At 60.3% G+C, this 56,655-nt stretch carries 52 protein-coding genes (2 of these 52 only partly in view); 32 read left to right on the top strand and 20 right to left on the bottom strand.

From position 1 onward, the window contains the following. Positions 1 to 659, top strand: partial view of a spinster family MFS transporter gene (locus tag EC919_RS25555; protein WP_133777076.1) — the 3' end only. The gene continues 700 nt to the left of window position 1, outside the view; only the last 659 of its 1,359 coding nucleotides appear in the window; the start codon falls outside the window, past its left edge; it ends in the stop codon at positions 657 to 659. A 178-nt stretch (positions 660 to 837) separates the two neighbouring features. On the opposite strand, the gene rapA is transcribed toward EC919_RS25555, so the two are convergent. Further along, positions 838 to 3,684 (bottom strand): RNA polymerase-associated protein RapA, encoded by a 2,847-nt coding sequence (gene rapA / locus EC919_RS25550; protein WP_133777075.1) that lies wholly within the window; start codon positions 3,682 to 3,684, stop codon positions 838 to 840. Positions 3,685 to 3,890: 206 nt separating this feature from the next. On the opposite strand from rapA, the gene EC919_RS25545 reads away from it, so the two are divergent. The 3 genes from EC919_RS25545 to ccoM all read left to right on the top strand — a co-directional run bounded on the left by EC919_RS25545 (position 3,891) and on the right by ccoM (position 4,717). Continuing rightward, the gene (locus EC919_RS25545) at positions 3,891 to 4,238 is read left to right on the top strand and encodes an aspartate-semialdehyde dehydrogenase (protein ID WP_133777074.1); all 348 of its coding nucleotides are present in this window, start codon (positions 3,891 to 3,893) and stop codon (positions 4,236 to 4,238) included. A gap of 66 nt (positions 4,239 to 4,304) precedes the next feature. Further along, positions 4,305 to 4,466 carry a hypothetical protein gene (locus tag EC919_RS27240; protein WP_166650630.1) on the top strand — a complete coding sequence of 54 codons (162 nt, stop codon included), beginning with the start codon at positions 4,305 to 4,307 and terminating at the stop codon, positions 4,464 to 4,466. A gap of 134 nt (positions 4,467 to 4,600) precedes the next feature. Then, positions 4,601 to 4,717 (top strand): cytochrome c oxidase subunit CcoM, encoded by a 117-nt coding sequence (gene ccoM, locus EC919_RS27615; protein ID WP_279587571.1) that lies wholly within the window; start codon positions 4,601 to 4,603, stop codon positions 4,715 to 4,717. A gap of 435 nt (positions 4,718 to 5,152) precedes the next feature. On the opposite strand, the gene EC919_RS25540 is transcribed toward ccoM, so the two are convergent. Together EC919_RS25540 and EC919_RS25535 are read right to left on the bottom strand one after the other, a co-directional pair. After that, complete coding sequence (locus tag EC919_RS25540) at positions 5,153 to 5,623, bottom strand: MaoC family dehydratase (RefSeq protein ID WP_122536645.1); 471 nt, start codon at positions 5,621 to 5,623, stop codon at positions 5,153 to 5,155. Between the two features lie 40 nt (positions 5,624 to 5,663). Beyond that, positions 5,664 to 6,608, bottom strand: a complete 945-nt coding sequence (locus EC919_RS25535) for an alpha/beta hydrolase (protein WP_133777073.1) — start codon at positions 6,606 to 6,608, stop codon at positions 5,664 to 5,666. A 226-nt stretch (positions 6,609 to 6,834) separates the two neighbouring features. Between EC919_RS25535 and fadD2 the strand changes: the two genes are divergently transcribed. The 4 genes from fadD2 to EC919_RS25515 all read left to right on the top strand — a co-directional run bounded on the left by fadD2 (position 6,835) and on the right by EC919_RS25515 (position 16,317). Next, positions 6,835 to 8,523: a long-chain-fatty-acid--CoA ligase FadD2 gene (fadD2, locus tag EC919_RS25530; protein WP_133777072.1), complete on the top strand. Its 1,689-nt coding sequence runs from the start codon at positions 6,835 to 6,837 to the stop codon at positions 8,521 to 8,523. Between the two features lie 356 nt (positions 8,524 to 8,879). Then, positions 8,880 to 10,577, top strand: coding sequence for a long-chain-fatty-acid--CoA ligase FadD1 (fadD1, locus tag EC919_RS25525; protein ID WP_133777071.1), 1,698 nt, complete (start codon positions 8,880 to 8,882; stop codon positions 10,575 to 10,577). 297 nt (positions 10,578 to 10,874) lie between these two features. Then, a complete protein-coding gene (gene hrpA / locus EC919_RS25520) occupies positions 10,875 to 14,786 on the top strand; it encodes an ATP-dependent RNA helicase HrpA (protein ID WP_133777070.1) in 3,912 nt (1,303 codons plus the stop codon). A gap of 409 nt (positions 14,787 to 15,195) precedes the next feature. After that, a complete protein-coding gene (locus EC919_RS25515) occupies positions 15,196 to 16,317 on the top strand; it encodes a beta-ketoacyl-ACP synthase III (protein ID WP_133777069.1) in 1,122 nt (373 codons plus the stop codon). Between the two features lie 355 nt (positions 16,318 to 16,672). Here EC919_RS25515 and EC919_RS25510 read toward each other — a convergent pair whose 3' ends face one another. Next, complete coding sequence (locus EC919_RS25510) at positions 16,673 to 17,992, bottom strand: putative porin (protein WP_133777068.1); 1,320 nt, start codon at positions 17,990 to 17,992, stop codon at positions 16,673 to 16,675. 279 nt (positions 17,993 to 18,271) lie between these two features. Here EC919_RS25510 and EC919_RS25505 point away from each other — a divergent pair, with 279 nt between their 5' ends. Beyond that, on the top strand, positions 18,272 to 19,399 hold the full coding sequence (locus tag EC919_RS25505) for a GNAT family N-acetyltransferase (protein ID WP_133777067.1): 1,128 nt from the start codon (positions 18,272 to 18,274) through the stop codon (positions 19,397 to 19,399). A 296-nt stretch (positions 19,400 to 19,695) separates the two neighbouring features. Here the strand turns inward: EC919_RS25505 and EC919_RS25500 are convergent, their stop codons facing one another. The 3 genes from EC919_RS25500 to EC919_RS25490 all read right to left on the bottom strand — a co-directional run bounded on the left by EC919_RS25500 (position 19,696) and on the right by EC919_RS25490 (position 23,756). Further along, the gene (locus tag EC919_RS25500; protein WP_133777066.1) at positions 19,696 to 21,528 is read right to left on the bottom strand and encodes an ABC transporter ATP-binding protein; all 1,833 of its coding nucleotides are present in this window, start codon (positions 21,526 to 21,528) and stop codon (positions 19,696 to 19,698) included. Positions 21,529 to 21,715: 187 nt separating this feature from the next. Continuing rightward, positions 21,716 to 22,273, bottom strand: coding sequence for a peptidylprolyl isomerase (locus tag EC919_RS25495; protein WP_133777065.1), 558 nt, complete (start codon positions 22,271 to 22,273; stop codon positions 21,716 to 21,718). A 556-nt stretch (positions 22,274 to 22,829) separates the two neighbouring features. Next, positions 22,830 to 23,756, bottom strand: a complete 927-nt coding sequence (locus EC919_RS25490) for a LysR family transcriptional regulator (protein ID WP_133777064.1) — start codon at positions 23,754 to 23,756, stop codon at positions 22,830 to 22,832. Between the two features lie 50 nt (positions 23,757 to 23,806). Between EC919_RS25490 and EC919_RS25485 the strand changes: the two genes are divergently transcribed. The 3 genes from EC919_RS25485 to EC919_RS25475 all read left to right on the top strand — a co-directional run bounded on the left by EC919_RS25485 (position 23,807) and on the right by EC919_RS25475 (position 25,768). Further along, the gene (locus tag EC919_RS25485; RefSeq protein WP_133777063.1) at positions 23,807 to 24,121 is read left to right on the top strand and encodes a 3-phosphoglycerate kinase; all 315 of its coding nucleotides are present in this window, start codon (positions 23,807 to 23,809) and stop codon (positions 24,119 to 24,121) included. A 391-nt stretch (positions 24,122 to 24,512) separates the two neighbouring features. Next, positions 24,513 to 25,379: a carboxylate/amino acid/amine transporter gene (locus EC919_RS25480; protein WP_133777062.1), complete on the top strand. Its 867-nt coding sequence runs from the start codon at positions 24,513 to 24,515 to the stop codon at positions 25,377 to 25,379. Between the two features lie 152 nt (positions 25,380 to 25,531). Then, positions 25,532 to 25,768, top strand: a complete 237-nt coding sequence (locus EC919_RS25475; protein ID WP_133777061.1) for a hypothetical protein — start codon at positions 25,532 to 25,534, stop codon at positions 25,766 to 25,768. Positions 25,769 to 25,888: 120 nt separating this feature from the next. On the opposite strand, the gene EC919_RS25470 is transcribed toward EC919_RS25475, so the two are convergent. Further along, entirely contained in the window at positions 25,889 to 26,809 is a 921-nt protein-coding gene (locus EC919_RS25470; RefSeq protein WP_133777060.1) for an alpha/beta fold hydrolase, read from the bottom strand. Positions 26,810 to 26,831: 22 nt separating this feature from the next. Then, positions 26,832 to 27,752 carry an alpha/beta fold hydrolase gene (locus tag EC919_RS25465; protein ID WP_133777059.1) on the bottom strand — a complete coding sequence of 307 codons (921 nt, stop codon included), beginning with the start codon at positions 27,750 to 27,752 and terminating at the stop codon, positions 26,832 to 26,834. Between the two features lie 114 nt (positions 27,753 to 27,866). Between EC919_RS25465 and EC919_RS25460 the strand changes: the two genes are divergently transcribed. Further along, positions 27,867 to 28,823 carry an AraC family transcriptional regulator gene (locus EC919_RS25460; protein WP_133777058.1) on the top strand — a complete coding sequence of 319 codons (957 nt, stop codon included), beginning with the start codon at positions 27,867 to 27,869 and terminating at the stop codon, positions 28,821 to 28,823. Positions 28,824 to 28,854: 31 nt separating this feature from the next. Here the strand turns inward: EC919_RS25460 and EC919_RS25455 are convergent, their stop codons facing one another. Next, positions 28,855 to 30,030: a PrpF domain-containing protein gene (locus tag EC919_RS25455; protein ID WP_243842343.1), complete on the bottom strand. Its 1,176-nt coding sequence runs from the start codon at positions 30,028 to 30,030 to the stop codon at positions 28,855 to 28,857. A 165-nt stretch (positions 30,031 to 30,195) separates the two neighbouring features. Next, positions 30,196 to 31,476 carry a mechanosensitive ion channel family protein gene (locus EC919_RS25450; RefSeq protein WP_133777056.1) on the bottom strand — a complete coding sequence of 427 codons (1,281 nt, stop codon included), beginning with the start codon at positions 31,474 to 31,476 and terminating at the stop codon, positions 30,196 to 30,198. Positions 31,477 to 31,656: 180 nt separating this feature from the next. Between EC919_RS25450 and EC919_RS25445 the strand changes: the two genes are divergently transcribed. Then, on the top strand, positions 31,657 to 33,009 hold the full coding sequence (locus tag EC919_RS25445; RefSeq protein WP_074891698.1) for a DEAD/DEAH box helicase: 1,353 nt from the start codon (positions 31,657 to 31,659) through the stop codon (positions 33,007 to 33,009). Positions 33,010 to 33,134: 125 nt separating this feature from the next. Beyond that, on the top strand, positions 33,135 to 33,458 hold the full coding sequence (locus EC919_RS25440; protein WP_133777055.1) for a hypothetical protein: 324 nt from the start codon (positions 33,135 to 33,137) through the stop codon (positions 33,456 to 33,458). A gap of 17 nt (positions 33,459 to 33,475) precedes the next feature. Here the strand turns inward: EC919_RS25440 and EC919_RS25435 are convergent, their stop codons facing one another. The 4 genes from EC919_RS25435 to EC919_RS25420 all read right to left on the bottom strand — a co-directional run bounded on the left by EC919_RS25435 (position 33,476) and on the right by EC919_RS25420 (position 36,178). Beyond that, positions 33,476 to 34,348, bottom strand: a complete 873-nt coding sequence (locus EC919_RS25435; RefSeq protein WP_133777054.1) for a DUF6279 family lipoprotein — start codon at positions 34,346 to 34,348, stop codon at positions 33,476 to 33,478. A 63-nt stretch (positions 34,349 to 34,411) separates the two neighbouring features. Beyond that, positions 34,412 to 35,155, bottom strand: coding sequence for a TorF family putative porin (locus EC919_RS25430; RefSeq protein ID WP_133777053.1), 744 nt, complete (start codon positions 35,153 to 35,155; stop codon positions 34,412 to 34,414). Between the two features lie 171 nt (positions 35,156 to 35,326). Beyond that, positions 35,327 to 35,812, bottom strand: coding sequence for a hypothetical protein (locus tag EC919_RS25425; protein ID WP_133777052.1), 486 nt, complete (start codon positions 35,810 to 35,812; stop codon positions 35,327 to 35,329). A gap of 186 nt (positions 35,813 to 35,998) precedes the next feature. Further along, on the bottom strand, positions 35,999 to 36,178 hold the full coding sequence (locus EC919_RS25420) for a hypothetical protein (protein ID WP_037012170.1): 180 nt from the start codon (positions 36,176 to 36,178) through the stop codon (positions 35,999 to 36,001). Between the two features lie 371 nt (positions 36,179 to 36,549). Here EC919_RS25420 and EC919_RS25415 point away from each other — a divergent pair, with 371 nt between their 5' ends. Further along, entirely contained in the window at positions 36,550 to 37,386 is an 837-nt protein-coding gene (locus EC919_RS25415; protein WP_133777051.1) for a CvfB family protein, read from the top strand. Positions 37,387 to 37,448: 62 nt separating this feature from the next. On the opposite strand, the gene EC919_RS25410 is transcribed toward EC919_RS25415, so the two are convergent. Then, a complete protein-coding gene (locus EC919_RS25410) occupies positions 37,449 to 37,829 on the bottom strand; it encodes a hypothetical protein (RefSeq protein ID WP_133777050.1) in 381 nt (126 codons plus the stop codon). A gap of 694 nt (positions 37,830 to 38,523) precedes the next feature. On the opposite strand from EC919_RS25410, the gene EC919_RS25405 reads away from it, so the two are divergent. The 3 genes from EC919_RS25405 (at position 38,524) to def (ending at position 40,582) form a co-directional block, all read left to right on the top strand. After that, positions 38,524 to 38,715 carry a CsbD family protein gene (locus EC919_RS25405; protein WP_133777049.1) on the top strand — a complete coding sequence of 64 codons (192 nt, stop codon included), beginning with the start codon at positions 38,524 to 38,526 and terminating at the stop codon, positions 38,713 to 38,715. A 267-nt stretch (positions 38,716 to 38,982) separates the two neighbouring features. Beyond that, positions 38,983 to 39,981: a YihY/virulence factor BrkB family protein gene (locus EC919_RS25400; RefSeq protein ID WP_133777048.1), complete on the top strand. Its 999-nt coding sequence runs from the start codon at positions 38,983 to 38,985 to the stop codon at positions 39,979 to 39,981. A 61-nt stretch (positions 39,982 to 40,042) separates the two neighbouring features. Beyond that, a complete protein-coding gene (gene def / locus EC919_RS25395; RefSeq protein ID WP_065992704.1) occupies positions 40,043 to 40,582 on the top strand; it encodes a peptide deformylase in 540 nt (179 codons plus the stop codon). Between the two features lie 191 nt (positions 40,583 to 40,773). Here def and EC919_RS25390 read toward each other — a convergent pair whose 3' ends face one another. Both EC919_RS25390 and EC919_RS25385 read right to left on the bottom strand, forming a co-directional pair. Then, positions 40,774 to 41,604, bottom strand: a complete 831-nt coding sequence (locus tag EC919_RS25390; RefSeq protein WP_133777047.1) for a class I SAM-dependent methyltransferase — start codon at positions 41,602 to 41,604, stop codon at positions 40,774 to 40,776. 112 nt (positions 41,605 to 41,716) lie between these two features. Then, complete coding sequence (locus tag EC919_RS25385) at positions 41,717 to 42,130, bottom strand: GNAT family N-acetyltransferase (protein WP_133777106.1); 414 nt, start codon at positions 42,128 to 42,130, stop codon at positions 41,717 to 41,719. A gap of 122 nt (positions 42,131 to 42,252) precedes the next feature. Here EC919_RS25385 and EC919_RS25380 point away from each other — a divergent pair, with 122 nt between their 5' ends. The 7 genes from EC919_RS25380 to EC919_RS25350 all read left to right on the top strand — a co-directional run bounded on the left by EC919_RS25380 (position 42,253) and on the right by EC919_RS25350 (position 47,631). Beyond that, positions 42,253 to 43,194, top strand: coding sequence for a fatty acid desaturase (locus tag EC919_RS25380; RefSeq protein WP_133777046.1), 942 nt, complete (start codon positions 42,253 to 42,255; stop codon positions 43,192 to 43,194). 29 nt (positions 43,195 to 43,223) lie between these two features. Continuing rightward, on the top strand, positions 43,224 to 44,003 hold the full coding sequence (locus EC919_RS25375; RefSeq protein WP_133777045.1) for a phosphate/phosphite/phosphonate ABC transporter substrate-binding protein: 780 nt from the start codon (positions 43,224 to 43,226) through the stop codon (positions 44,001 to 44,003). 117 nt (positions 44,004 to 44,120) lie between these two features. Next, positions 44,121 to 44,630, top strand: coding sequence for a sigma-70 family RNA polymerase sigma factor (locus tag EC919_RS25370; RefSeq protein WP_133777044.1), 510 nt, complete (start codon positions 44,121 to 44,123; stop codon positions 44,628 to 44,630). A gap of 73 nt (positions 44,631 to 44,703) precedes the next feature. After that, the gene (locus EC919_RS25365; RefSeq protein ID WP_133777043.1) at positions 44,704 to 45,717 is read left to right on the top strand and encodes an ABC transporter substrate-binding protein; all 1,014 of its coding nucleotides are present in this window, start codon (positions 44,704 to 44,706) and stop codon (positions 45,715 to 45,717) included. Between the two features lie 80 nt (positions 45,718 to 45,797). Then, positions 45,798 to 46,349: a GNAT family N-acetyltransferase gene (locus EC919_RS25360; protein ID WP_133777105.1), complete on the top strand. Its 552-nt coding sequence runs from the start codon at positions 45,798 to 45,800 to the stop codon at positions 46,347 to 46,349. Positions 46,350 to 46,612: 263 nt separating this feature from the next. Then, on the top strand, positions 46,613 to 47,131 hold the full coding sequence (locus tag EC919_RS25355) for a hypothetical protein (RefSeq protein WP_166650629.1): 519 nt from the start codon (positions 46,613 to 46,615) through the stop codon (positions 47,129 to 47,131). A gap of 62 nt (positions 47,132 to 47,193) precedes the next feature. Next, entirely contained in the window at positions 47,194 to 47,631 is a 438-nt protein-coding gene (locus tag EC919_RS25350; RefSeq protein ID WP_133777042.1) for a nucleoside deaminase, read from the top strand. Between the two features lie 368 nt (positions 47,632 to 47,999). Here the strand turns inward: EC919_RS25350 and EC919_RS25345 are convergent, their stop codons facing one another. Further along, on the bottom strand, positions 48,000 to 48,602 hold the full coding sequence (locus EC919_RS25345; RefSeq protein WP_133777041.1) for a LysE family translocator: 603 nt from the start codon (positions 48,600 to 48,602) through the stop codon (positions 48,000 to 48,002). 54 nt (positions 48,603 to 48,656) lie between these two features. Then, entirely contained in the window at positions 48,657 to 49,493 is an 837-nt protein-coding gene (locus EC919_RS25340) for an AraC family transcriptional regulator (protein WP_133777040.1), read from the bottom strand. A gap of 436 nt (positions 49,494 to 49,929) precedes the next feature. On the opposite strand from EC919_RS25340, the gene EC919_RS25335 reads away from it, so the two are divergent. The 6 genes from EC919_RS25335 to EC919_RS25310 form a co-directional block, all read left to right on the top strand. Next, the gene (locus EC919_RS25335) at positions 49,930 to 50,271 is read left to right on the top strand and encodes a hypothetical protein (protein ID WP_133777039.1); all 342 of its coding nucleotides are present in this window, start codon (positions 49,930 to 49,932) and stop codon (positions 50,269 to 50,271) included. A 41-nt stretch (positions 50,272 to 50,312) separates the two neighbouring features. Further along, positions 50,313 to 51,494, top strand: a complete 1,182-nt coding sequence (locus tag EC919_RS25330; protein WP_133777038.1) for a PQQ-dependent sugar dehydrogenase — start codon at positions 50,313 to 50,315, stop codon at positions 51,492 to 51,494. 169 nt (positions 51,495 to 51,663) lie between these two features. Then, on the top strand, positions 51,664 to 51,999 hold the full coding sequence (locus EC919_RS25325; protein ID WP_133777037.1) for a helix-turn-helix transcriptional regulator: 336 nt from the start codon (positions 51,664 to 51,666) through the stop codon (positions 51,997 to 51,999). Beyond that, positions 51,999 to 53,264 (top strand): type II toxin-antitoxin system HipA family toxin, encoded by a 1,266-nt coding sequence (locus EC919_RS25320; protein ID WP_133777036.1) that lies wholly within the window; start codon positions 51,999 to 52,001, stop codon positions 53,262 to 53,264. Before EC919_RS25325 ends, EC919_RS25320 begins: the two co-directional genes overlap by 1 nt. A 145-nt stretch (positions 53,265 to 53,409) precedes the next feature. Continuing rightward, positions 53,410 to 55,581, top strand: a complete 2,172-nt coding sequence (locus tag EC919_RS25315) for a TonB-dependent siderophore receptor (RefSeq protein ID WP_133777035.1) — start codon at positions 53,410 to 53,412, stop codon at positions 55,579 to 55,581. 115 nt (positions 55,582 to 55,696) lie between these two features. Next, a protein-coding gene (locus EC919_RS25310) for an MFS transporter (RefSeq protein WP_133777034.1) crosses the window boundary here: on the top strand, positions 55,697 to 56,655 show its 5' portion. 361 nt of this gene lie beyond the right edge of the window; the window shows 959 of its 1,320 coding nt (coding positions 1-959); the start codon lies at positions 55,697 to 55,699; the stop codon falls past the right edge of the window.

Raw genomic sequence — 56,655 nt, 5'->3', positions numbered from 1 at the left:
CGTGCAACTCGTTCATGGTGCCGATGCTGCAGCGATACTTTTTACTGCCCTTGCAGGAAGCGGCGATGGCCACCGGCATGATCGTTGGCGTGACCGGACTCGTTGGCCTGACCGTCGGCGGATGGGTGGCGGACAAGCTGCATCAACGCTGGAGCAACGGCCGCTTGATGTTTGCCGCCATGAGCATGGTGGTCGCGACGCTGTGTACCGGTTATGCCCTGCACGCCGGGCGTATCGAGATCGGCGTGTTCGTTGGCGTGTTCAGCCTCGGCTGGCTGTTTTCCTACAACTTCTACACCTGCGTTTACACTGCCATTCAGGACGTGGTGCAGCCCCGGCTGCGCGCGACGGCCATGGCGCTGTTTTTTGCCGGTTTGTATTTGCTGGGCGGCGGCCTGGGGCCGGTGGTGGTGGGCCTACTGTCGGACCATTTTGCCCACTCGGCGATGTACGCCGCTCAGGTCGAGCAGATAACCGAACCGTTCAAGGCGGTGGGGCTGCACGATGCGATGTACTTGATACCGGTGGCGTTGTTTTTTGCGCTGGTGTTTCTGGTGCGCGCGTCGAAGTGTTTCAGCGTCGATGCGCAGCGGATGCGCGAGGGGATGGTGGCGGATGAGCCGGTGGTGGGTCTAGAGGTGAAGCCGTCGGCGGCTTGAGCGGTTTCGCCTATGGATCAGGTTAATCCGGTCTCCTGTAGGAGCGCGCTTGGTCTGGGCCGCAACCGGACGAAGGCGTCAGCACGGACAACCACTGTGCGTCGGATGTACGGACTTCTTCGCGGGCAAGCGCGCTCCTACAGGTTTTGTGTTCGCCGCGGATTCGCGGCGAACCTTTTTACCCCGCCACCAGCACCCGAATCGCTTCCAGGCGCAGCGCGGCTTTTTCCAGCATCGCCAGGCCTTGCTCGCGTTGTTCGCGCAACGCCGCCAGTTCGCTGTCGCGGACCGTCGGGTTAACCGCTTGCAACGCGGTCAGACGCGCCAGCTCTTCTTCGGTGTCTGCCGCCAGACGTCGCTGGGCTTCCGCCACACGTTCAGCGTGCTTCGGCGCAATCTTGCTTTCAGCAGCGTTGATTTGCGGGTTGAGCACGTCGCGCTGGGCCTGAATGAACTTGTTGGCGCTGGCCCGGGGCACGCTCTCCAGCTGATCGTTCAGGGTGGTGAAGGACACGCGGCCCGACAGGTCGTTGCCGTTGCCGTCCAGCAGGCAACGCAGCGCGGCTGGCGGCAAGTAACGGCCCAGCTGCAGCGAGCGCGGCGCGACCACTTCACTGACGTACAGCAGTTCAAGCAAAACGGTGCCGGGTTTCAGCGCCTTGTTCTTGATCAATGCCACGGCGGTGTTGCCCATCGAGCCGGACAGCACCAGATCCATACCGCCCTGCACCATCGGGTGTTCCCAGGTGATGAACTGCATGTCTTCGCGGGCCAGCGCCTGATTACGATCGTAGGTGATGGTCACGCCTTCGTCGTCGCCCAGCGGGAAACTGGCGTCGAGCATCTTCTCGCTTGGCCGCAGAATCAGCGCGTTTTCCGAGTGGTCTTCGCTGTCGATGCCGAACGCGTCGAACAGGGTTTCCATGTAGATCGGCAGAGTGAACTGATCGTCCTGCTCAAGGATGGCTTCCACCAGCGCCTCGCCTTCGCCCGCGCCGCCGGAATTGAGCTCCAGCAGACGGTCGCGGCCGGTGTGCAGTTCGCTTTCCAGACGCACGCGTTCGTCGCGGGCCTCGTTCACCAGCGCCTGCCAGTCGTCCTCGTCGCCGCCTTCCAGCTGCGGCAAGAGGCGCGAACCGAACTGATGCTGCAGGGCATTGCCGGTTGGACAGGTATTAAGGAAGGCGTTGAGCGCCTCGTGATACCACTGGAACAGCCGCTCTTGCGGGCTGGTTTCCAGGTACGGCACGTGCAGCTCGATGATGTGCTTCTGGCCGATCCGGTCCAGACGACCGATACGCTGCTCCAGCAGGTCCGGATGCGCAGGCAGGTCGAACAGCACCAGATGATGGGAGAACTGGAAGTTGCGACCTTCACTGCCGATCTCGGAGCAGATCAGCACTTGGGCGCCGAACTCTTCGTCGGCGAAGTACGCCGCCGCGCGGTCGCGCTCCAGGATGTTCATGCCTTCGTGGAAGACCGTCGCCGGAATGCCCGAGCGCACGCGCAGCGCATCTTCCAGATCCATCGCGGTTTCGGCGTGGGCGCAGATGACCAGCACCTTCACGCGTTTGAGCATTTTCAGGGTGTCGATCAGCCATTCAACGCGCGGATCGAAGCGCCACCAGCGTTCTTCTTCGCTGAGCTCGCTCTGGGCCTGGAAGCTGACTTCCGGGTACAGGTCGGCGTGTTCGCCAATCGGCAACTCCAGGTATTCAGCCGGGCAGGGCAGCGGATACGGGTGCAGTTTGCGCTCCGGGAACCCTTGCACGGCAGCGCGGGTATTGCGGAACAGCACGCGGCCGGTGCCGTGACGGTCAAGCAGTTCCCGGATCAGGCGGGCACTGGCTTCGGCGTCGCCGGCGGCAACGGCGGTCAGCAGCGCTTCGGCTTCGGCGCCGAGGAAACCACGGATAGTCTCGTTGGCCTTGGGCGACAGCGTGCCTTTATCCAGCAGCTCCTGAACGGCTTCGGCCACCGGACGATAGTTTTCGCTCTCGGCGCGGAAGGCGTGCAGGTCGTGAAAGCGGTTCGGGTCCAGCAGGCGCAGACGGGCGAAGTGGCTGTCCTGGCCGAGCTGCTCGGGGGTCGCCGTGAGCAGCAGCACACCGGGAATCACTTCGGCCAGTTGCTCGACCAGCGAGTACTCGCGGCTGGCCTTTTCTTCGTGCCAGACCAGGTGGTGGGCCTCGTCGACCACCAGCAGGTCCCAGCCCGCCGCAAACAATGCGTCCTGGGCTTTTTCGTCTTCAACCAGCCATTCCAGCGACACCAGCGCCAGTTGCGTGTCTTCGAACGGGTTGCTGGCATCGCTCTCGATGAAGCGTTCGGCGTCGAACAGCGCGACCTGCAAGTTAAAGCGGCGGCGCATTTCGACCAGCCACTGGTGCTGCAGGTTTTCCGGCACCAGGATCAGCACGCGATTGGCGCGGCCTGACAGCAACTGGCGGTGGATGACCAGACCGGCTTCGATGGTTTTACCCAGCCCCACTTCGTCCGCCAGCAGGACCCGCGGCGCGATACGGTCGGCGACTTCGCGAGCGATGTGCAACTGGTGCGCGATGGGTTGCGCGCGCACGCCGCCCAGGCCCCACAACGAGGACTGCAGCTGGCGGCTGGTGTGTTCGAGGGTGTGATAACGCAGGGAGAACCACGGCAGGGGGTCGATCTGCCCGGCGAACAGGCGGTCGGTGGCCAGGCGGAACTGAATGAAGTTCGACAGCTGGGTTTCCGGCAGGGTCACGGGCTGGTTCTGCGCGTTGAGGCCGTGGTAGACCAGCAGGCCGTCGACGTCGTCGACTTCGCGGACGGTCATCTTCCAGTTTTCGAAGTGGGTGATGGTGTCACCCGGCGAGAAGCGCACCCGCGTCAGCGGCGCATTGCGCAAAGCATACTGGCGCGTGTCGCCAGTGGCCGGATAGAGCACGGTCAACAAGCGGCCGTCCTGAGCCAGAACGGTGCCCAAACCCAGCTCGGCTTCGCTGTCGCTAATCCAGCGTTGCCCCGGTTGATACTGCTGCGACATGCTGCCTGACTCCCGCCTTGAAAAAGCCGACTATGTTAACGGAACAAGGCGCCCAGGCCAAAGCCACATTGTAAAAACGCCCGGATATATTGGGTGGCGTGCCTGAGGCGGGCACTTGCTGCGAAAAACATAGTCGAAACTCGCGCTTGAATCGGCTCAAGTCGACGAAACGGCAGCCGACAGCTTGATAACAGGAGACCATTACCATGCTGCCACCGCTGATCCCACTGAGCGCGGCCCCCGTGACTTCGCAGCTGGACCCGGTCAAACCCACCCCGGACATCCCGCCGGTAACGCCGATTCAAAAAAGTTCGAGCGAAACCAATATCGACATGGGCGAACGTGACCGCGAGCAGGCCGAATTGCTGCTGCGCGAAGAACAACGTCGCCATCAACGCCGCCGCAGCGACCGGCGCGTGGCTGACCGCCATCCGGTTATTGAAGAAGGCCCGGCCATTCCCGGGGATTTCCTCAACGCCGACGACACGGTGCCGGTGGTGCCGATCATCGACGACGAGCCGCGCCAGGGTCTGTGGGTCGATCTGAAGGTCTGAGGCGCTGGTCAGCGCCGCCTCGATTGCGCATTATTGGCGGCAACAGGTATTCACGAGCGATACGCCATGAGCGATGACGAAAAACTGGTAGACCTGAGCGCCGAACGCGCCAAGCGTGTTCACGACCTCAATGACAAACGGCTGAACGAAGTCCGTAGCGCTTTCGAGCAGGCCATGCCGTTGGGCAAGGGCAAGAAGAAAGCCAAGAGCAAACCGAAAAAACGCTGATCCCGCCTTCCGCTCATCCCCCGTCTGCCGGCTGCTGTTTGCGATTCACGCCGGCATTGACCTGAGTCAATGACCGACGCCACGCCTCTGGTTAATCTGCGCCCATCAAACAGGCTCGGGCAGAAGGAGTGCGCATGTTTCTCGACCACGCAGTGATAGCCGGCGTCATGGCGGTAGGGCTGACGATGGTGATTTATTCGAGCGTCGGACTGTTCATCTGGAGAGACTCACCCCGGCGCTTGAGACGCTGAGTCTTCAATACAAAGAGCACGCAAGGCATTTTGGGCGACTTCGGTTGCCCATTTTTTTTGCGTGCTGATTGCTGATGGCATTTGCTGCCGGATACGGAATAAAAATGCTCTGCGCGCGCTGTCTCCCTCAACTCGGATAAGTACACCTTGTAGGAGCCGGCTTGCTGGCGAACGCATTTGTTCAGACGCTGGATGGGTGACTGCCAGATCGGGTTCGCCAGCAAGCTGGCTCCTACGGATCTGTGCAGGTCGCAGGTATAGCGTTAACGCTAATCCAGCCGGATCTATGCATGGCGCAGGTTTCAGCGTTAACGCGAATTCAGTGTAGGAGCGCGCTTGCCCGCGATGGCGGTGGGTCATTCAGCACAGCGATGGCTGAACACACCCGTTCGCCAGCAAGGTGAAGCACCACCCCGGCGGCTCCTACAGGCCCCCTCAACCTACGGTGATGGGCGGCAACTCGGCCAGGGTCACGGTCTGCAGCTTGCGCGGCGCGAGGATTTCGGCCTCGCCATCCACCACCAGCTCATCGTTCTGATTGAACACGCGAGTGGCGATGCGCACGCGGAATTTCGGCAGTTTCTCAAGGATTTCCAGGCGCACGGTCAAGGTGTCGCCGATCTTCACCGGCTTCTGGAAGGTCATCTGCTGGCCCAGGTAAATCGTGCCCGGGCCAGGCAGTTCACAGGCCACCGCCGCGCTGATCAAAGCGCCGCTGAACATGCCGTGGGCGATGCGATCCTTGAACATGCTTTTGGCCGCGAACTCGGCGTCCAGGTGCACCGGGTTGCGATCACCGGACATCTCGGCAAACAGCTGGATGTGACGCTCCTCGACGGTTTTGCTGTAGCTGGCGGTCTGGCCGACTTCAAGGGCTTCGTACGGCGTGTTGGTGACTTGGGTCATGGGGTGTCCTGTGACAGTTAGGAAAGATGAACCACTGACGTCATTCGCTGCGGCGCGGCCTTGACTGCTGCAGCGCCCGGTCAAGCCAGGCAAGCAGGTCACGGATGACTTCCTCACGATTGATCTCCAGGAAAATCTCGTGACGCGCCTGCGGATAGACCTTCAGCGTAACAAACGGGTGGTCGGTGCCGCTCAGAGCGTCGGCCAGATGCGTGAGACGCTTGCCATCGCTCACCGGATCACATTCACCCCCAATAATCAGGATCGGCAGTCCGGGATCGATCTGCGCCAGGTTCGAACGCTTGCTGATCTGCTGCAGGCCACCGAGCAGGTCCATCCACAACTGATTGGTACAGCGAAAGCCACACAGCGGGTCGTTGCTGTAGGCGTCGACCTCGGCCGGGTCGCGGTTGAGCCAGTCATGGCAGGTGCGCGCAGGCTTGAAGCGTTTGTTGAACGAGCCGAACGACAGGTGTTCGATCAACGCGCTGCGCCCGGTCGGCCCTTGCCGCCAGCGTTCAATACGGGCGACCAGCGCTGCCGAGCGATAGAACGTGACCGGATGGTAATTCGAGCCGCTGAGGATCGCGCCCTGCAAACTGGCGCTGTGGTGCAGCAAATACCCCTGGGCGATGTAGCTGCCCATGCTGTGACCGAGCAGGAACACCGGCACGCCCGGATGGCGCACCGCAACCGACGCTTTCAGCGTGGCGAGGTCGCCGACCACTTTGTTCCAGCCATCCTGATCGGCGTAATGCCCCAGGGTGCCGTACGAGGCCGAATGGCCGTGACCCCGTTGATCGGCGGCATACAAGGCGAAGCCTGCCCGCATCAATGCCATCCCCAGTCCGTCGTAGCGCCCCGCGTGTTCAGCCATGCCGTGGGAAAGCAGAATCACCGCCCGGGCATTGCCCATCGGCCTCCAGGCATGCACATAGAGGCGACTGTGGTCTTGAGCGTCCAGCCAAAAAGCTTCGTGTTCCATCGCGTTTTCCTGGCCCCTGTAAAAAGTTGTCTCAAAAAACGCAGTGGCGAGCGCTTTGCTTGAGTGTATAGCGGTAGCCGGATGGCAGGCTGGTTACCCGCAAGATTCACACCGGTGATGACGTGTCGGCGACTATTTGCCTTCTATGCCATAGCTGCTAACGTCCGGCAAACGCCCGTTTAAATACCACGGGGCCAGTACACTCAGGTAAGAGGATAAAAACAACATGCAACCTGAATTCTGGAACGACAAGCGCCCCGCTGGCGTTCTTTCTGAGGTGGACCTGCAGGCGTACGCATCGGTGGTCGAGGTGTTCGAGCGCAGTTGCCGCCAGTACGCCGATCGGCCGGCCTACAGCAACATGGGCGTCACCCTGAGCTACGCCGAGCTTGAGCGCCAATCGGCGGCGTTCGCCGGTTACCTGCAACAGCAGACTGACCTCAAACCCGGCGACCGCATCGCCGTGCAGATGCCCAACCTGATCCAGTACCCCATCGCCGTATTCGGTGCAATGCGCGCGGGCTTGATCGTCGTCAACACCAACCCGCTGTACACCGCCCGGGAAATGCGCCATCAGTTCAAGGATTCCGGCGCGCGTGCATTGGTCTATCTCAACGTCTTCGGCAAGAACGTGCAGGAAGTGCTGCCGGACACCGACATTCAGTACCTCATCGAAGTGAAGATGGGCGACATGCAGTCGGCGGCCAAAGGCTGGCTGATCAACACGGTGGTCGAAAAGGTCAAGAAGCTGGTGCCGGCGTACCACTTGCCCCAGGCCATCCCGTTCAAGCGTGTGCTCAAGCTGGGCAAGGGGGATCGTCTGCAACCGGTGCCGTTGGCGCTGGACGACGTCGCCGTGTTGCAGTACACCGGCGGCACCACCGGTTCGCCGAAAGGGGCGATGCTGACCCACGGCAATCTGGTCGCCAACATGCAGCAGGTCTATGCCTGCATGCTGCAGCATGGGCCGGACGGGCTGCCGATCTTCAAGCAGGGCAGCGAGATCATGGTGGCGCCGCTGCCGCTTTATCACATCTATGCGTTCACCTGTAATTGCATGTGCATGATGGTCAGCGGCAACCATAACCTGCTGATCACCAACCCGCGGGACATCGGTGGCTTCATCAAAGAGCTGAAGAAGTGGAAGTTCTCGGCGATGCTCGGCCTCAACACGCTGTTCGTGGCGCTGATGGACCATCCCGAATTCAAGAACCTCGATTTCTCAACGTTGCGCCTGACCAATTCCGGTGGCACCGCACTGGTCAAGGCCACCGCCGAGCGCTGGCTGCAGTTGACCGGCTGCGCCATCGTCGAAGGCTACGGTTTGACCGAAACCTCTCCCGTCGCCACCGCTAATCCTTACGGCAATCAGTCCCGGCTGGGTACGGTGGGCATGCCGGTGCCGGGCACCACGGCGAAGGTCATCAGCGACGACGGGGTCGAACTGCCCGTGGGTGAGCGCGGCGAGCTGTGCCTCAAGGGCCCGCAGATCATGCTGGGTTACTGGAACAAGCCGGAGGCGACCGCTGAAGTGCTGGACGGCGAAGGCTGGCTGAAAACCGGCGATGTCGCGGTGATCGATCCGGACGGGTTCATTCGCATCGTGGACCGCAAGAAGGATCTGATCATCGTCTCGGGCTTCAACGTCTACCCGAACGAGATCGAGGACGTGGTTTCGCGGCATCCGAAAGTCGCGAACTGTGCGGTGATCGGCGTTCCCGACGACCGTTCGGGCGAAGCTGTGAAGCTGTTCGTGGTGCCGAGGGATGCAACCCTGACCAGCGAGGAGTTGAAGGCATACTGCAAGGAGAACTTCACCGGTTACAAGATTCCCAAGCAGATCGTGCTGCGTGAGTCGTTGCCGATGACGCCTGTGGGGAAAATTCTGCGGCGGGAGCTACGGGATATCGCCTGATCCCGCGGCGATTGCTCATCGGCTTCTAACCCAGGAATAACGGCGTGTTAATCACGCCGTTTTTTTTGCCTGGTATTTTGCGGATGGATTTAATCTGACCGCGTAAATGAACATCGACGTAAGACATTTCCGACATTTAGGTTCATTGCTCTAAACGTGACCGTTACATATTCAAGAGTCAGGTATGTGACTGGAGAGCCCGCTTTTGGCTCTAGGCGGCCTCTGGCAAAGCTGATACGCTCGCCCCGCTTTTTGTACCTTCGGTCAACAAAAAGCAGTGACTACACAATTCCAAACACAAGAAATCATCGCATCAAGCGGTGTGTAGAAACGCTGTCGCTGAGGAGTCGGCTTTTATGCTCGAAAACTTCTGGAAGGATAAATATCCGACAGGTATCGCCGCCGATATCGATCCGGATCAGTATCCGAACGTACAGGCCGTATTGAAACAGTCCTGCGAGCGTTTCGCCAACAAACCTGCGTTCAGCAACCTGGGCAAGACCCTCACCTACGGCGAAATGTACGCGCTGTCCGGTGCCTTCGCTGCATATCTGCAACAGCACACTGACCTGCAACCCGGCGATCGCATCGCCGTGCAATTGCCCAACGTGCTGCAGTACCCGGTGGCGGTGTTCGGCGCCATTCGTGCCGGGCTCATCGTGGTCAACACCAACCCGCTGTATACCGCGCGGGAAATGGAACACCAATTCAACGACTCCGGCGCCAAGGCGCTGGTCTGCCTGGCGAACATGGCGCACCTGGCCGAGAAGGTCGTGCCCAAGACCGGCGTCAAGAACATCATCGTCACCGAAGTCGCCGACCTGCTGCCTCCGCTCAAGCGCCTGCTGGTCAACAGTGTCATCAAGTACGTGAAGAAGATGGTCCCGCCGTTCCACTTGCCCAAGGCGGTCAAATTCAACGACGTACTGGCCAAGGGTCACGGTCAGCCGGTCCGGGATGTTTCGCCGAAGGGCGACGATGTTGCGGTGCTGCAATACACCGGCGGCACCACCGGCGTGGCCAAGGGCGCGATGCTCACCCACCGCAACCTGATCGCCAACATGCTGCAATGCCGGGCGCTGATGGCGGCCAACCTCAACGAAGGCACGGAGATTCTGATCACGCCGTTGCCGCTGTACCACATCTATGCGTTCACCTTTCATTGCATGGCAATGATGCTGAGCGGCAACCACAACGTGCTGATCAGCAACCCGCGGGACCTGTCGGCGATGGTGAAAGAGCTGTCGAAGTGGAAGTTTTCCGGCTTCGTCGGGCTCAACACGTTGTTCGTCGCGCTGTGCAATAACGCCGATTTCCGCCAGCTGGACTTCTCCTCGCTCAAGCTCACCCTGTCGGGTGGCATGGCGCTGCAAACGGCGGCGGCCGAGCGCTGGAAAGACGTGACCGGCTGCTCGATCTGCGAAGGTTACGGCATGACCGAGACCAGCCCGGTGGCGTCGGTCAACCCCTTCCAGAAGATCCAGATGGGCACCATCGGCATTCCCGTGCCCTCGACCCTGTGCAAGACCATCAACGACGCCGGCGAAGAGCTGCCGTTGGGTGAAGTGGGCGAGCTGTGCATCAAGGGCCCACAGGTGATGAAGGGCTACTGGCAAAACCAGGCCGCCACCGACGAGATGCTGGACGCCGACGGTTGGTTGAAGACCGGCGACATCGCGATTATCCAGCCGGATGGCTACATGCGCATTGTTGATCGCAAAAAGGACATGATTCTGGTCTCGGGCTTCAACGTGTACCCGAACGAGCTGGAAGACGTGTTGGCGACCTTGCCGGGCGTGCTGCAGTGCGCGGCCATCGGTCTGCCGGACGAGAAATCCGGCGAAGCGATCAAGCTGTTCGTGGTGTGCAAGCCGGGCACGACCCTGAGCAAGGATCAGGTCATGGAGCACATGCGCGCCAACGTCACTGCTTATAAAGTGCCGCGCAGCGTTGAATTCCGCGATGCACTGCCGACCACCAACGTCGGCAAGATCCTGCGCCGGGAACTGCGTGACGAAGAGCTGAAAAAGCTGGCGCTGAAAAAGCCGGCGTAAGTCAGCGCTCATCACCACAGACCCCGCCAGCGTGCGGGGTTTGTTGTTTGAGGCGTACACGCGATTGATGCCCTGATCAAATCCGTAGGAGCCGGCTTGCTGGCGAACCCATTGGTTCAGTCACCTCTTTGTTGCTGATGCTCCGCGTTCGCCAGCAAGCCGGCTCCTACAGGGTTGGCGTGCCGTTCAGTGAATGAATCCACGCCCACAAACAGCTTTGATCCGAGACCTGCATCCGCCCCGCCAAATCTGCGACAATCCGCGCCCTGCATTCAGATAGAAAGATTCCGCGCCCTGATGACCGACGATTCGACCTCCATCGACCAACTCTTCAAGAACCTCGACCACGCGATGATCAGCGATCGTCATCGCTTGCGCCGGCAATTGCATGAGCTGCGCAAGAAACCGGACGAGACGAAGCTGGCGCAGTGGGTCGAGCGCGTGCAGGCATCGTGCGCCCGTGTAGTGAGTCGCGCGCAGAGCGTACCCGCCATGCGCTACGACGAAAACCTGCCCATCGCCGCCAAGCGCGACGAGATCAAGAAAGCGATTCTTGAGCATCAGGTGTTGATCATTGCCGGCGAAACCGGCTCGGGCAAAACCACTCAGCTGCCTAAAATTTGCCTGGAAATCGGTCGCGGTCAGCACGGATTGATTGGCCACACCCAACCCCGCCGTATTGCGGCGCGCAGCGTCGGCAGCCGGGTCGCCGAAGAAATCGGCACGCCGCTGGGCGGGCTGGTGGGTTATCAGGTGCGCTTCGAAGATCAGAGCGACGAAAACACCCTGATCAAGCTGATGACCGACGGCATCCTGCTCGCCGAAACCCAGCACGACCGCTACCTTGAGCGCTACGACACGATCATCGTCGACGAAGCCCACGAACGCAGCCTGAACATCGACTTCCTGCTCGGCTACCTGAAAACCCTGCTGCCCCGGCGCCCGGACCTGAAAGTCATCATCACCTCGGCGACCATCGACCTCGAACGCTTCTCCGAGCATTTTGACAAGGCGCCGGTCATCGAAGTCTCGGGCCGGACTTTCCCCGTGGAGACCTGGTACCGGCCGATGACGGCCCAGCAGGACGAAGAGGGCAACAGCATCGAGGAAGACCTGACCGTGGATCAGGCGATTCTTGCCACGCTGGACGAACTGGCCGCCTTCGAACGCAGCGAGCGCAAATCCCCCGGCGATGTGCTGGTGTTTCTGCCCGGCGAGCGGGAGATCCGTGACGCCGCTGAAATGCTGCGCAAGGCGCAACTCAAGCACACCGAAATCCTGCCGCTCTACGCGCGCCTGTCGCCGGCCGAGCAGCAGCGAATTTTCCAGTCGCACCCGGGCCGTCGTGTGGTGCTGGCGACCAACGTCGCCGAAACCTCGCTGACCGTGCCGGGTATTCGCTACGTCATCGACACCGGCACCGCGCGCATCAGCCGCTACAGCTACCGCGCCAAAGTGCAGCGTTTGCCCATCGAAGCGATTTCCCAGGCCAGCGCCAACCAGCGCAAGGGCCGTTGCGGTCGGGTCGAGCCGGGGCTGTGCGTGCGCTTGTACAGCGAAGAAGATTTCCTCTCGCGGCCCGAATTCACCGATCCGGAGATTCTGCGCACCAACCTTGCCGCGGTCATCCTGCAGATGCTGCACCTGCGTCTGGGTCAGATCACCGATTTCCCGTTCATCGAGCCGCCGGACGGCAAAGCGATCAGTGACGGCTTCAACCTGCTGCAGGAGCTGTCGGCGGTCGACCGCGAGAACAACCTGACGCCGATGGGCCGTCAGCTGGCGCGTCTGCCGGTGGACCCGCGCATGGGCCGCATGTTGCTCGAAGCGGCGAAGCAGGGCAGCTTGCAGGAAGTGTTGATTGTCGCCAGTGCGATGTCGATTCAGGACCCGCGCGAGCGTCCGCCGGAGCGTCAGCAGGCTGCCGACCAAGCCCACGCCCAGTGGAAAGATCAGGACTCCGACTTCGCCGGGCTGGTCAATCTGTGGCGCGGCTTCGAAGAACAGCGCCAGGCCCTGACCGCCAGTCCGTTGCGTAACTGGTGCCGGCGCAACTTCCTCAATTACCTGCGCCTGCGCGAGTGGCGCGACTCCCATCGTCAGCTCAGCCTGATCTGCCGCGACCTGCAACTGACCGTCAATAAAGAGCCGGCCGATTTCCCGAAATTCCACAAAGCGGTGCTCTCGGGCCTGCTCAGCCAGATCGGTCAGAAGACCGAAGACGGCGACTACCTGGGCGCGCGTCAGCGGCGGTTCTGGGTGCATCCGTCATCGGGGCTGGGCCGCAAGCGTCCGCAATGGATCATGGCCGCCGAGCTGGTGGAAACCACCAAACTCTATGCGCGCATGGTGGCGAAGATCGAACCGGACTGGATCGAACCCCTTGCCGGGCACCTGATCAAGAAAAACCACTTCGAACCCCATTGGGAAAAGAAGCGCGGCCAGGTCGTGGCCTTCGAACAGATCACCCTGTTCGGCCTCATCGTCGTTGGCCGTCGTCCGGTGCATTTCGGGCCGATCGATCCGGTGGTATCCCGCGAGTTTTTCATCCGCGAAGGGCTGGTGCGCGGTGAAATCCAGTCTCGGGCCAAGTGTCTGACGGCCAACACCAAGCTGTTGGAGCAGCTCGACGAACTGGAAGCCAAGGCGCGGCGCCGCGACATTCTCGCCGACGAAGAAACCCTGTACCGCTATTACGACGAACGCTTGCCGGCGGATATTCACCAGACCGCGACGTTCGACGCCTGGTACCGGATGGAAAGCCAGAAGAACCCGCAGTTGCTGATCATGCGCGAGGAAGATGTGCTCGCCCGCGAAGCCAGCGAAGTTACCGCCAACCAGTATCCGGACACCTTGCGCCTGGGCGAACTGACCCTGCCGCTGACCTATCACTTTGAACCGAACCACCCCCGCGACGGCGTGACCCTGCGGGTGCCGGCGCCGCTGTTGCTGTCATTGCCGGCCGAGCGCCTGGAGTGGCTGGTGCCGGGGCTGCTGGAAACCAAATGCGTGGCGCTGGTGCGCAATCTGCCCAAGGCACTGCGCAAGAATTTCGTGCCGGTGCCGGACTTCGTCAAAGCCGCGCTGCAGCGAATGGTCTTTGCCGAAGGCTCGCTGCCTCAGGCGTTGGGCCGCGAGTTGCTCCGCATGACGGGCGTGCGGGTGACCGACGAAGCCTGGGCGGAAGCGGCGCAGCAGGTGGAAAGCCACCTGAAAATGAACCTTGAAGTGGTCGACGCCAATGGCAAGTTCCTCGGTGAAGGTCGCGAGTTGGATGAGCTGACCGCGCGGTTTGCCGAGGCCGGACAGGCTGCATTGGCGGTGCCGCAATCGGCGAAAGGTCAGCAGCCGGTCGAAGCCAAGGGCTTCGCAAAGGTGGCCGAGAAGACTCAACAGCAGATTGCCGGCCTGTCGATGACGGTGTACCCGGCGCTGGTGGAAGAGGGGGGCGCGGTCAAGGAAGGGCGTTTCTCCACTCAGGCCGAAGCCGAGTACCAACACCGTCGAGCGCTGCAGCGGCTGTTGTTGCAGCAATTGGCCGAGCCGACCAAGTTCCTGCGCAGCAAGTTGCCGGGCCAAACCGAACTGGCGTTGCTGTACCGCGATCTGGGGCGCGTCGATGGGCTGATCGAAGACATCCTGCTGGCGAGTCTCGACAGCTGCATCCTTGAGGGCGAAACAACGTTGCCGCGAGACGGTGCCGGCTTGCTGTCCCTGGCCGAGCGCAAGCGTGGCGGTCTGACCGAACATGCGGAGCGGCTGGCAAGGCTGACGCTTGAGATTCTCAAGCTGTGGCATGGCCTGCAAAAGCGCTTCAAGGGCAAGATCGATCTGGCCCAGGCCGTGGCGCTGAACGACATCAAAGGCCAGCTGAGCAAGCTGGTGTATCCCGGCTTCGTCCGCGAAACGCCGGCGGTGTGGCTCAAGGAACTGCCGCGTTACCTCAAGGCCATCGAACTCCGTCTTGAGAAGCTCGGCAGCCAGGCGCAGAAGGACCGGGTCTGGAGCATCGAACTTGGGAATCTCTGGGCGCAGTACCAGACCCGCGCCGACAAGCATGCCCAGGAAGGCAAGCGCGACCCGGAGCTGGTGGTGTATCGCTGGTGGCTGGAGGAATACCGCGTGTCGCTGTTCGCGCAGCAACTGGGGACCAAAGTGCCGATCTCGGACAAGCGCCTGAACAAGCAATGGACGCAAGTCGAGGGGTGATGCCTTAACGGGTCCTGCATTCAGCGCACATCCTTGTTTTGATCGGGACCTATTGTAGGAGCGCGCTTGCCCGCGAATGGCGGTATGTCAGGCGACTCATATGCCACAGACAGACCCCATTCGCGGGCAAGCGCGCTCCTACAGTGGATCTGCGGCATCCAGCGGAAGATCGTGCGGCATTCGGAGCAGGGATCACTGCCCCGTTCGTATCACCCGATAGCGCGAAATGGCGGCCGTTATGGCAAACTTCGCGGCTAAACGTCATAGCGCCATAAACATCCGTCGTCCGCCAAGCGGGTTGCTGCCTCGTTGCATTGGGACCTTCGTCCCAGATCGCCAACGCCCCCGCTTGTGCTGGCTGTTCAGCTGCTGCCGTCAATGGGCTGCTTTTATCTCGAGAGGAACGACCGTGTACGAAGTCGTGATCAGTGGCACCGGGCTTTTCACCCCCGCCAACAGTATTTCCAACGATGAGCTGGTGCAGTCTTTCAACACCTACGTTGCCCGGTTCAACGCCGAAAATGCCGCCGCTATCGAAGCGGGAGAGGTTCAGGCACTGACGGAATCCAACGCGGCGTTTATCGAAAAAGCCAGCGGCATCAAAAGCCGTTATGTGATGGACAAGGACGGCATTCTCGATCCTCAGCGCATGAAGCCGCGCCTGCCCGAGCGTTCCAATGACGAATGGTCGATTCTCTGTGAGATGGGCGTTGCCGCGGCCAAACAGGCCCTGCAGCGTGCCGGCAAGACTGCGGCTGATATCGATGGCGTAATCGTCGCCTGCTCCAACCTGCAACGCGCATACCCGGCGATCTCCATCGAAATCCAGGCGGCGCTGGGCATCCAGGGCTTCGGCTTCGACATGAACGTGGCGTGCTCGTCGGCCACGTTCGGCATTCAGACAGCTTGCAACAGCGTCAAGCTGGGCCAGGCCCGCGCGCTGTTGGTCATCAGCCCCGAGATCTGCACCGCTCACCTTAATTTCCGCGACCGTGACAGCCACTTCATCTTCGGTGATGCGGCCACGGCGGTGGTGGTCGAGCGCGCTGACCTGGCGACCTCAAAGCATCAGTTCGACATCGTCGGCACCAAGCTGCTGACCACACTCTCCAACAACATCCGCAACAACTTCGGTTTCCTCAACCGCACGGCGGAAGAGGGCGAAGGCAAGCAGGACAAGCTCTTCGTGCAGGAAGGCCGCAAGGTGTTCCGCGACGTTTGCCCGATGGTCGCCGAACTGGTGGCTGCGCACCTGGACGAGAACCGGCTGAACATCGGCGACGTGCAACGGTTCTGGCTGCATCAGGCCAACCTGAGCATGAACCACCTGATCGTGAAAAAACTGCTGGGCCGCGACGCCACGGTCGAAGAAGCCCCGGTGATCCTCGACCGCTACGCCAACACCAGCTCCGCGGGTTCGGTGATCGCGTTTCACGAACACCAGGACGACCTGCCAAGCGGCGCGCTGGGCGTGCTCAGCTCGTTCGGCGCGGGGTATTCGATTGGTAGCGTGATTCTGCGCAAGAAATAACGCGCCCTGAATGACCGCGGTTGATGATGTAGGCGCTTGGAATGACCGCGGTTGATGACGTAGGAGCGTGGCTTGTCCCGCGATCTGGCGCGCAGCGGCAGCAACACAATGAATGCGTTGTGTCAGCAAGAATGGCGTGGCGGGGTTTAACGACTGCTGCGCAGCCGATCGCGGGACAAGCCACGCTCCTACAGAGTTCGGCGTATGGCATCGCAACAAAAAAGCCCGGCGTTGCTCTGTCGGAACGGATGATGGGGATCCGACAGGGTAACGGCGGGCTTGAGTTTTTTAGCAGCTTCAAACGGCAGCAGCGCGCCGTTTGAAGCTTTTAACGTGCAGCTTTTAACCGTCTTTCTTAGAACTTCGCCAGCACGTCCAGTTGCAGCGTGTTGGCATCCTGATCACGCGGCAGAGCAGAAGTGGCGAAGTCTGCTTTGGTCAGGAAGTACGTTGCGCCGACCGCGAAGTTCTTGTCGATGTCGTAGGAAATGGCCAGCTTGTGACCGCGCGAACCGGTAGTGCCGTTGGCGAAATCGGAGTCGGTGAAAGCACCCACCACAGCGTTGCGCTGCGTATCGCGGTAGTTGTAGTCCAGACCGAAACCGAACACCTTGGTTTTCACACCGGCCAGCCAGGCGGTGTCTTCGTCGCTGTTGGTAGCGCTGTTGACCACGTACTGACCGTACAGGCCGACCGGCACCACGAAGCCGGTCAGGTCCAGTTGACCAAAGCCTTCGTACAGACGGAAGTCGGTGGTGTTGTTGCCGTTGATGCTCAAGCCACAGAACGTCGTGCTGGTGCTGGCAGCGGCTGGATTACAGTCGTTGGAGTTCTCGTAGTTGTACACCGAACCGCCGACCGTCATCTTCACGTTGTCGGTGATGGCGATCCGCGTCCCCAACTGAGCCGCGTTCAGGCGCAGGTCGTTCTTGAACTGCGTACCTTCGCCGCTGATGTTGTCCTTGAGGGTGTAGGTACCGGCGCTGCCGAACAGCTCGAAGCCCTTGTTGATCGGCAGGCTGTAAGTCGCGGCCAGACCTTCGGGGTTGATGTCGTTGTCCCAGATCACGTCGCCTTCGCTGACCCATGGCTGAGCCATCTTGCCGGCGATGACGTGCAGGTTCTGGATGGCAGTCGGGTGGTAGTCGATGAAGCCCTGATCCAGCCACAGGTCTTTCTTGGTGAAGTAGTCGTTCTGGTCAACGTTGGTGGAGTTGGCCTTGTTATCGCCACCGGTGGCGATGCGGATACCGGTGCTGACTTGCGGGTTGATCTCGCTGTAGGCACCGAGACGCACGCGGATACGCTGACGGTTTTTGTCCTGGCTGTTGTTCTGGTCTTCAATCTTGACCGTCTCCTGCCGAACGCGAACGTCGCCTTTGAATTGAGTCTTCGCTGCCCATGCCACTTTCTGCTCAAAGGCAGACAGCTCGGAGGACTTGGCAGCGGTGGCAGCGGCGATCTGGTCGGACGTGGCTTTCTGGGCCTGTTGCTGAGCCAGCTGATCTTTACTCAGCTCGGTCTGCAGTTCGGCGTACTGGGCGGGTGAAATCGAGCCGTTGGCCTTGAGCATGTCGAGCAGTTTCGCGTCGACTGCGGCGCTGGCCGGAACGCTCATGGCCAGCAGCACACCACCACACAGGGCTGCCGCAGTTTTCGTGGAAGCAAGACGCATATCAATCTCCGTAATCGAGAAGGGATGACCGAATCATCCGGGGATCAACCGACCAAAGGCGGGCGGGAAAAAGTCCGAATTCTTAGAACCTCTGGCTCTAAAAACTGGCGCCAGTATTGCCAGCGTTTATGACGAAACGGTGGCGAAGTGATGTCATGTCAGTGACATGTGAAAATTTCGTTGGACCAGCGGGCTAGAGCGGTGCGGTGTGTAATTTCATGTGCAGAACAAGTGAATAGGTGATACTGCGCGCACGTCGGCGCGACCTGGAGTGGTGAGATGTCGTTACACCGTTTGGATAGACTGTCGGACCTTGCGCCTGAGCAGTGGGATGCCCTGATACCTGGCGATTCACCCTTTCTGCGTCATGCCTTTCTCAGCTCCCTGGAAGACAGCGGCAGCCTCGGGCCCCGTTCCGGCTGGCGCGCCGAGCACTTGCTGCATTACGAGGGCGAGCAACTCATCGCTGCGCTGCCGGCGTACCGCAAGTGGCACTCTTACGGCGAGTACGTCTTCGATCACGCCTGGGCGGACGCTTGCCGTCGCGCCGGTCTGGCCTATTACCCCAAGCTGCTGGTGGCGGTGCCGTTCAGTCCGGTAAGCGGGCCGCGGCTGTTGGCGAAGACACCCGAGGATGGTCGCGAACTGCTCGCCTGCCTGCCGGGCTATGCCCAGGGCGAGGAGCTGTCCAGCGTTCACGTCAATTTCACCGACCCGGTCGCTGACGCGCTGCTTGCCGAACAACCCGGCTGGCTGCAGCGCATCGGCTGCCAGTACCACTGGCAGAACCGCGGCTATCGGGATTTTCAGGATTTCCTCGATGCCTTGAGCTCACGTAAGCGCAAGCAAATGCGCAAGGAGCGCGAGCAAGTGGCGGGGCAGGGCTTTGATTTCGACTGGCTCGAAGGGCACGAGCTGAGCGAGGCGCATTGGGATTTCGTCTACGCCTGCTATTCCAATACCTACGAAGTGCGTGGGCAAACGCCTTACCTCACGCGGGAGTTCTTCAGCCTAGTCGCCGAGCGCATGCCCGAGGCGATCCGTGTGGTGCTGGCGCGTCAGGGGGCACGCCCGGTGGCAATGGCGTTCAGCCTGATCGGCGGCGACAGTTTCTACGGTCGCTACTGGGGCTGCCTGGCGGAGTTTGATCGGCTGCACTTCGAGACGTGTTTCTATCAGGGCATGGATTACGCGATCGCCCACGGTTTCAAGCGCTTCGACGCCGGCGCCCAGGGGGAGCACAAGTTGATTCGCGGCTTCGAGCCGGTCATCACCCACTCGTGGCACTACCTGGCGCACCCGGGATTGAGAGAAGCAGTAGCGGATTTTCTGACCCAGGAACGGGCGGGGATTCTGGCCTACGCCGAAGAAGCGCGCGGGGCGTTGCCGTATCGGCAGATTGAGTGAATATAGAGCGGTCTGCGAATCTACCTACAGATCTGGATTCAACACAGATGTGAGTTTAGCTGGAGATCAACTGTAGGAGCGCGCTTGCCCGCGATTGCGGTGAGTCAGCTAAGTATCCAGTGGCTGACACTTTGCGTTCGCGGGCAAGCGCGCTCCTACAGGGATTTTGTCTCGGTCATGCATGCGGCGACCGTCTCGGGGCTTGCTAGCGAAGGCGATTGTTCAGCCACCTCAGTGGCGAATGACAGATCGGGTTCGCCAGCAAGCCGGCTCCTACGGTTTGCGCGATGTCTTGATCAATCGACCCCGACAAACCCACCCGTCTGATGCGCCCACAACCGCGCATACAAACCTTTATGCGCCAGCAGCTCCGCATGGGTTCCGCTTTCAGCGATGACGCCGTTCTCCAGCACGATCAGACGATCCATCCGCGCGATGGTCGACAGCCGGTGAGCAATCGCGATCACCGTCTTGCCCTGCATCAGGGTTTCCAGGCTCTCCTGAATCGCCGCTTCCACCTCCGAATCCAGCGCTGAAGTCGCTTCGTCCATGATCAGGATCGGCGCGTCCTTGAGCAGCACGCGAGTGATGGCGATGCGCTGACGCTGACCACCGGACAGCTTGACGCCGCGTTCGCCCACATGGGCATCCAGCCCGGTGCGGCCCTCGGAATCCGTCAACAGCGGGATGAACTGGTCGGCGCGGGCCTTGCGCATGGCTTCCCACAACTCAGCGTCGGTTGCATCCGGTTTGCCGTACAGCAGGTTGTCGCGGATCGAGCGGTGCAACAGCGACGTGTCCTGGGTGATCATGCCGATGTGCGAACGCAGGCTCTCCTGCGCGACGTGGGAAATGTCCTGATCGTCGATGAAGATCCGCCCGCCTTGTACGTCATACAAACGCAGCAGCAGATTCACCAGGGTGGATTTACCGGCGCCCGACGGCCCGATCAATCCAATCTTCTCGCCCGCCTTGATGTTCAGGTTCAGGCCGTGAATCACGCCCTTGCCCTTGCCGTACTGAAAGTTGAGGTCCTGGAACTTCACCTCGCCACGGCTGACGGTCAGCTTCGGCGCCGCCTCCCGATCGGTAATGCCCACCGGCTGCGCAATGCTCTGCAGACCATCCTGAACCATGCCGATGTTTTCGAAAATGCCGTTGACCACCCACATGATCCAGCCGGACATGTTGACGATGCGAATCGCCAGACCGGTCGCCAGCGCAATCGCGCCCACCGAAATCAATGACTGGGTCCACAGCCATAGCGCCAGGCCCGTGGTGGTAACAATCAGAATGCCGTTGAGCGTGGTGATCACGGTGTCCATTTCCGTAATCACGCGGCCTGCCAGCTGGGTTTTCTCGGTCTGTTCGCTGATGGCCTCGCGGGCGTACTGCTGCTCCGAATTGGTGTGAGCAAACAACTTGAGCGTCGTGATATTGGTATAGCCATCGACGATGCGGCCCATCAGTTTTGATCGCGCGTCGGAGGAGATGACCGAGCGAGCTTTCACCCGTGGTACGAAGTACCACAGCGCCAGAATGAACGCGAAGATCCAACTCAGCAGCGGAATCATCAGGCGCCAGTCGGCCTCGGCGAACAGCACCAGCGCGCTGATCGAATAAATCAGCACGTGCCACAACGCATCCACCGATTGCACCGCCGAGTCACGCAGCGCGTTGCCGGTCTGGACGATGCGTTGGGCGATGCGCCCGGCGAAGTCGTTCTGGAAGAAATTCAGGCTCTGCTTGAGCACGTAACTGTGGTTCTGCCAGTTGATCATGCTGGTCATGCCGGGGCTGATGGTCTGATGCACCAGCAGGTCATGCAGGGCGACAAAAATCGGCCGCAGCACCAGCGCGACGACCACCATCCACGTGAGCTCGAACGCATGTTCACGGAAGAAATTAGGGTTGGGCGTGCCCTGGGCCAGATCGATGATGCGGCTTAGGTAGCTGAACAGCGAGACTTCGATCAGCGCGCCGATCAGTCCGACCACCAGCAGCGCGGCGAAACTGGGCCACACCTGACGCAGGTAATACACGTAGAACGACGTGACGGTGTTGGGCGGGGCGGCGGTGGGAGCTTCGCGGAAGATATCGATCAGCTGTTCAAAACGGCGATAGAGCATTGGCAATGACGCCCACGCTTGAGCGGGCTCTCCTTTGAATGGGGGGATATGCAGCGGCTTGAGAGCAGCTCAATGACAGTCTTCGGTTCAGACCACATGAAAACGCGATTGCTCACGCTGATTCAAGGACCGTCGCCTGAAAATGCAAAAGCCGGGCAGGCGCCCGGCTTTTGCGCCTGCGAAAGGCTTAGTTCACGCGCTTGGCCGTCTTGATGTAGATCGGGTCCAGCGGCACGTTCTGCATGCCGCCCTTGTTGCCGGTCTGCACGTTGACGATCTGGTCAACGATGTCCATGCCTTTCACGACCTTGCCGAACACCGCGTAACCGTAGTCACGGGTGCCGTGGTCGAGCATTGCGTTGTCGACGACGTTAATGAAGAACTGGCTGGTGGCCGAGTTCACGTCCGAGGTCCTTGCCATGGCGACGGTGCCGCGCACGTTATGCAGGCCGTTATCGGCTTCGTTCTTGATCGGGTCGTTGGTGGGCTTCTGTTGCATCTGCGCCGTAAAGCCGCCGCCCTGAACCATGAAGCCCGGGATCACGCGGTGGAAAATGGTGTTGTTGTAGAAGCTGCTGTCGACGTACTTGAGGAAGTTCTGGGTGCTGACGGGCGCCTTGTCCTGGTTCAGCTCGATTTCCACATCGCCGAAGCTGGTGGTCAGCACAACGTGAGGCGCCGGAGCGGCCATCAAATTGCCGGCGAACAACACGGCAGCGGCGGAGAGGGCGATTTTCTTCAGCATGGGCAGAGTCCTGAAATTGATGTCGACTGCGGAAAAACAGGACGTAAGGGAAGCACGTTTGCGGGAATTTGCACAGTGGGGGCACGCCACGCGCTGATTTCAGTGGGACCGGCTTCAGCCGGGAAAGGGCCGGACCGAGCACCCTCAAATTTGCGGTGTGACGCCCGACGCCTTCCCGGCTAAAGCCAGTCCTACAGGGGAACGCTGCGTATTCGTAGGACCGGCTTTAGCCGGGAAGAGGCCAGCATGATCACCCTCAAATTTGCGGTNNNNCGCCTTCCCGGCTAAAGCCAGTCCTACAGGGGAACGCTGCGTATTCGTAGGACCGGCTTTAGCCGGGAAGAGGCCAGCATGATCACCCTCAAATTTGCGGTGTGACGCCCGGCGTTTTCCCGGCTAAAGCCAGTCCTACAGGGGAACGCTGCGTATTCGTAGGACCGGCTTTAGCCGGGAAGAGGCCAGCATGATCACCCTCAAATTTGCGGTGTGACGCCCGACGCCTTCCCGGTTAAAGCCAGTCCCACTGAAAACACGCGTTTCGCCAATGACCCTTTGTTCACAGCATCTGCTGCGGCACCGGGAAGGGCACATCCAGCGGCGCGGTATCGAAACTCTGGATCAGCTCAATCAGAATCTGCGTCGCAGGCCCGAGCGGTTTGTCCTTGCTGGAATAAAGATAAAACGTCGGATGCCGGCTGCCGCCCTTGTCCAGCGGCAGGATCTTGAGCAGCCCCTCCTGAATCTCCCGCTCGATGATGTGGCGCGGCAGCCAGGCAAAGCCCAAACCGCTGCTGACAAACGCAGCCGCCGTAGCAAGGCTGCCCACCGTCCAGCGCTGTTCGGCGCCGAGCCAGCCGACATCGCGCGGCTGGTTGCGCCCGGAGTCACGAATCACCACCTGCAACTGGCTTTCGAGGTCCTGGAAATTCAGCTCACGTTGCAACTGATGCAGGGCGTGGCCGGGGTGGGCGACGGCGACGAACTCGACCTTGCTCATCTCATTCCCTAGATAGCCCGGAATACTGAAGCCACTGATGGCGAGATCGGCTACACCTTCCAGCAACACTTCCTCCACCCCCGACAGCACTTCCTCACGCAGCCGCACCCGACATCCGCGGCTCTGCGGCATAAAGGCTGTCAGCGCCCGCACCAGTCGAGCGTTCGGGTACGCAGCGTCGACCACCAGACGCACCTCGGCTTCCCAACCCTGTTCCATGTGGTGGGCCAGGTCTTCCAGCTGGCTGGCGTTCTTCACCAGTTGCCGCGAGCGCCGCAACAACACCTCGCCGGCCTCGGTCAGCACGGCTTTGCGGCCGTCGATGCGCAACAGCGGAACGCCGAGCTGGTCCTGCATCCTGGCGACGGTGTAGCTGACCGACGACTGCGAACGGTGCAGCGCTTCGGCGGCCTGAGCAAAGCCGCCATGGTCGACAACGGCTTGCAGCGTGCGCCATTGATCAAGGGTCACGCGGGGCGCTTTCATCTCTCGCTCCTGTTGTCCTAAGCTGGCGGTCCCTGAATGGAGACTGCCCCATGAAAATAATCTGTTGTGTGCTGCTGGCGATGCTGCCGCTGAGTGCGTTCGCCTACCCGATCGACGTCGAAAAAGACATCAAGGGTGTGCAGGTCGACTACAACAGTCATGACGTCGCCTACGACATCGGCAATATCACCCTGAATAACTTTGGCGATGTTCCCGCCAAGTGCAGCGTGGTCTTTCGCAACGGGCCGGAAGCCCCGCGCACGCGCCGTGTCCAGGTCGCGCCGAAGAGCAGCACCGAAGTCACCGCCAAGTTCACCCGCGACATCGTCAAACTGCGCATCTCCCTGAGCTGCGAGCCTCTATAACCCGCGCCTCAGCGTCGATGGAGCGTACTTCGGCTTCGTCGATAAAACAAATTCTTAGATGGGTTCGGGTCGATAGTCGTCTTCTTTGATCGAGACGCTTGCCGCAGGTAGGCCGAGGGGGATTGTCCTCCGAACGCTGGTCCGGGATCGGATCCGACCCCTTAATCGCCCGTTAATCCCGCCGCCTGATGATGCTCGCGTTCATCGACACTCCATTGGCACTCGTTCGCTCCTGAGTGCATTGCCCGATCGACCCGCAGGACTGCGCCGGGTCGATCGGTTTTTTTCTTTTCGGCTTCGGGATTGCCGCAAACGGGTGTCCGGCCGACCTGTTCAATAGACACGCCATGGCCAACCGGCTAAGGTCGCCGCCTTCAAAAAAGGGGCAACCATGGGCTATCTACTTTTCGTGACGCTGATTCAGGCGTTTTCCTTCAGCCTGATCGGCGTTTATCTGGCCGGGCACGTCGATAGCTACTTTGCCGTGCTGCTGAGGGTTGTCCTGGCCGGTCTGGTCTTCATCCCGCTGACACGCTGGCGTCGGGTTGAGCCGCAGTTCATGCGCGGCATGCTGCTGATCGGCGCGCTGCAGTTCGGCGTCACCTATGTCTGCCTGTACCTGAGCTTCCGCGTGCTGACGGTCCCCGAAGTGCTGCTGTTTACCATCCTGACGCCGCTTCACGTCACGCTGATCGAAGACGCCCTCAATCGGCGCTTCAATCCGTGGGGCCTGTTGGCGGCGTTGGTCGCGGTGCTCGGCGCGGTCATCATCCGTTACGACCGGGTCGATCCGAATTTCCTCGGCGGCTTCCTGCTCCTGCAGGTGGCGAACTTCACCTACGCCGCAGGGCAGGTGCTCTATAAACATCTGGTCGCCCGGCACCCCAGCGATCTGCCCCATTACCGCCGCTTCGGCTATTTCTACCTCGGTGCCCTGGCCGTGGCGTTGCCGGCGTTTCTGCTGTTCGGCAACCCGCAGCATCTGCCGGATGCGCCTCAACAGTGGGTGGTGTTGCTGTTCCTCGGCCTGTGTTCCACCGCGCTCGGCATGTATTGGTGGAACAAAGGCGCGTGCCTGGTCAACGGCGCCACATTGGCGGTGATGAATAACCTGCACGTGCCGGTGGGGCTGCTGATCAATTTGCTGATCTGGGGACAGAACGAGGACCTCGGCAAGCTGTTTTTAGGCGGGCTGGTGATTGTTTCATCGGTGTGGATCAGTCGGCGCAGTCTTGTTCAACGCCGGGCCGTTCCCTGAAACAGCCGGGTTAGACGCCCGGGTTAACGACATCAGCGAGGGTGATGTTAGATATCTCCATGCGTGGTTTTTCATGTCGGGATCAACCGAATAGATTGGCCCCAACGAAACAACTTAACCCACTTACCAGCCACTACGCGGAGATCTACATCATGAAAAAGTCCATCGCATTCGGTTTCGCATTGTCCATCCTGGCTACGGGTTCTGCATTCGCCAGCTCAGAGCACATTAACCAACGCGCTATCGTCAACGCTTCCAGCGCTACCGTTCTGGACAGCAAAGTCGCCAGCAAGGAAGCGGTCAAGCCCTTCGCCAACCAGACTTCCGGCACCGTGACCGTTGCTGAAAACCGTAAAGAGTTCGGTTCGAGCTACCAGCGTTATCAGTAAGGCGCTGGGTGTTTAAATACCCAAAGCATAAAAGCCCGGCAGACGCCGGGCTTTTTGTTGTTTGAATAAAAGTGCGTCGGGTTGACGCCTTGTTCACCCTAAGCTCATATCAACTTGCTTTCATATGTCATTGAATTTCTGTGCTCGCAAGAAGGGGACGAGTGCTGCCAGTACTTGTTCTGAAGCATCTTCTGGCTGCAAATGCCCACCCCGCGTCGAGCTGCCGGTAACGTCGGTTGCCCAGCTTCGCCAGATCTCGATGGGTGTCGGACGGTTATCGGCGTGGTCAGCATCAGGCCAGAGCACCAGCACTGGGCAGCTGAGCTTTCGGCATGCTGCGAAGTCTGCCTCGTCCATCGCAAGATCCTCATCCAGCGCAGCTCGGTAATCTTCAATCATGGCTTGACGCACCGAAGGTCTGCGGAATGCTGCCCGGTAAGCTTCCATGGCCGCCGCTTCGATCACCTCTCGACCCTCGGTCATCTTCTCCAGCGCAAAATCGATGAACGCATCCGGATCAGCAGCCAGCAAGCGCTCGGGCAGATCCGCCTGCTGACCAAGCAGAAACCAGTGGAACGCCTTTGTAGCGCCGCGAAAATCCATTGATGTCAGCGCATCCAGAGTCGGCACCACGGCGAGTGAGGCGAACACGGTAATCCGCTCAGGGTAATCAAGGGCCATGCGATAACCCGCCCGCGCGCCGCGGTCATGGCCGACGACTGAGAATCGCTTATGTCCAAGTTGTTCCATGAGCGAGACCAGTGCATTCCCCACGCGGCGCTTCGTCCATCGAGGTGTTGTTCGGCTGATTTGGCTCGAACCGTACCCAGGGAGATCCGGGATGATCACGGTGTGGGCCAACGCCAACGTTGGTGCAATTCGCCTCCAGGCGATGTGCGTTTGCGGGTAGCCGTGGAGCAGGAGCACTGGCGCGCCATGGCCGCCTATAACACCAGCGAAGCGGACTCCGCCCGCTTTCACGTCAAGTGGCCGGAAGTCTGGAAAAAAGGGTGTGGGTGTTGTACGTGTCAGCTCTGACATCAGGCAGCCTCCTTATCAACCCCTAGTGACCCTGGACGGCGTTCAGAGAAGTGTCCATGAACTGAGCCAGATCCCGATTGAAGCGCGGAGCTTCTTCCATGAATGGAGCATGGCCCGAGTGCTGGTACAGCTTTGTCTGAATACGTGGGTTCAGCTGCCGGGCGCGGGTGATGCTTGGCTGAACCTGAACGAGCGCATCCTTCTCGCCATACACCATCAGGACCGGCACACGTGCCTTGGGCAGTCCTTCCGCCACGCCAACGGTCATCGAGGGCGTGACGCGGGTCATCGGCCAGGATGCCATGGCAGCATTCGATAGTAGCCGCTCGAACGTCGGTGCATCCGGCTGAGTGTGGAAGCAGAGCGACAGAAAGGTGCGCACGGCGTCTAGGTGGGTTTTCAGATCCTCGGACGCCAGGCCTGCGTACACGTCGGGGTGGGCAGTGATCAGCGCGGCGTTAAGTTCGATGACGCCGTCGACGTACATGATCCCGCCAATATCAGCGTCCCCATAGGCTGCGAGGTAGTTCGACATGACCACGCCGCCTAATGACCAGCCGACCAATACCGGCTTCTTGGCGCCGGTTGCCTTGAGCACGGCGGCCAAATCATCGGCGTACCGGCGCCCGTCGGTATAAGCGTCGGTATTTTCCGGCTTGTCGGAGAGGCCATGACCGCGCAGGTCGTAGGTGATCATGCGATAGCGTTGCAACTGGGGACTGCTTGTCTGCTTTTCCCAGTTGAGTCGGCTGCCCAAGAGGCCATGAACAAAGACAATGGCAGGGCCCTGCGGATTGCCTGACTCCTGCACCGCCAGCTTGATGCCATCCGGCGCCGTCACGGTGTAGCTCGCATCTGCGGCCATGGCTAGTGAGGAGAGGCCCCCCAATAAAAGGACCGCACAGGTGCCGCGCAGCATTCGGATAAAACAAGGGTAATTCATGGGACTGCTTCCTGACTTCAGGGTGGGAAGCAAAGTCTAGGCAGGGCCATCAGGACGTTCTATGATCAAAAACACTTCTTTTTTGATCATCCGTCCTGACGTGGGCCTATCTTCATGCATCCTTCTTCCAATGCTCTAGTGAGTGAATTGCTGTCAGGCATGCGCTTGTTCGGCGTGCAATTCCGCAGAACGGAAGTTCCAGTCTCCCAGGGTATTGGCTTTAGCAACGAAGTGGGCCGGGCTCAGTTTCATTTTGCAGGGCGTGGGCCCCTCTGGTTGCGAAGCCCGGGCGGCCATCTTCATCGGCTCGACACCGGGGATGCCGTGCTCATCCCCCACGGAGGCCCCCATGCGGTATTGGCTTCTGAGGATACGCGCGCGACCGATGTGAAGCCCTTTGCTCTGGACCCCTTGGCTACGGATGACTGCAGTGAAAAGTCCCTCGCTGATCAGGAAAGAGATAGCCACGCGCCGATTATCTTCAGCTGCTGCATGACGCTGGAGCTCGGTGGGATGCAACCTCTTGTGACGGCCATGCCAGAGGTGTTGCAGGTGAGTACACTGCTTGAATCATCACCCGAAATCCGTCCCATGCTTGAAGCGATGGAGCGCGAGTCGCTAACCCTGCAAGCAGGGCACATGGGAATCCTGGCACGCCTGGCCGAAGTGGTTGCCGCGCTGATCGTCCGAGGTTGGGTGGCCGGCGGATGCGGTGGCGCCTCGGGCTGGTTGGCCGCGCTGCAGGATCCCCGGCTCAGCAGGGCGCTTGTCATGATGCACAGACACCCTGGCAAGCAGTGGACAGTGGCAGCGCTTGCAAACGAAGCCGGGCAATCCCGCTCTGTGTTTGCCCAGCGGTTTTTCCTCGCGACCGGCGTCACCCCGCTTCGATACCTGACGGACTTGAGAATGCGTCTGGCTGTTTTACGTTTGAGTCGCGAGCGTCAACCGGTTGAAACCGTTGCAAGCGAGTTGGGTTACGGGTCATTGGCCGCGTTCAGCCGCGCTTTCAAACGCTCGGTGGGCATGTCCCCGGGGACTGCGCGCGTCAGGCGCGCCAAAGCCGACTAATGGCGGGTCTCGAGCCCGTCAAGCTGCCCGCTCAATCCACGATGACCATGGATGCGGTCAGCGCGCTGGCGAGTTCGGCAGAGGCCCGGTAAAGCGGTACATAGCCTCGCATGAGGATCTGCGCACTCCGACGGTAGGCCGCGCTGGTTATTTTGATTTCGCCGCCTTCCAGCGCAGCTACCACCGTAGCGTCCAAACGCCCAGCGGGGTTTTCGATACTGACCTCGACATCGGCGAACTCAGTGCCCAAGGGCGCAATTCCCGTCGCCAGCCGGTGAGCGGTAGTGCCGGGTATCAAGCAGGCTGCCGCCAGACAGCAACCGCCCGAGACGGCCATCGATGCATGCCCGGTCTGGGGGGTGAAGTAACGAACTGCGATATTGCCGCCATTGCGAGGAGCGCCAACGATGCACACTTTCGGAATGGTTTCGCTGCGCTCGATGTCGGCACGACTCATCAATTCACCGTCCCTGCGGCGCAGACGCATCTTCAAGCCCGCTTCAATCCACACCTCTCGCAGCGCTTCCATGAAGGGCAGGTCGGCTTCAAGCTCGGCGATGGATTCGTGGCCCGTTTTGCCGAAGCTGCTTGCCTGAGCAATGACCATGGGCACCGCCACATCGACGCACGACACCTCATGCCCTGCGATGACATCCATCACCGCGCCAGTGGGTAGCAGCGCCCCGGTCTTGTTGCCGACAGGCGACTGCAAGAACAGATCGACGCCAGGAAAGGCGCCCGTCACTCCAGGAATTTCAGCGGTGGTGAAATGGCCATGTTCATCGCGTTTCATTCGCGCAACGGTCAGCACGCCCGTGTTGGTGTTCTTTAGCTCGATATCGCAGGTCTGACCCGGTGGCAGTTGGCACAAACCGGCATCGATCGCCCACAACGGCAGGGCGCTGGACATGTTTCCGCAGTTGACGCTCCAATCGATACCCGCGTGGTCGCTGGCCAATTGGGCGAGCGTACTGATCAGGCGTATGCCATGGGCTGTCTGCTCGACCCCCATCAGGAACACCTTGTTACTGGTCGCGGGTCCGCGTCCGAGCCCCGTTATCTGGCGGTTGCCGCGTTCGGTACCCGCCTGCGGGACCCCCATCAAATGTCGCAGGAGTTCAGCGCGCAGGGACTCGTCCTGTGGCAGAAGCGCCTCCCAGACCACGATGCCGGTCGACGTCCCGCCACGCATGTAATGCACGGGCATTTCCAGGACGGCTGAATGGCGTCGGATGGTTGGCCCAAATCCAGCCGGGGAATATGCGTCTTCGGTAGTCATTAGAAGCTCCGTACATGCGGGAAGTGAATCAATGACGCTCTCAAGCGGGCGATGAGCACGTTCGCTTGCTGCCGTGTTAACGGTTTCAGGTGCTCACTCCACCCCTGCGGGGCTGTCTGGCTTCATCTTCTCCAGCCCCATCCGTAAATCCGCCCCACTCGGCTGTTGATAAACTCCCAGCCCAAACTCCGGCAGCACGGCCAGCAGGTAATCGAAGATATCCCCCTGAATGCGCTCATAGTCGCCCCAACTGGTGGTGCGGGTGAAGCAGTAGATTTCCAGCGGGACACCCTGGGCCGTGGCTTCCATCTGGCGGACCATGCAGGTCATGTCCGGGTGAATATCGACGTGGCTTTTCAGGTACGCCAGTGCGTAGGCGCGGAACGTGCCGATGTTGGTGATGCGACGGCGATTGGCCGACATTTCGGCGACATTGCCCTGCGCTTCGTTCCATGCCTTGAGCTCGGCTTTTTTACGGCCCATGTAATCCGTCAGCAAGCGAACCTGGGTCAGCTTCTGTTCCTCTTCATCGGAGACGAACCGCACGCCGCTGGCGTCGATGAACAGGCTGCGCTTGATCCTGCGCCCACCGGATTGCTGCATGCCGCGCCAGTTTTTGAACGATTCGGACATCAACCGCCAGGTCGGGATCGAGACGATGGTCTTGTCGAAGTTCTGCACCTTGACGGTGTGCAGGGTGATGTCCACCACGTCGCCGTCGGCGCCGACCTGCGGCATTTCGATCCAGTCGCCGACGCGCAGCATGTCGTTGCTGGTCAGTTGCACGCTGGCGACGAAGGACAGCAGGGTGTCTTTGTAAACCAGCAGAATCACCGCCGACATCGCGCCGAGCCCGGAAAGCAGCAATAACGGCGACCGATCAATCAGCGTGGCGACGATGATGATGCCGGCGAACACGTACAGGATCATCTTCGTCAGCTGCACGTAGCCCTTGATCGAGCGGGTGCGGGCGTGTTCGGTGCGCGCATAGATGTCCAGCAATGCGTTGAGCAGCGCGCCGACGGTGAGCATGAGGAAAAGGATGGTGAACGCCAGCGCGATGTTGCCGAGCACGTGATTGGCGGCAGGGCTGAGGTTCGGGACCAGGTTGAGCCCGAATTGAATGACCACCGAAGGTGTGACCTGGGCCAGTCGGTGGAAGACTTTGTTGTGCAGAAAGTCATTGAGCCAGAACAGCGACGGCTGGCGGCTCAGCGCCTTCATGGCGTAGAGGATCACCCATCGCGCCAGGCGCCCTAGCACGAAGGCGGCGATCAGCAGTAACAGCAATCCGGTGATCGTGCGCAGCATTGGCTGGTTTTCCAGCAGCGTCCAGATTTCCTGGGCGCGTAGCCAAAGCGAATGGGTGTCCATGGGCGCTGGATCTCCTGATCAAAAATGGGGGGCGCGATTAGAGCATTGATAGGGAAGCGAGGGCAGGGTAGGCCAAATCCGGTAACAAAATAGGCCCTTTGAGCTAAAGAGACTCGGCGAATCCGGCTTAAACCGGTACCCTATGCGACTGTTTTTTTGTATTACGCCGAGGTAACACCCGTGTTCTCCCAATTCGCCCTGCACGAACGCCTGCTAAAAGCCGTGGCCGAACTCAATTTCGTCGAGCCTACGCCTGTGCAAACAGCGGCCATTCCGCTGGCGCTGGAAGGACACGATCTCCGGGTGACGGCGCAGACCGGCAGCGGCAAGACTGCCGCGTTCGTATTACCGATGCTCAATCGCCTGATGGGCCCGGCCAAGGTTCGCGTCGATATCCGCGCCGTGATCCTGCTGCCGACCCGCGAACTGGCCCAGCAGACGCTCAAGGAAGTGGAGCGTTTCTCCCAGTTCACCTTCATCAAGGCCGGCCTGATCACCGGCGGCGAAGACTTCAAGGTCCAGGCCGCCATGCTGCGCAAGGTCCCGGACATCCTGATTGGTACGCCGGGCCGCCTGCTGGAGCAACTCAACGCCGGCAACCTCGACCTCAAGCAGGTTGAGCTGCTGGTTCTCGATGAAGCCGACCGCATGCTCGACATGGGTTTTGCCGAAGACGTCGAGCGCCTGGCCGGCGAATGCGCCAATCGTCAGCAGACCATGCTGTTCTCGGCCACAACCGGTGGTTCGGGCCTGCGCGAGATGATCGGCAAGGTCCTGAAAGACCCGCAGCATCTGCAAGTCAACAGTGTCAGCGAGCTGGCCCCCGGCACCCGTCAGCAGATCATCACCGCCGACCACAACGTGCACAAGGAACAGGTCCTCAACTGGCTGCTGGCCAACGAGACCTACCAGAAAGCAATCATCTTCACCAACACCCGCGCCATGGCAGACCGCATTTACGGTCGCCTCGTCGCGCTTGAGTACAAAGCCTTCGTGCTGCACGGCGACAAAGACCAGAAGGATCGCAAGCTGGCGATCGATCGTCTGAAGCAGGGCGGCGTGAAGATCCTGGTGGCGACCGATGTCGCGGCCCGTGGCCTGGACGTTGACGGCCTGGACATGGTCATCAACTTCGACATGCCGCGCACCGGCGACGACTACGTTCACCGCATTGGCCGCACCGGCCGTGCCGGTGGCGAAGGTCTGGCGATCTCGCTGATCACCCACGGTGACTGGAACCTGATGTCCAGCATCGAGCGCTACCTGAAGCAGAAGTTCGAGCGCCGCACCATCAAGGAAGTCAAAGGCACCTACACCGGGCCGAAGAAGGTCAAGGCGTCGGGCAAGGCGGTCGGCGTGAAGAAGAAAAAAACCGATGGCAAAGGTGACAAGAAGGGCGATAAAAAGAAAGCTGTCGCCAAGGGCCCGACCAAGCGCAAGTCGGTAAACCGTCCGAAGGCTGAGCCTTTGGTCAGCCAGGACGGGATGGCGCCGCTGAAAAAGCGCGTCACGCGTCCGCCAGTGGCTGAATAAGCCCCTTCTGCCTCCCTGCCAGCCCGCTGAACGGCTGGCCCTCCACCGGGTCACAACCACTGAGCATCAAGCCCGCTGACCGGACGTCACGGGTATTGCCCTGTTGGCCCACTGGAGGTTGAAACATGTCTGAACGATACGACTGGGACCTGATCGAGCGTCTGTTGCACCACGTACAAAACAGCGTCGCAATCGCCGATGCATCAGAAGCGTCTGCCGCAGAATTGAGAGCGTTGTTGCTCGAACGTGGGTTCATTGCCGCCCACACCAGTGGTGATGGCGGGAATGGCGAAGGCGCGACCCTTACGCCTCGAGGCGCGAGCTTGCTGGCGATGATCGACAGCAGCATTCCGGGCAACGACCATCCGCGTCAGGTGCTGGACGAACAGGGGGATGCGCTGGATCCGGAGACCTTTGACGAGGTAGCCGCCAAGGCGCAGATTGCCTGATGCTGAAAGCGTCCTGATCAGGACGCTTTTTTCATGCTCTTGTAGCAACTCAAATCGGTGAAGTCCTTGCGCACGTCTGCGATCTTCGCCAGCAACTTCTGCCGTTGATCCGCCGTACTCTGCGCCATCAGATCCGCAATCAGAGAAATCGCCGCCTGCTCGGTATGGTCGTAGGCTGCGCGGTATTCAGGCGTCCAGAAGGTTTGGCGGTCCTGTAGCAGGCTGGCAATCTTCTGATCGAAATCTGGAGCGTTGCGCTGCTTCACGGCCGCCAACAGCAGTGACTGCCAGTGCGCGCGGTTGTCGATCCATAGTCGGTTCTGCTCGCCCAGCGACGTCGACCATTGCATGACCCGCGCCTGCTGCGCGGCATTCATTTTGCCCATCCAAGGCGTCAGACGTTTCTCCATGCGTTGAGCGCGTTCACTGATCTGCTTATCCAGCGGCTGGTCGACGAACTCGTCCTCATGCTTGCGCAGGTCCTTTGCGAATGCCGCCTGCATCTCGCCCACCTGCTGATCGTCCAGCTGACGCAGCAGCTCGACCGCCGAGGGCGTGATTTCTTTGGAGAGGGTAGCGATGGCTTGCCGTGCTTCGGCGGTGCGCGCCTTGAGCTGCTCCTGGTTGACCTGGTTGTTTTCGACCATCCCTTGCAGACGGTCCAGCCAGTCGAGGTAACCGGGAATCTGGGTGGTGCAGTGCCAGCTCAAGTGCTCTTTCAAGCGCTCATCGAGCCAGTCTTTCTGGGGCGCGTTCATGTCCAGGTAGTCGTTGAGCGACCAGGGAATGATGAAGTCCAGATGCCGATACGTCAGACCAATCTGACTGCACCCCGCCAACAGCGTCAGGCTTAGCCACAGCGAAATAAAGGTCTTCAACACAATGCCCATGACAGCTCCTTGCCGGTTCGTCTCCCCGTTATAGAGCAAGTCAGGTCATGGCGGTTCAACCCATTAGAAAAACGAGCGCACGACCTTGAGCGTGACGGTGCTTTCGCATTGAGTGTTGTGCCCGCTGTAGGCGCTGCAGTCGGCGCCGGTCAGGCTGGAACCGCTGTACATCAGGTTCATGTCCATGCCGAGGACGGGGCGCGACACATTGAACGACCAGTCGCTGTAGGCGTTGACCACGCCGCCGCCATCGATGATGGTGGGTGAGTCGAGCTGGTGGTTGCCGTACTGCATGCGCAGGTCCAGGCCCAGCGGAATCATGCTGCCCAGGTCGAGGAACAGGGTGCTGTCCTGGCGACCCGCGTCAGTGCTGAAGGCGGTGCCGATGCGGCTGTCGAAAATGCGGAAACCGGCGTAGAGCTCGTGGCTGTCGAGCTGATCGGTTTTCGGGTAGCTGTAGCGAATGACGCCAAGCTCATAACCGAGGGTTTTGTCGAAGGGCTTCTTGAACCCCATGTACGAGTCTACTTCCAGCGCGGTGTCAGGGGTCAGCCCTGCGCTGGGCGACCATTGTCCGAAATAGAAACCGCTGTCGTGGGTGAGGTCGAGTCCGCCGTGGAACTTCGAATCGGCACCGCTCGGCGTCACCAGGCCTTGGGCCATGGTGCGGCTGGGCGTGGTGCCGAGCTTGAGGCTGAAGTCGCCCAGCTCCCGCTCGATGACCTGAGCGCTGGCGGCGTGATGCATGAGGGCGGCGCAGGCAAACACCGCACCGGTCCAACGGTTGAAACAGCGAGCATAAGGCATGCTTCACTCCTTTCAGGTTCAGAGGAGTGGGTCGAAGGTATCTATACGGAAGCCGAACGGAAGCCGAATGGCCCGACAAGAACCGCGAGCTAGAGCGTCGCAAGGATACCGCCGATTGGCGCTGTCTCACGACCATTGGTCGATTCGATGCAGATGCGCTGAATGTTGCGATCAGTTCGCGGCGGAAATCAGCTGATTGACGACGATCAACGCTTGGGGGAAAGAGGGGTAACCGCTGGTGGCGACATCGAGTTTTTCGTACCTGGCACGGTAGGCGCGGGCCTTGTCCTGATCTTCCATGCCAGCCCGTTGCGCCTGCAGGGCGATGGCCAGCGGGTAGTTGCGATCGGCTGAATCGTTGAGCCTGGCATCAATCTGTTTCGGGCTGGCGTTCTGACGCAAAAGCAATACTGCCTGGTAAAACTCGGCCTCACCGGTCGTGTCTTCGCGCGCTGCCCGCTCAAGCAAGGCGGCGGCGAGCTCGTCGTTTTCGGCACGACGTTCGTTGATCAGCAGCTTGGCCTGAAGCATGTCGTTCTGATACAGCAGATAGTCGGCGCGGCATGGGCTGCCTGCCACCGAGTTGTCACAACCGTGGGTCGCACAGCCGGTCAGCCCGAGGCTAAGCAGGGCGCCGATGATCATCCGTTTGTTCATATCGGTTTCCGCAAAGACGTCAGCAGATCAGGGCATCGTCCGTTCCATCCCATGACCCAGACGCAGCGGTATCGATGCGCAGTCATGTCACGAGAGTAAAGCAGAGCTTTGTACAGCGAGGGAGCGATAGACCTGGCGCCTTGTGATCAAAGCGCCTGGATGTCGACCGCGGAGGCGGGAGAAAATTTACTTTTTGCCGAGGGAGATCTGTTTGGATGGACCGAAGGTCTGGCCGCTGACACCTTTGGCGATCTGCTGAATCTCGCCACCGGATTTCAGGAAAGCTGCAATTTGTGCGTTGATCGAATCGCTGGTCTCAACCGCAGGAGCTGGCTTGGCTTTCGAGTTGGATGCTTTTACACGCATGGCTGCTATTGACCTATATAAATTTAATACGGCCGGCCATCCTATCGGAATTGGCCGGAAATTGCTTGGGTATTATCGGACGAGGGGAGGGCAGGCGTGTGCGAGAAATAGCAGAATCATTTTCCGAAAATAGCGGCTAAATGACTGTTTTGATTGCGGTGTTCACTCAGGCACTCTGTCGAATCCGGCCACTGTTCAAGGCGGCGACCAGGCTCGACGACCTGACGAATGGCTTGAGCCCGCCACCGCCTGCGCGGCGTCGTTCATCAACCTGTTGATTTGCAACACGGCGCAGCCAACGTCAACTGCCGATCCGGAATGCCCGTCGGAATTCGGGTAGAATGCCGCCCACGTAACGAGGGTATCTGCACATGGCTTTAGTCGGGCGCTACAACAGTTTGCAAGTGGTTAAACACACTAACTTCGGTTTATATCTGGACGGGGCACAAGACGGCGAAATTCTGCTACCCAACCGATATATCCCAAAAGATATTCCCAGCGAAGATGAAGACTGGCTCAACGTCTTTATTTATCTGGACAGCGATGACAAGTTGATCGCCACCACCGAGAAACCCAAGGTTCAGGTCGGTGAATTTGCCAGCCTCAAAGTGGTTGAAGTCAACAGCATCGGCATCTTTCTGGATTGGGGACTGCCGAAGGATCTGCTGCTGCCTTACTCGGAAGAAAAGCAGCCGCTGAAAGCCGGCGACTACTGCGTGGTGCACGTCTACCTCGACAAGCACACCCGCCGCATCACCGCGACCACGCGTCTGGATCGTTATCTGGACAAGGTGCCGGCCAACTATACAGTCGGGCAGGAAGTGGACTTGCTGGTGGCGGAAGAAACCGCGATGGGTTTCAAGGCGATCATCAACAACAAGCACTGGGGCCTGATTCACAAGAACGAGGTGTTCAAGTTCCTGCGGTCCGGCAAGCAGGAAAAAGGCTTCATCAAGGAAGTGCGCAGCGACGGCAACATCAGCCTGAGCCTGCAGCCAGTCGGCGAACAGCTTGCCAGCAGCCTCAACGCGCAGATTCTGGGCAAGTTGCGAGACAACAACGGCGTATTGCCTGTCAGCGACAAGAGCGATCCGCAGGTTATCAGCAACCTGTTCGGCGTCAGCAAAGGCAACTTCAAGAAAGCGATCGGCGCACTGTACAAACAGGGCCAGATCGTCATTCACACAGACCGTATCGAACTGGTCTGACGTGGCACTCGATTGCAGCGCCGGGTAATCGGCGCTGCAATCGTGAAATCAATGCTGGTTGATCATTTCTGCACGAAACTGGCGAAGCTCAGATTTGCGCCGTTCGGGCGCATGTCCTTCAAGTACGAATCCTTGTCAGCCGAGAGCTCCAGGCTCACGGTGGACTTGCGCTTGCCTTCATTGCGAACCACCACCGCGTCTTTCTGATCGCGCAGGAACTTGGTCGTCACCTTCAGGTGAACCAACTCGTCCGTGCTCGGCGTGTGCAGAAGCAGATGCAGCCACTCGTACTGACCCACCGCCAGGCGGCTCATGGGCAAATCAAACCACCAGATATTGCGCTTGGGGTCGAGCACGGCGAAGTGCGTGTTGTTGGTGCCAAGTACGGCGCCGCCGAGCTGTTCATTACGGCGCGCAATGGCCTGCTGCTTATCGAGTTTCATAACATTCCTGGATCACGGTCTCGTCAACCTGGCCCGACGCCCTGAGCGCCGCCGGTTCGGTCGCGCATTCTCCGGGGTTCTCGGGCAAACATAAAGGCAAAATTGGCTTGCGCGACTGGTGTTCCCCGGATGTCAGCGCCTGAACGGGCCTCTTCCCGGCTAAAGCCGGTCCCACTAAAAGCAACCGTGCAGGCAGTGGGACCAGCGGCGCCCGCTGTAGGACCTGCTTCAGCCGGGAAGCCTTTGATTTGCTTAAACGCGCTTTTGATCTTGATCTCCATACGCATAAATCCGAGACACCGCCAATCGCGACTTTGGTGCAGGCTGAACGCAGGTTTCGCGCAGTGGGCCGAGCCGCATGGATGCGGCGAGAGCGCCGTCAGGACATGGATGTCCGTTCGGCGCGGGCCCACGGAGCGAGACCGGAGTGAAGGAACCCGACGAAGTCGGGCCCAACCGAGAGCAGGCACCCTTGGTTACTTGGGGTGCTTTTCCAAGTAACTCGCCGAAGGCGAAACGTTCTGCCGTTAGGCAGGACCTAAGCGAACCACATATCCCCCCAGACGCATGAAAAACCCAAGCCCACGACGCCCAATCAATCCAGTCGCGAAATAATTGGAACCTCTGATTCACGGCTTCGGTCAGTTCTAGTGTCGAGTTAATGACATCCTATTCTCACCCTGGAGTGAACCCTATGAGCAGCACCGGCGATAAAGTCAAAGGCATGGCTAACGAAGCAGTAGGCAACGTCAAGCAGGGCGTCGGCAAAGTGACCGACAACGACAAACTGCGTGCCGAAGGCAAAGCGCAAGAAATCAAAGGCGAAGTCCAACAAACCGTTGGCGACGCAAAAGACGCCGTGAAAAAAGGCGTCGACAAGGTCTGAATCCCTTGCGCCCGGAGCCCGAATGCTCCCGGCGACCTGATTCGCTACACCGTAACGGCCATCCCTTGATGGCCGTTATCATTTGCGTCGCCGACCGCCTGAAACACATCAAATGTAGCCAATACCTCAGGCACCCTGTAAAAAGCCAGCCCGTTCGGGCAACTGACGGAATTTCAACGCAATTGCCCGCTCGTATGCATACCGCTTGTAGAAACGCCTGAATCAATAACCGTGCTTCGGCTACATCTGTGTCGCGAAGGAGACGCCATGATATTCCCGGACTTGCGCCAGCTCAGCATCAAGACAGTGTTGGTCAGAACGGTCAAAGAGTTTCTCGATGACGAGATGTCGACCTATGCCTCGGCACTGGCCTACCAGATGCTGTTTTCGTTGTTCCCGTTCCTGCTCTTCCTCATTGCCCTGATTGGCTTCCTGCACCTGCCGGACTTTTTCAGCTGGCTGCGACTACAGTCCGAACTGGTCCTGCCGCCCCAGGCCCTGGATCAGGTAAACCCGGTCATCGACCAGCTGCAACAGTCAAAGGGTGGGTTGCTGTCAATCGGTATCGTCATTGCGCTGTGGACCGCTTCGGCGGGCGTGCGATTGATGATGAGCGCCATGAACGCCGCGTATGACGTGGCCGAAGCGCGGCCAGCCTGGAAGCGCATCCCGCTGTCAGTGTTCTACACCATCGGTATCGCTGGCATGCTGCTTACGGTTGCCGCGCTTATGGTTACAGGTCCGGTGGTCATGAACTGGCTCGCCGCGCAGATTGGCATGGAAGATTTCATCGTCACGCTGTGGACGATCCTCCGCTGGCCGCTGATCATTCTCCTGCTGATGGTGGCGGTGGCGATCATGTACTACGTCATGCCCGACGTTAAACAGAGCTTCCGCTTCATCACCCCGGGTTCAGTGCTCGCGGTTGTGGTGTGGATTGTTGCTTCGCTGGGCTTTGCCTACTACGTGAAAACCTTCGCCGACTACAACGCCATGTACGGCAGCATTGGGGCGATTATCGTGCTGCTGCTGTATTTCTACATCTCGGCAGCGGTGTTGTTGCTCGGCGCTGAGATGAACGCAGTGATCGAGCACATGTCAGCCGAGGGCAAAGAGAAGGGCGAGAAGGTAGAAGGTGAACGCGATGGCACGGCCGATTTCAATACCGTGCACCTCAAGCAGCACGTTTCAGGTCTCGGTCGCGATCACACCCATGACCACGACTACTCCCCAACGCCGCCGGTACTGAAGACCGACAAATTCTGACCATGCTCAAGGCAGACGGCGTCTCCTTGAGGGCGCCTCTGCCCGTTGCAGAGGGCCCGCAATGATTCGCGAAATTCTGAAAATGGGCGACGAGCGTTTGCTGCGTATCGCACCACCTGTCCCCGAGTCGATGTTCGGTTCCCGTGAGCTGAAGACACTCATCGAGGACATGTTCGAAACCATGGAAAGCGTCGGCGGCGTCGGCTTGGCTGCGCCGCAGATCGGCATCGATCTGCAGCTGGTGATCTTCGGTTTCGAGAGCAGCGATCGTTATCCGGATGCAGAGGCCGTTCCCCAGACCATCCTGCTCAATCCGCTGATCACGCCGCTTGAGCAAACCCTGGAAGAGGGCTGGGAAGGCTGCCTGTCCGTGCCGGGCCTGCGCGGTGTGGTCGATCGCTACGAGCATATCCGCTACGAAGGTTTCGACCCGGACGGCAAGCTCATTCAGCGCGAGGCCCGCGGTTTCCATGCGCGGGTCGTCCAGCATGAATGCGATCACCTGATCGGCCGTCTGTACCCGTCACGCATTACCGATTTCAGCCGCTTTGGCTTTATCGAAGTGCTGTTCCCGGGGATGGACCCGAACGCGGACGAATGACGCTGCAGTTTGAGACGTCCGCCGGATATCGCGCCGACCCTGTAGCTGACTGAACACTGTTTCTGTAGGAGCCGGATTGCTGGCGAACCCACCCTCTCGGCGCTATTTATTTCGCCTCAAACGCCGCCTTCGCCAGCAAGCCGGCTCCTACAGAAGAATGCAGTGCCCCAGCAAGATCGTCTCGACGCCAGTCACTTCACCGGCTTGATGAACCGCAGTGTCATGCGATCGGATTCGCCTATCGCCAAAAACTTCGCCTTGTCCTGCTCACCTTTGACCAACGCCGGCGGCAGTGTCCAGACCCCGTCGGGGTAGTCCTTGGTGTCTTTGGGGTTGGCGTTGATTTCGCTCTCGCCCGCCAACGTGAAGCCTGCGTTCTGCGCCAGTTTCACCACGTAATCCGTCGGCAGGTAGCCGTTCTGCGCATTGTCCTTCGCGGTCGTGCCGGGTTTGGCCCGGTGGTCGACCACGCCGAGCGTCCCGCCCGGTTTCAATACCTCGTAAAACGCCTTGAACGTCGCCGCTTCGTTGCCGGCGTCGACCCAGTTGTGCACGTTGCGAAAGGTCAGCACGGTGTCGGCCGAGCCTGGCTTGCCGAAGACCGGTGCCTGGGGCGCGTAGGCCACGACCTCGACCTTGCCGTAATGCGCTGGGTCGGCCGCGTATTTGTGCTTCAGGCTGTCGGCGGATTTTTTCGCCTCATCGCTGGTGGCGGGGTCGACGATCGCAGCCACGTAATGGCCTTTGTCTTTGAGCAGCGGCGCCAACAGTTCGCTGTACCAGCCATTGCCCGGGGTGATTTCGATGACTGTCTGATCAGGACGCAGGCCAAAAAATGTCAGGGTCTGCTCGGGATGACGGTATTGGTCGCGGGCCGCATTTTGCGGCACTCGCCAGTTGCCGCCCAGCACGGTCGCGAACTGCTCGTGACTGACGGTGGATTCGGGCGCAGCACTCGCCGCCGCCGCCAAGTCCGTTGCCGAAAGTGCCGCGAGAGAGAAAATCATAAGCGCCGGCTTCATGTGCATCCTGCTCGATCAAGAAATGTTCGGCGAGGCTAGCACGCAAGGCCGGTCACTCGATGGCACATTTGGTTTGGTTTACCGCAGGAAAGGTTCTAAGCCTGCCAGCCGGTCAATCAGCGCTGCGCACAAGCGAGATCAACCGCTTGGTCTGTTGATAACGCGCCAGCCGCGCGGCCAGTTCCTGCGGCAACTCCGTTACCTCAACGAAGCCGATCCGCTGATAAAACCCACGCAACTCAGGCTCGCAGAACAACCAGACGTTTCCTGCAACCGACGTCAGCGCAGCGACGATCAACCCTGCCGCCACACCCCGCCCGCGCTCGTCCGGCGCAACAAACAGCCCGGTCAACCAGTGCCCGCCATCAACCGGCGTCAGGCACAGGGCGCCAACAATGTCCGGCCGGCGCGCCACCCACACCTGCGCCTCGCCCCTGGCGCGCATGGGCGAGCGATGGGCGCGGTAGAACTTGTCCAGCAACGGACGCTGCAAAGCGGGAAGGAGCAAAAACTGGATGTCGGGCATGGGCGGCGGCGTCGGGTTGAGGGTGGGTTCGGCGCATCGTTCTACCGTCATAACCAATCGATCTACAAGTTTTTCCTGCCTCGTTGCACAACCGGTTATCAGCCCGAATGCAGGAACCGGCAATGCCCAATTACCTGGACGATGCGCAGCGCGAAGAGATCAAGCGCCTGCGCGCAAGCTTCACAGGCCGCACGGAATGGCCGACCTGGTTGCTGCTTATCGGCGTGTACGCAGGCTGGCCGACGTTGCTGCTTGCCAGCCCGCACCTGGGCGTCTGGCCGACAACGCTGTTGATGATCCCGCTGCTGGTGCTGTGGATGTCCGTGCAACATGAGGTGCTGCACGGCCACCCGACGCGTTCATTGCGACTGAACAAAGTGCTCGGTTACGCGCCGTTTGCGGTGTGGTACCCGTACACGCTGTACCGCGACACCCATTTGCAGCACCACTGCGACGAAGATTTGACCGTTCCCGGTCGCGATCCGGAAAGCCGTTACCTGAGTCAGTTGCACTGGAAACAGACCGGCAAGCTGATGCGTTTCTTGCGCTGGCTCGACAAGACCCCGCCCGGGCGTCTGGTGTTTGGCGTGCCGTTGGCGCTGAGCAGTCTGATCGTTGGGGAAACCCGGCGATTGCTGCGTGGCGAGCGTCAGGCCTGGGCGATGTGGTCGACCCATGGCGGGTTGCTGGTGCTGATGTTTTTGTTCATCGAGCATCACAGCGCGATCTCGGCGGCGCATTACGTGATCTTCTGCAGCGTGCCGGCGCTGGCAGTGTCAATGGTTCGCTCGTATTACGAGCATCGTCCGGGCGAGCAACCCCAGGAGCGCACAGTCATCAACGAAGCCTCATGGCCGTGGGCCTGGCTGTTCTTGAATCTGAACCTGCACCTCGTGCACCACGACTTGCCCGGCTTGTCGTGGTATCACATGCCCGTCGTCTATCGGGCGCGGCGTGAGGAGTGGCTGGCACGCAGCGGCGGTTTTCTGGTGGCAGGTTACGCGGAACTCTTTCGTCGCCACAGCTTCAATCCTATCGATAGCCCGCAACATCCCTACGTCTAAAACCCTACGTCTGACACGGAAGACGGAACATGCCCCAAGGCTTCGCCGAACTGTTGATGTACGTCGCGCCCCCGCGCATTCGGCAGGCGCACGAGCAGTGGCTGAAACGAACAGTGGAAATCCTCGGCGTGGAGCGTCTCGATGCGCAGGCTCTGGATCTGAAGGCGCTGTGGCTGTCGCCGCACTTGCTGCTGACGCAAACCTGCGGCTATCCGCTGATGACGGAGTTACAGGGCAAGGTTCAGGTGGTCGGTCGTCCCGTTTATGAGTTGCCCCACAGCGGCGGTGGCAACCACTGCAGCCTGTTGATTGCCCGCGCGGATGATCCGCGTCAGGCCCTCGTCGAATTCAGGGGCAGTCATGGCCTGCTTAATTCACGGGATTCCAATTCCGGCATGAACCTGTTTCGCCACGCCCTGGCGCCGCTGCAACAGAATGGGACGTTCTTTGCGGATGTCACGCTCACCGGTGGCCATCGCAACAGCCTCGCCGCGATCAAAGCGGGTGAGGGCGATCTGGCCGCCATCGACAGCGTGACCTTCGACTACCTGGCCCGCGATGCCAGCGAGGAAGTCGCCGGTGTGAAAGTGATCGCTCGTACGGCGGACGGGCCGTGCCTGCCCTACATCACGCGGCTGGGCGCCGATGCCGATGTCATTCGCGCGGCGATGAATCAAGCGCTCAACGAACGTCCCGATGTCGCCCACGTGTTGGCGATCGGCGAAGTGCTGCCGGCGAGCGAGGACGATTACCGGGTGCTGCTCGACTACCAGCAGCAGGCTGTATCCCTGGGATTGCCATCGCTTTAGTTATTCCTTGGCGATCTATAAGAATCACTTTTAAGTATTTTTACTGCATAACTGCGCTTGCTAGCATGGCCTCTCGGAAAGTCCCGATGATAAGAATTTCAGGGCAGGGGATGTCTTATGGCTGGCGCCGATGTTTTGCATCGCCACTACCTCAGCGAGCTGTTTTTGCAACACCACTCGTGGCTGTGCCTGCGCTTGCGCCGGCTGCTTGACTCAGAGCAGAGCGCCGAAGACGTTGCGTCCGAAACCTTCCTGCAACTGCTGGCCTCGCCCAACGTTGTGCCGATTCGCGACCCCCGCGCGCTCCTGACTACCATTGCTCAGCGACTGGTGTATGAGCGCTGGCGGCGACGCGATCAGGAGCGCGACTATCTGGAAGGGCTGGCACGAGAAGCAGAGATCCCCTACGCCTCGGCAGAGAGCCACGCCGCTACACTGCAGATGCTCGACCGTCTGGATCGGCGTCTTGATCGCCTGCCTGCGAAAATCAAAACAACCTTCGTGCTCTCCCGTCGCGGCGGTCTGACCTACCCTGAAATCGCCACGCACCTGGGCATTTCCCGGCGTTCGGTGAGCGACTATATAGATCAGGCTGAAACCTGTTGCCGCCGCGCTTGTCTGGAATAGGACGTGTGCTGTGCCGGGCCGACTGTGCCAAACCGTTTGAGCTCCTCCCATCCCCGAGCGACGAGAGACATCCATGACACCAATCAAAAAACTGCTGGGCGGCTCGCTGCTGGCACTGGCTGCCCTGACGGGCTCGGCGTACGGCGCAGAAAAAACCGCGCCGATTCATTTCGGTGACATTACTTGGGAGAGCGGCAGCCTGATCACCGAAATCCTGCGCACCATCGTGGAAAAAGGTTACGGCTATCCCACCGACACACTGCCCGGCAGCACAGTGAGCCTGGAAGCGGCGCTGGCGAAGAACGATATTCAGGTGATCGGCGAAGAGTGGGCCGGCCGCAGCCCTGCGTGGGTCAAGGCCGAGGCCGAAGGCAAGGTCCACGGTCTGGGCAATATCGTCAAAGGCGCAACCGAGGGCTGGTGGGTACCGGAATTCGTTATCAAGGGCGACCCGGAACGCGGCATCAAACCGCTGGCGCCGGACCTGAAATCGGTATCGGACCTGCCCAAGTACAAAGACGTGTTCAAGGACCCGGAATCCCCGGACAAGGGCCGCTTCCTCAACAGCCCGACCGGCTGGACCTCGGAGATCGTCAACACCCAGAAGCTCAAGGCCTACAAGCTCAACGACAGCTACGTGAACTTCCGCACCGGTTCCGGCGCGGCGCTGGATGCTGAAGTCGCGTCGTCGATCCGCCGCGGCAAGCCGGTGTTGTTCTATTACTGGTCGCCGACGCCGCTGCTGGGTCGCTTCAAACTGATCAAGCTGGAAGAGCCGCCGTTCAACGAAGCCGCCTGGAAAACCCTCGCCGACGCCAGCAATCCCAACCCGATTGGTTCCAGCTCACTGGCTGCACACCTGGCCATCGGCGTGTCGGAACCATTCCGCCAGCAGTACCCGGACCTGGTGAGCTTCTTCGAGAAGGTGGACCTGCCCATCGACCAGTTGAACAAAACCCTGGGCGAGATGAGCGAGAAACGTCAGGAACCAAGCGTCGTGGCGAAGAGCTTCCTCAAGGATCACCCGGAAGTCTGGACCGCCTGGGTGCCAAGTGAGGTTGCCAGCAAGGTGAAGGCCGGCCTGTAAGCGCTTTCCCGTCTAACCGTGGGACAAGCGGGCTGCCCCTTGTCCCACAGGCAACTCTGTTCATGCACGAGTCGCACTTCATGAACTCCTCCTTCATTCCCCTTCACACGAAACGCCTGATCCTGCGCGAACTCACGCCGGACGACACCCCGGCGCTGGCGCAAATCCTGGGCGATCCCGAGGTGATGCGACATTCGGTGGCGGGCGTGTTGTCGGAAAAGGCCACCGGGGAGTTCATCGACTGGTGCCGGATTTCCTACCGTGAACGCGGATTTGGTCCTTGGGCAGTGGTGGAGAAATCCACCTCAACCCTGGCCGGCTTCTGCGGTCTTAATGCCGAACTCGTCGATGAGAAGGACGAGATCGAGATTGGCTACCGACTCGCCACCGGGTTCTGGGGGAGAGGGCTGGGCACCGAGGCGGCGCGCAGCGCTCTGGCCTATGGCTTTGAACAACTGCAGGTGTCGTCGCTGATCGCCATCGTCCAGCCGACTAATTTTGCATCGGTCAATGTGATCAAAAAACTCGGGTTCGGCGGGTTCGTCCACAGTCAGTATCATCGCCAGGGCGTAAGGATTTATCGCATGACGGCGCAGCAATGGGCGTTGGGTGGTTCAGCAGAATTGTCGTGAGACCTTCCCGGCTAAAGCCGGTCCCACAAGGTACGCGATCCCTGTAGCACCGGCTTGTTCAAGACCCCGTAGGACCGGGTTTAGCCGGGAAGAGGCCAGCGCAGGCACTCTTGATTTTGTGGCGTGACATCCGACGCCTTCCCGGCTAAAGCCAGTCCTGCAAGTTACCTGCGCAGTCGGGATGGATATCTCGCCCCTCAACTGTTAGCGTCCAGCTGACAATCAAAGCGTTGATCGCCGATAAAAAGTCGCCGGGAGAGGACATGGGAAATTGCAGATCGACAGCGTTGACGATGATGAGGGCGTCACTCGGCCTGACGTTGATGGGCCTGATGACGCTGCAGAATATGACGCTGGCCGGCGAAACCGCACCTGCCCCCGTGGCTGGGGATTCCGCGCTGACCTTTGTGCAGGATAAGCATCTGGGCGAGAGCCTGGGCTGGCTGGGTTACCAAGTCGCTTCCCACACAGTGACCTTCGCCACGATCGTCGAGACCGTCGGCCGCACCAAGGCGCAGGAAATCGTGCAGGACGAACTGCAAAGCCTGCAGCCGCAGTATCAGCAGGAATGGGACCGCAACCTCGCGGCTGCCTACGCCTCATCCTTCAGCCCCGAGGAGCTGCAGGCCCTGGACGCCGCAGACCCGGCGCCGGACGTCGCCAACAAATTCCGCAACAAGCAGCGCGATGTCGGCGCTGACATGAAGGACCGCTCCAGCGAGCTGCTCAAGGTTTACGTGTCCACCGCGCTGGACAATGCGCTGAAAAAAGCCAAGCCTTGAGCGCTCGTTTTATCTGATGCGTTTTTTTCGATCATCCCCTGTCACGAAGGAAAGGAGAGACCATGGACCCGTTCATGCAAGCGGCCATTGATGAGGCGCAGAAGGGCCTCGATGAAGGCGGTATTCCGATCGGCTCGGTCATCGTCCACGACGGCAAGATCATCGGCCGTGGCCACAATCGCCGCGTCCAGGAAGGCAGCGCCATCAAACACGGCGAAATGGACGCCTTCGAAAATGCCGGCCGCCAGCCCGCTCGCGTTTACCGCGAAGCCACGCTCTACACGACCCTGTCGCCCTGCGCGATGTGCAGCGGCGCGATCCTGCTGTACGGCATCCGCAAAATCATCGTCGGCGAACACGAGACGTTCTTGGGCGAAGAAGAGCTGCTCAAGTCCCGTGGCGTGCAGGTAGAGGTGCTGCACAACGAGACGTGCGTGGGCTTGATGAAGCAGTTCATTGCCGACAAGCCCGAGCTGTGGAATGAGGACATCGGCGAGTAGTCAGCGTCACTCCACGGGATTGAGGTTTGATTCGATAACTCGGCAAATCAGCAGGACTTGTAAGGGGCCCAGCTGTCCTGACGCAGCGCCGTCACGCCGCTAACATCGGCCATGTGTGAGTGAGCTTGCTTGCAAAGAGGCCGTGTTCCAGCGTCAGGTACAGAACCTGTGGGAGTCAGTTTGCTGACGAATGCGGTGGGGCAGGCGAGAGAGATGGCGCAGGCAGACCGCCTTCGCGAGCAAGCTCGCTCCCACAGTCCGTGCATCGGCAGGTAAATTCGCGGGGTTGCATCGACGATGACCGAGGCGTGCCGCTGAGTCCCATATCCAGCAGATCCTTCAGAAACATCCAATGTTCCTTCCACCCATCACACCACCAACGTCAACCACGCCGACACCAGCAACAACACCGCCATCCCTTGATTGAAGCGCTTCATACTCCGCGCCGAGCGGCAGAATTTGGCGGCGCTGACGCCCAGGTAGGCCCAGGCGCTCATGCACGGGATCGACATCAGGAAGAACGCCAGCGACAGCCACATCACTCGCAGCATGCGGTCGGCGTCGGTGCCTGCAAAGACGCTGACCACGGCGAGCGCCATCATCCAGGTTTTCGGGTTGACCAGTTGCAGGCTCGCCGCGCCCCACAGGCCCAGTGTCGGACCGCTGCGCTGTTGCGTCGTGTCTATCGCCTCGGCGGGCGCGCTGAAAATCTGCCACGCCAGCCAGGTCAGCCAGGCGATGCCGACCCATGACATAAGCGTTTGCACCTGTCGATGCCGCGCCAGCACATCGCCCAATCCGGTGCCGACCATCAGCACCAGCAATGCCGCACCGGCGCAGGCCCCGAGGACAATCGGCAATGTGCGCAGCAGGCCGTAGCGCGAGCTGTTGGTCAGTACCAGAATGTTCGTCGGGCCAGGCGTGATGGATGCGACGAAGGCGAACAGCAGAAAGGGCAGGAGGGTTTGCATAAGGCCACTCGGCGGTCATTGATTGTGGGGCAATGATCGGCGCGCCGTGGGCGGTCAGTCTGGAACGTTTGAGCAGCGTCGGCGATAGTCCGCCGGGGTCATGCGATAGGCGCGCTGGAACCAGCGGCCCAGATGGCTTTGATCGGCGAAACCCAGCGCAGCCGCGACGCTGACAGGCGCTTCGCCCCGCGCCAGCAGATGCCGGGCGCGGGTCAGGCGCAACTGGATCAGGTAGGCATGGGGCGCCAGGCCGAAGGCTGCCTTGAACGCGCGACTCAGGCGGAAACGGTCAACGCCGGTCACCTGCGCCAGATCGTCCAGGCCGATGTCCTGATGCAAGTGGCTGTGCAGATAATCCCGCGCTCGCTGGGCCACCAGCGGCAAGCGCGGATCAGGGTCGATCAGGGTGCGCCAGCGCAAGTGGCTGGTCAGGTTGGCGAGCAGGTGATCCAGCGCGGTCTGGCGGACGATGCGCAGTTCGTCGTGGTGCATCGCTTCGAAGGCATTGGCGGTGGCTGTGGCGAGGCGCGGGTCTTCCGCCAGCGTCGCCGCGAAGCTCAGCTGGGCGTTGTCCGGCGCTTCTTCAAACTGCGCGCGCAATTCCCGGTCCAGCCAGCGCGGGTCCAGGTACAAGGTGCGGTAGGTAAAGCCACCCGCTTCCGGGGCAGTGCCGTCGTGGATGTCGCCCGGCTCAAGCAGGAACACCTTGCCCGGCGTGCTGTTGTGCTGCTGTCGACGGCAGTTGAATTGCTGCAGACCCTGTTCGGTGATGCCCACCAGATAGCTGTCGTGCCAGTGCGGATCGTAGGCATGGCCCTCGAAATGCGCGCGCACTGTCTCGATGCCGGACGTGGCGTCCTGCTTGAGCTCGATCCAGTTGCGGTCGGACATCGCGGCCTCGTTGATTGGGCTGTGCGGGTGGCAAGTCTTGGACGGCGCGGGTTGGCAGTCGGTGCAGTCAGGTTATCGCGCAGCTTACGGCAGGTCTGGAAGAATTGTGCAGCAGGCGACAAATTGCTCAGTCCTGCCTCTGCATGTCGCCGCGCCACGCATTTGTAGGAGCGCGCTTGCCCGCGAACGCAGTGTGTCTGTGACGAAGATGCAATCTGACCCAACGCCTTCGCGGGCAAGCGCGCTCCTACAGGGGATTGCGTGAACCCACACCATTGCGTCGCCCGTCCAGGGCGTCTGTTCGACAGGCCCGCCGACTACTCTTGTTACAAAGCGAAAGGTCCTACACGTTGCTCATCCACCGTGACAGCGCGAACCTACGGGCTCGATCGCCATCAAAGACCGGAATCGTTACCCATCCCACAGAAGGTAAATGATGAACAGTTTCCCGCGACGCCTCGCCGTCGTCTTGCTCGGCGGTCTCCTGTCGGCCGGCTTGGCACAGGCCGATGATCACACCGCGCACTCGCTGCCGCTTCTGGCGGCCGCCGGCTACCCGAGTCGCTCAATCAATGTCCCCGACAACGGCGCCGTTCGCCGCGCCAATCCCAACAGCCGTCAGGGCACCGAGTCCATCGCGCCGCGTGTCGGTGGCCCTAATCTGGGGCCCTCCCAACCTCGTCCGCCCACCCTTGAAAACGGTGGCATCGGCAACGGTTATCCAACACGGCAACAACCCGCTCGGCCTTCCGGCGATACCGAACGCCGCAGCAACTGACATCACTGTCAGTCTCTCTTCCACTTCATAAGGAATTGCCTATGTTGCGCGCCACCCGTTTTCACAAGCTCGCCCTCCGCAAAACCTTGCTCGCGACCTTATGCGCCTCCGCATTACTGGGCATCTCCGTGCAGGCGACTGCCGCTACTTACCAGAGCGAAAGCGGCGCGCTGACCGTCGATGAGGTCGTCGGCGGGCTGCAGCATCCGTGGGCCGTGGCGTTCTTGCCGAACGCCCAGGGCATGTTGGTTACCGAGCGTACGGGCAACCTGCGCCGGGTGACGCCCGACGGCAAGTTGTCGGCGCCGATCTCCGGCGTGCCGAAGGTCTGGGTGCAAGGGCAGGGCGGTTTGCTGGACGTCGAGCTGTCGCCGGATTTCGCCAAGGACCGCATGGTGTACCTGACCTACTCCGAGGCCGCGAGCGACGGAAAAACCGGCGGCACGGCGGCGGGGCGCGCAAGACTCTCGGAAGACATGACCCAACTGGAAGGCTTCACCCGTATCTTTCAGCAGCAGCCGAAATTGTCCGTGGGCAACCACTTCGGCTCGCGGATCGTCTTTGATCGCGACGGTTACATGTTCATCGCGCTGGGCGAAAACAACGACCGCGCCACGGCTCAGGACCTCGACAAGCTTCAGGGCAAGGTCGTGCGCCTGTACCCCGACGGCACTGTGCCCAAGGACAACCCCTTTGTCGGCCAGCAAAACGTGCGTCCGGAGATCTGGAGCTACGGTCACCGCAACCAACAGGGCGCCGCGCTCAATCCCTGGACCGGCACGTTGTGGACCAACGAGCACGGCCCGCGTGGCGGCGACGAAATCAACATCATCGAACGCGCCGCCAATTACGGCTGGCCGATCTCGACCTTCGGCATCGACTACAGCGGCGAGCCCATTTCCGAGTCAAAGGGCAAGATAGTCGAGGGCGTGAAAAACCCGTTCCACGTGTGGGAGAAATCCCCAGGCGTCAGCGGCATGGCGTTCTACGACTCCAGCACGTTCAAGGCGTGGGACCACAACGTCTTCATCGGCGCGCTGGCATCCGAGGAGCTGATTCGTCTGGAAATCAAGGACGACAAGGTCGTGCATGAGGAGCGTTTGCTCGGTGAGCTCAAGTCCCGCATCCGCGACGTGCGGCAAGGCCCGGATGGCTACGTGTATGTGCTGACGGATGAGGACAACGGGAAGCTGTTGAAGGTCGGTTTGAAGGTGGAGCAATAATCCATTTGTAATGTATGTGGCTCATCTTTTGAAATATGAGCCCAATAGGGTTCATTTTTGCCCTAGGTAAGCCATATGGCTCTTTTTGAATAAATGAGTCGTATAAGGCTCTCAGTGCTTGACCTGAACCATATACATTACATACTCGCTGCTCGACAGTGAGGCTTCCATGAAAACCACCCTGCTGGACCAAATTAAAAAACGACGACTGACGCTAGGCCTGCAAATTCAGCAGATGCCTCTGCGTGCGGGCCTGACACGCCAGCAGTACGGCAAGATCGAAGCGGGTGGAAATCCGCGGTTGACGACCCTCGACCAGATCGCAGAAGGCCTCGATGCCGCTCTGCTTCTCGTTCCCAAGTCAAAGCTTGTCGCCGTGCAGCGAATCCTCGCCAGCGAGGCCGAACACGACATTGATCGTCCGTACGTGGCGCAGGCCAATGAATCTTCAGCTCCAGAGCATTTCATCCATGAGGCCGACGAAAGTCCGTGGGGTGATCTCTGATGGCTGATGAAACGGTGGCGGCTTTACAGCTGACCCTTCAGGGAGAGCGTGTGGGCTACGTTGCGGGGTACTCCAATGGCAAAAACGTGTTCACGCTGGCGCCCGAGTACATCGAGAATCAAGCCAGACTTCCGCTGACGCTGTCGCACACCGACCCTGTCGCATTTGCGCAGCAACTGGCCAAACGGCATCCCTATCTCACTGCTCACAAATTGCATCCAGTGTTGAGCAACCTTCTGCCGGAAGGAGCATTGCGCGATTTTCTCTCACAAGCGATGAAGGTCCACCGCGACAACGAATTTCCACTGCTCACCTGGCTGGGTCGTGACTTGCCGGGCGCTTTGGTGGCAGAGCGAATGAACGCTGCAGACATTCCCGGCCTTGCGTTGCAGCACCGTGGGAAAATCGATCCGACTGTCGTCGATATTCCTGATAGCCAGGCGCATTTTTCGCTGGCCGGCGTGCAGATGAAATTCTCCATGCGTGACAGGGATGGGCGGTACATCACCGGTGATCCTGATGCGCCTGGCGACTGGATTATCAAGACGCCTTCGACGATCCGCCCGTTTGTTCCGCTAAATGAATACACGGCAATGACGCTGGCAGCGCTCGCCGGCGTCGATATTCCGGAGATCAGACTGATTCCGATGGCTGACATCGACGCGCTGCCAAATATAAACCTGCCGAATGAATCGCTCGCTTACGGCATACGTCGTTTCGACCGTCTGCCAGGAAATGTGCGGGTGCATGCCGAAGATTTCGCGCAGATATTCTTCGCGTACGCACATGATAAATACCGCAATGCAAGTTCTGACCAGATTGGGAAACTGGTATATCGGAGCTCGCTCCACGCGCAGCGTGATGCCATACAGATGGCGAGGCGGTTACTGGTCAATGTGCTGCTCGCCAATGGCGATGCACACCTGAAGAACTGGAGCATGATTTATCGCGACGGTCGGAACGCCGAGCTTTCACCGGCCTATGACATTGTCACGACCAAGGCCTACATCGCCGACGAGACCAAGCCTGCCTTGAATATGGCCAAGGCCAGAAGCTGGTACGGCATGTCACTCGAGCACTTCAAGAAGTGGGCTGAATACGGTGACATTCCCTGGCGACCGGTCCTTTACAACTTGAGAGCGACCATCGACAGCGCGCGAACTCTATGGCCCGATGCGCTGGAAAATAGCCCCATGCCAGATACGCAGAAGAACGCGTTGCGCGCGCACTGGAAAGATCTGCATCCAGACTTCCGTATCGGATGATTATTCGTGATTTAGTTCACGCCCCTTCCTGTACTTCACATCAATCCCGGTTGTAAAAACCCTCCGCAGAACGTAAAAGAGGCGCCGCCGAACTGGCCTGCGTTTCTCGTTGCCCGACTGTCCCTCTCCAGGAATTCAACCGCCGATGATCACCTCGTCCCGTTCCGCTGCCGGCTTCACCCGTCGGCTGTTGCCGCTGAGTATCGCCTTCGCTTCGCCATGGCTGGCGGCCCAGGAAGTCGAGCCGGTGACGCTGGATGCGCTGCGGGTGACCGGGGAGCAGGAGTCGATTTATCAGGCGAGTGGCGCGTCGGTTGGCGGGTTCAGCGAAGCGCCGCTGCGCGATACACCGGCGTCGATATCGGTGTTTACCGCCGAGCGGCTGAAGGACCAGCAGGCCAAGCTGCTCAGCGATGTCCTGCGCAACGACGCCTCGGTAGGCGACAGTTATGCGCCGGTGGGCTATTACGAGAATTTCGTCGTGCGCGGTTTCTCGCTCAACGCCGCCAACAGCTACCGCATCAACGGGCGGAGTATCACCGGCGAGCAGAACGTGGCGCTGGAAAACAAGGAACAGGTCGAGCTGCTCAAGGGGTTGTCAGGCCTGCAGAGCGGCGTGTCCGAGCCTGCAGGCGTGATCAATTACAAGACCAAACGCCCGGAAGATGTGCGCTCGGTGACGGTCTCGACCAACGAGCACGGCGAGCGCTACATCGCCACGGACGTCGGCGGCTGGTTCGGCAGCGAGAAGCAGTTCGGCCTGCGCGCCAACGTCGCCCATGAGGACATCCGCTCTTACGTCGAGCACGCCAATGGCCAGCGGGATTTCGCCTCGCTGGCGTTCGACTGGAACATCAACGATCAGTCCACCCTGCAGCTCGACGTCGAATACCAGACCAAAGAACAGCGCTCGGTGCCGGGCTATCAACTGCTGGGCGGCACCGAACTGCCCCATGACGCTTCGCCGCGTAAACTGTTGGGCTATCAAAGCGGCTCGAATCCGGTGGGCATCGACTCGCTGAACATGACCGGCCGTTACGAGTACCGCCTCAGCGACGACTGGAAAGCCAGCTTCAGCGCATCACGCAGCCGCGTGGTCATCGACGATTACAGCGCGTTCGCCTACGGCTGCTATTTCCAGAGCGACTGCCCTGCCGAGCCGCTGACCGGGCACTTCACGCCGAGCGGCGGCTACGACATCTACGATTTCCGCAGCCCGGACGACACGCGGCGCAACGATGAAGTCGAAGCGTCGATGACCGGCCTGTTCGACACCGGCTGGCTCGAGCATGAGCTGACCTTCGGCAGCAGTGCGTTCAGGCGCACGGTCGACACCCGGCCGTATTTCAGCGAATACGTCGGTTCCGGCAACATCCACGAGACGCCGGACACCTTTGCACCCTCGGACCTGTCCGTGGGTCACACCGAACGGCGCCTGGACAGTCGCCAGTACGGGCTCTTCGCCACCGACCGCATCAGCTTCAACGAACACTGGCAAACGGTCATCGGCGGGCGTGAAGTGAAGCTCGACGAGAAGGCCTACAACGAGGACGGCAGCGAGAACCGTCACACCGAGCGCTCGATCTTCCTGCCCCAGGCCGCCCTGATCTACAAACCGATCGACAATGTTTCGCTGTACACGAGCTACAGCAAAGGGCTTTCCCTGGGCGGCACGGCGTCGGTGTTCGACAGCAATGTCGGGGAAATCCTTGCACCGACGGTCTCTCGCCAACTGGAGGCCGGGGTCAAATACGACTGGCGGCGCATGAGTTTCACTGCGGCGGTGTTCCAGACCCGCCAGGCTTATCAGTATTCGAAACCCAACGACGACGGCAGCCTGACCTTCGTCCAGCAGGGCCAACAGAAAAACACCGGCGTCGAGCTGAGCGCCAATGGCTACGTGACCTCGCAGCTGCAGATATCGGCCAGCGTCGCGGCCATTCGCGCGCGGGTTGAAGACAGCGGCACCGCGGCGTACGAAGATCATCAGGCGATCAACGTGCCCAAATTCCGCGGCAGCCTCTCAGCCGATTACGCACTGCCGATTCAAGGGCTGGCGCTGTTGGGCGGCGCTCAATACAGCTCCAGCAAATACGCCAACCGCGAGGGCTCGGTGAAAGTCGATGACTACGCGGTGTTCAACGCGGGCGGCCGCTACAGCACAAAAATCGAGGGCTACGACACGGTCTTGCGCCTGACCGTCGACAACCTGTTCGACAAGCGCTACTGGCGCGACGCGGGGGAATACCTGGGGGACGATTATTTGTTTCTCGGCGCACCGCGTACGGCGCGGGTGTCGGCGACGGTGAATTTTTAAATCAGCCGCTGAAACGCGTCAGCCGTCAGCGATCCGCCCGCAAGCCGTCAGCTTTGTTATCCTGCGCGCCTTTGTCGCACCCGAGTGCGTTTCAACCTGTGATTTGGGGTCTTTCATGACAGCCATTCTTCGACCACGCCCACAACCCATCAGCCGGGGAGACTACAAAACCCTAGGCCTGGCGGCACTGGGCGGGGCGCTGGAAATCTACGATTTCATCATCTTCGTATTTTTCGCCCTGACGCTCAGTCAGCTGTTCTTCCCGCCGGAAATGCCCGAGTGGCTGCGTCTGCTGCAAAGCTTCGGCATCTTTGTCACCGGCTACCTGGCGCGCCCGCTGGGCGGCATTCTGATGGCGCACTTCGCCGACAAACTGGGTCGCAAGCGCGTGTTCAGCCTCAGCATCCTGATGATGGCGCTGCCGTGTCTGCTAATCGGCGTGATGCCGACCTACGCTGAAATCGGCTACTGGGCACCATTGATCCTGCTGGCGCTGCGCATCCTTCAGGGTGCGGCCGTCGGCGGCGAAGTGCCGAGCGCCTGGGTGTTCGTCGCCGAGCACGCGCCGAAAGGTCATCGCGGTTATGCGTTGGGCGTTCTGCAAGCCGGGCTGACCTTCGGCTACCTCATTGGTGCACTGACGGCGACCTGGCTGGCGAAAGTGTTCAGCCACGCGGAAATCCTCGATTACGCCTGGCGCATCCCGTTTCTGCTGGGCGGCGTATTCGGCGTTATCGGCGTGTGGCTGCGGCGCTGGCTCAGCGAAACGCCGGTGTTCATGGCGATGCATGCTCAACGGGCAGAGACGACTGAGCTGCCGCTGCGCGCTGTCCTACGCCAGCACCGGCAATCTCTGCTGCCGGCTGCGTTGCTGACCTGCGTGCTGACGTCCGCGGTCGTGACGCTGGTGGTCATCACGCCTACGGTGATGCAGCAGCGCTTCGGCATGAGCCCCAGCGACACGTTCGCCCTGAGCAGCGTCGGTATCGTTTTCCTCAACATCGGCTGCGTGTTGGCCGGCAGGCTGGTCGATCGCATCGGCGCCTGGCGCGGCGTGGTGCTTTACAGCCTGTT

This window comes from Pseudomonas graminis, assembly GCF_004364335.1.
GTDB lineage: Bacteria > Pseudomonadota > Gammaproteobacteria > Pseudomonadales > Pseudomonadaceae > Aquipseudomonas > Aquipseudomonas graminis_D.
This window is presented reverse-complemented; position numbering and strand designations above follow the sequence as displayed.

Bases quoted from the DNA above. Each gene is read 5' to 3' on its own strand.
- EC919_RS25360 (WP_133777105.1), top strand. From the start codon at position 45,798: ATGAACTCCTCCTTCATTCCCCTTCACACGAAACGCCTGATCCTGCGC.
- EC919_RS25400 (WP_133777048.1), top strand. From the start codon at position 38,983: ATGATATTCCCGGACTTGCGCCAGCTCAGCATCAAGACAGTGTTGGTC.
- EC919_RS25385 (WP_133777106.1), bottom strand. From the start codon at position 42,130: ATGCCCGACATCCAGTTTTTGCTCCTTCCCGCTTTGCAGCGTCCGTTG.
- EC919_RS25510 (WP_133777068.1), bottom strand. From the start codon at position 17,992: ATGCGTCTTGCTTCCACGAAAACTGCGGCAGCCCTGTGTGGTGGTGTG.
- EC919_RS25370 (WP_133777044.1), top strand. From the start codon at position 44,121: ATGGCTGGCGCCGATGTTTTGCATCGCCACTACCTCAGCGAGCTGTTT.
- fadD2 (WP_133777072.1), top strand. From the start codon at position 6,835: ATGCAACCTGAATTCTGGAACGACAAGCGCCCCGCTGGCGTTCTTTCT.
- EC919_RS25330 (WP_133777038.1), top strand. From the start codon at position 50,313: ATGTTGCGCGCCACCCGTTTTCACAAGCTCGCCCTCCGCAAAACCTTG.
- EC919_RS25380 (WP_133777046.1), top strand. From the start codon at position 42,253: ATGCCCAATTACCTGGACGATGCGCAGCGCGAAGAGATCAAGCGCCTG.
- EC919_RS25500 (WP_133777066.1), bottom strand. From the start codon at position 21,528: ATGCTCTATCGCCGTTTTGAACAGCTGATCGATATCTTCCGCGAAGCT.
- EC919_RS25405 (WP_133777049.1), top strand. From the start codon at position 38,524: ATGAGCAGCACCGGCGATAAAGTCAAAGGCATGGCTAACGAAGCAGTA.
- EC919_RS25455 (WP_243842343.1), bottom strand. From the start codon at position 30,030: ATGCCCGTGCATTACATGCGTGGCGGGACGTCGACCGGCATCGTGGTC.
- EC919_RS25440 (WP_133777055.1), top strand. From the start codon at position 33,135: ATGTCTGAACGATACGACTGGGACCTGATCGAGCGTCTGTTGCACCAC.
- EC919_RS25450 (WP_133777056.1), bottom strand. From the start codon at position 31,476: ATGGACACCCATTCGCTTTGGCTACGCGCCCAGGAAATCTGGACGCTG.
- hrpA (WP_133777070.1), top strand. From the start codon at position 10,875: ATGACCGACGATTCGACCTCCATCGACCAACTCTTCAAGAACCTCGAC.
- EC919_RS25425 (WP_133777052.1), bottom strand. From the start codon at position 35,812: ATGAACAAACGGATGATCATCGGCGCCCTGCTTAGCCTCGGGCTGACC.
- EC919_RS25485 (WP_133777063.1), top strand. From the start codon at position 23,807: ATGAAAATAATCTGTTGTGTGCTGCTGGCGATGCTGCCGCTGAGTGCG.
- EC919_RS25355 (WP_166650629.1), top strand. From the start codon at position 46,613: ATGGGAAATTGCAGATCGACAGCGTTGACGATGATGAGGGCGTCACTC.
- EC919_RS25435 (WP_133777054.1), bottom strand. From the start codon at position 34,348: ATGGGCATTGTGTTGAAGACCTTTATTTCGCTGTGGCTAAGCCTGACG.
- EC919_RS25335 (WP_133777039.1), top strand. From the start codon at position 49,930: ATGAACAGTTTCCCGCGACGCCTCGCCGTCGTCTTGCTCGGCGGTCTC.
- ccoM (WP_279587571.1), top strand. From the start codon at position 4,601: ATGTTTCTCGACCACGCAGTGATAGCCGGCGTCATGGCGGTAGGGCTG.
- EC919_RS25545 (WP_133777074.1), top strand. From the start codon at position 3,891: ATGCTGCCACCGCTGATCCCACTGAGCGCGGCCCCCGTGACTTCGCAG.
- EC919_RS25390 (WP_133777047.1), bottom strand. From the start codon at position 41,604: ATGAAGCCGGCGCTTATGATTTTCTCTCTCGCGGCACTTTCGGCAACG.
- EC919_RS25490 (WP_133777064.1), bottom strand. From the start codon at position 23,756: ATGAAAGCGCCCCGCGTGACCCTTGATCAATGGCGCACGCTGCAAGCC.
- EC919_RS25350 (WP_133777042.1), top strand. From the start codon at position 47,194: ATGGACCCGTTCATGCAAGCGGCCATTGATGAGGCGCAGAAGGGCCTC.
- EC919_RS25375 (WP_133777045.1), top strand. From the start codon at position 43,224: ATGCCCCAAGGCTTCGCCGAACTGTTGATGTACGTCGCGCCCCCGCGC.
- EC919_RS25365 (WP_133777043.1), top strand. From the start codon at position 44,704: ATGACACCAATCAAAAAACTGCTGGGCGGCTCGCTGCTGGCACTGGCT.
- EC919_RS25495 (WP_133777065.1), bottom strand. From the start codon at position 22,273: ATGCTGAAGAAAATCGCCCTCTCCGCCGCTGCCGTGTTGTTCGCCGGC.
- EC919_RS25535 (WP_133777073.1), bottom strand. From the start codon at position 6,608: ATGGAACACGAAGCTTTTTGGCTGGACGCTCAAGACCACAGTCGCCTC.
- EC919_RS25410 (WP_133777050.1), bottom strand. From the start codon at position 37,829: ATGAAACTCGATAAGCAGCAGGCCATTGCGCGCCGTAATGAACAGCTC.
- EC919_RS25475 (WP_133777061.1), top strand. From the start codon at position 25,532: ATGAAAAAGTCCATCGCATTCGGTTTCGCATTGTCCATCCTGGCTACG.
- EC919_RS25540 (WP_122536645.1), bottom strand. From the start codon at position 5,623: ATGACCCAAGTCACCAACACGCCGTACGAAGCCCTTGAAGTCGGCCAG.
- EC919_RS25470 (WP_133777060.1), bottom strand. From the start codon at position 26,809: ATGTCAGAGCTGACACGTACAACACCCACACCCTTTTTTCCAGACTTC.
- EC919_RS25430 (WP_133777053.1), bottom strand. From the start codon at position 35,155: ATGCCTTATGCTCGCTGTTTCAACCGTTGGACCGGTGCGGTGTTTGCC.
- fadD1 (WP_133777071.1), top strand. From the start codon at position 8,880: ATGCTCGAAAACTTCTGGAAGGATAAATATCCGACAGGTATCGCCGCC.
- EC919_RS25315 (WP_133777035.1), top strand. From the start codon at position 53,410: ATGATCACCTCGTCCCGTTCCGCTGCCGGCTTCACCCGTCGGCTGTTG.
- EC919_RS25465 (WP_133777059.1), bottom strand. From the start codon at position 27,752: ATGAATTACCCTTGTTTTATCCGAATGCTGCGCGGCACCTGTGCGGTC.
- EC919_RS25415 (WP_133777051.1), top strand. From the start codon at position 36,550: ATGGCTTTAGTCGGGCGCTACAACAGTTTGCAAGTGGTTAAACACACT.
- EC919_RS25345 (WP_133777041.1), bottom strand. From the start codon at position 48,602: ATGCAAACCCTCCTGCCCTTTCTGCTGTTCGCCTTCGTCGCATCCATC.
- def (WP_065992704.1), top strand. From the start codon at position 40,043: ATGATTCGCGAAATTCTGAAAATGGGCGACGAGCGTTTGCTGCGTATC.
- EC919_RS25320 (WP_133777036.1), top strand. From the start codon at position 51,999: ATGGCTGATGAAACGGTGGCGGCTTTACAGCTGACCCTTCAGGGAGAG.
- EC919_RS25505 (WP_133777067.1), top strand. From the start codon at position 18,272: ATGTCGTTACACCGTTTGGATAGACTGTCGGACCTTGCGCCTGAGCAG.
- EC919_RS27240 (WP_166650630.1), top strand. From the start codon at position 4,305: ATGAGCGATGACGAAAAACTGGTAGACCTGAGCGCCGAACGCGCCAAG.
- EC919_RS25460 (WP_133777058.1), top strand. From the start codon at position 27,867: ATGCATCCTTCTTCCAATGCTCTAGTGAGTGAATTGCTGTCAGGCATG.
- EC919_RS25420 (WP_037012170.1), bottom strand. From the start codon at position 36,178: ATGCGTGTAAAAGCATCCAACTCGAAAGCCAAGCCAGCTCCTGCGGTT.
- EC919_RS25480 (WP_133777062.1), top strand. From the start codon at position 24,513: ATGGGCTATCTACTTTTCGTGACGCTGATTCAGGCGTTTTCCTTCAGC.
- EC919_RS25340 (WP_133777040.1), bottom strand. From the start codon at position 49,493: ATGTCCGACCGCAACTGGATCGAGCTCAAGCAGGACGCCACGTCCGGC.
- EC919_RS25325 (WP_133777037.1), top strand. From the start codon at position 51,664: ATGAAAACCACCCTGCTGGACCAAATTAAAAAACGACGACTGACGCTA.
- rapA (WP_133777075.1), bottom strand. From the start codon at position 3,684: ATGTCGCAGCAGTATCAACCGGGGCAACGCTGGATTAGCGACAGCGAA.